Annotated in this window: 44 protein-coding genes and 2 tRNA genes (1 of these 46 running past the window's edge); 21 read left to right on the forward strand and 25 right to left on the reverse strand. The window is 36.1% G+C overall.

Going from position 1 to position 57,671, the window contains the following annotated elements; all coding sequences use genetic code 11:
- The 11 genes from B4Z90_RS07795 to B4Z90_RS07845 all read left to right on the forward strand — a co-directional run.
- Positions 1 to 614, forward strand: a 614-nt coding sequence (locus B4Z90_RS07795; protein WP_286801794.1) for a TraG family conjugative transposon ATPase, incomplete at its 5' end; no start/stop codon positions are given.
- 11 nt (positions 615 to 625) lie between these two features.
- Positions 626 to 1,258: a DUF4141 domain-containing protein gene (locus tag B4Z90_RS07800; RefSeq protein WP_286801795.1), complete on the forward strand. Its 633-nt coding sequence runs from the start codon at positions 626 to 628 to the stop codon at positions 1,256 to 1,258.
- Between the two features lie 3 nt (positions 1,259 to 1,261).
- Positions 1,262 to 2,254 (forward strand): conjugative transposon protein TraJ, encoded by a 993-nt coding sequence (gene traJ, locus B4Z90_RS07805; RefSeq protein WP_286801797.1) that lies wholly within the window; start codon positions 1,262 to 1,264, stop codon positions 2,252 to 2,254.
- Between the two features lie 12 nt (positions 2,255 to 2,266).
- A complete protein-coding gene (gene traK, locus B4Z90_RS07810; RefSeq protein WP_286801798.1) occupies positions 2,267 to 2,890 on the forward strand; it encodes a conjugative transposon protein TraK in 624 nt (207 codons plus the stop codon).
- Positions 2,891 to 2,941: 51 nt separating this feature from the next.
- Positions 2,942 to 3,217 (forward strand): hypothetical protein, encoded by a 276-nt coding sequence (locus B4Z90_RS07815; RefSeq protein ID WP_286801799.1) that lies wholly within the window; start codon positions 2,942 to 2,944, stop codon positions 3,215 to 3,217.
- Position 3,218: 1 nt separating this feature from the next.
- Positions 3,219 to 4,532, forward strand: coding sequence for a conjugative transposon protein TraM (gene traM / locus B4Z90_RS07820; protein WP_286801802.1), 1,314 nt, complete (start codon positions 3,219 to 3,221; stop codon positions 4,530 to 4,532).
- Positions 4,533 to 4,549: 17 nt separating this feature from the next.
- Positions 4,550 to 5,446 (forward strand): conjugative transposon protein TraN, encoded by an 897-nt coding sequence (traN, locus tag B4Z90_RS07825; protein WP_286801803.1) that lies wholly within the window; start codon positions 4,550 to 4,552, stop codon positions 5,444 to 5,446.
- 19 nt (positions 5,447 to 5,465) lie between these two features.
- Positions 5,466 to 6,026 (forward strand): conjugal transfer protein TraO, encoded by a 561-nt coding sequence (locus tag B4Z90_RS07830; RefSeq protein ID WP_286801804.1) that lies wholly within the window; start codon positions 5,466 to 5,468, stop codon positions 6,024 to 6,026.
- A gap of 12 nt (positions 6,027 to 6,038) precedes the next feature.
- Entirely contained in the window at positions 6,039 to 6,488 is a 450-nt protein-coding gene (locus B4Z90_RS07835; RefSeq protein WP_286801806.1) for a TraQ conjugal transfer family protein, read from the forward strand.
- 256 nt (positions 6,489 to 6,744) lie between these two features.
- A complete protein-coding gene (locus B4Z90_RS07840; RefSeq protein WP_286801807.1) occupies positions 6,745 to 7,824 on the forward strand; it encodes a DUF559 domain-containing protein in 1,080 nt (359 codons plus the stop codon).
- A gap of 80 nt (positions 7,825 to 7,904) precedes the next feature.
- Complete coding sequence (locus tag B4Z90_RS07845) at positions 7,905 to 8,888, forward strand: DUF6602 domain-containing protein (protein ID WP_286801808.1); 984 nt, start codon at positions 7,905 to 7,907, stop codon at positions 8,886 to 8,888.
- A 44-nt stretch (positions 8,889 to 8,932) separates the two neighbouring features.
- On the opposite strand, the gene B4Z90_RS07850 is transcribed toward B4Z90_RS07845, so the two are convergent.
- Positions 8,933 to 9,178 carry a hypothetical protein gene (locus B4Z90_RS07850; RefSeq protein WP_286801809.1) on the reverse strand — a complete coding sequence of 82 codons (246 nt, stop codon included), beginning with the start codon at positions 9,176 to 9,178 and terminating at the stop codon, positions 8,933 to 8,935.
- Positions 9,179 to 9,985, reverse strand: coding sequence for an SOS response-associated peptidase (locus tag B4Z90_RS07855; RefSeq protein ID WP_286801810.1), 807 nt, complete (start codon positions 9,983 to 9,985; stop codon positions 9,179 to 9,181).
- 136 nt (positions 9,986 to 10,121) lie between these two features.
- Here B4Z90_RS07855 and B4Z90_RS07860 point away from each other — a divergent pair, with 136 nt between their 5' ends.
- Positions 10,122 to 11,150, forward strand: coding sequence for a helix-turn-helix domain-containing protein (locus tag B4Z90_RS07860; RefSeq protein ID WP_286801811.1), 1,029 nt, complete (start codon positions 10,122 to 10,124; stop codon positions 11,148 to 11,150).
- Between the two features lie 13 nt (positions 11,151 to 11,163).
- On the opposite strand, the gene B4Z90_RS07865 is transcribed toward B4Z90_RS07860, so the two are convergent.
- The 4 genes from B4Z90_RS07865 to dinB form a co-directional block, all read right to left on the reverse strand.
- On the reverse strand, positions 11,164 to 11,637 hold the full coding sequence (locus tag B4Z90_RS07865) for a hypothetical protein (protein WP_286801812.1): 474 nt from the start codon (positions 11,635 to 11,637) through the stop codon (positions 11,164 to 11,166).
- Between the two features lie 17 nt (positions 11,638 to 11,654).
- On the reverse strand, positions 11,655 to 12,953 hold the full coding sequence (locus tag B4Z90_RS07870; protein WP_286801814.1) for a PIN domain-containing protein: 1,299 nt from the start codon (positions 12,951 to 12,953) through the stop codon (positions 11,655 to 11,657).
- Positions 12,954 to 13,016: 63 nt separating this feature from the next.
- Positions 13,017 to 15,953 carry a DNA polymerase III subunit alpha gene (locus tag B4Z90_RS07875; protein WP_286801815.1) on the reverse strand — a complete coding sequence of 979 codons (2,937 nt, stop codon included), beginning with the start codon at positions 15,951 to 15,953 and terminating at the stop codon, positions 13,017 to 13,019.
- The gene (gene dinB / locus B4Z90_RS07880; protein WP_286801817.1) at positions 15,934 to 17,118 is read right to left on the reverse strand and encodes a DNA polymerase IV; all 1,185 of its coding nucleotides are present in this window, start codon (positions 17,116 to 17,118) and stop codon (positions 15,934 to 15,936) included. The genes B4Z90_RS07875 and dinB overlap by 20 nt, the downstream gene beginning before the upstream one ends.
- 78 nt (positions 17,119 to 17,196) lie before the next feature.
- On the opposite strand from dinB, the gene B4Z90_RS07885 reads away from it, so the two are divergent.
- Positions 17,197 to 17,970, forward strand: a complete 774-nt coding sequence (locus B4Z90_RS07885; protein WP_286801818.1) for an XRE family transcriptional regulator — start codon at positions 17,197 to 17,199, stop codon at positions 17,968 to 17,970.
- 145 nt (positions 17,971 to 18,115) lie between these two features.
- On the opposite strand, the gene B4Z90_RS07890 is transcribed toward B4Z90_RS07885, so the two are convergent.
- From B4Z90_RS07890 to B4Z90_RS07915, 6 genes are all read right to left on the reverse strand, one after another.
- Positions 18,116 to 18,499: a DUF2750 domain-containing protein gene (locus tag B4Z90_RS07890; protein WP_286801820.1), complete on the reverse strand. Its 384-nt coding sequence runs from the start codon at positions 18,497 to 18,499 to the stop codon at positions 18,116 to 18,118.
- A 59-nt stretch (positions 18,500 to 18,558) separates the two neighbouring features.
- The gene (locus B4Z90_RS07895; protein ID WP_286801821.1) at positions 18,559 to 19,023 is read right to left on the reverse strand and encodes a DMP19 family protein; all 465 of its coding nucleotides are present in this window, start codon (positions 19,021 to 19,023) and stop codon (positions 18,559 to 18,561) included.
- Positions 19,024 to 19,130: 107 nt separating this feature from the next.
- Positions 19,131 to 19,547 carry a hypothetical protein gene (locus B4Z90_RS07900; RefSeq protein WP_286801824.1) on the reverse strand — a complete coding sequence of 139 codons (417 nt, stop codon included), beginning with the start codon at positions 19,545 to 19,547 and terminating at the stop codon, positions 19,131 to 19,133.
- 4 nt (positions 19,548 to 19,551) lie between these two features.
- Positions 19,552 to 23,238 (reverse strand): DUF6443 domain-containing protein, encoded by a 3,687-nt coding sequence (locus tag B4Z90_RS07905; RefSeq protein WP_286801825.1) that lies wholly within the window; start codon positions 23,236 to 23,238, stop codon positions 19,552 to 19,554.
- An 8-nt stretch (positions 23,239 to 23,246) separates the two neighbouring features.
- Positions 23,247 to 26,180, reverse strand: a complete 2,934-nt coding sequence (locus tag B4Z90_RS07910; protein WP_286801826.1) for a hypothetical protein — start codon at positions 26,178 to 26,180, stop codon at positions 23,247 to 23,249.
- An 8-nt stretch (positions 26,181 to 26,188) separates the two neighbouring features.
- Positions 26,189 to 27,778, reverse strand: coding sequence for a T9SS type A sorting domain-containing protein (locus B4Z90_RS07915; RefSeq protein ID WP_286801827.1), 1,590 nt, complete (start codon positions 27,776 to 27,778; stop codon positions 26,189 to 26,191).
- Between the two features lie 392 nt (positions 27,779 to 28,170).
- Here B4Z90_RS07915 and B4Z90_RS07920 point away from each other — a divergent pair, with 392 nt between their 5' ends.
- Entirely contained in the window at positions 28,171 to 28,557 is a 387-nt protein-coding gene (locus B4Z90_RS07920) for a helix-turn-helix domain-containing protein (RefSeq protein WP_286801829.1), read from the forward strand.
- A gap of 310 nt (positions 28,558 to 28,867) precedes the next feature.
- Here the strand turns inward: B4Z90_RS07920 and B4Z90_RS07925 are convergent, their stop codons facing one another.
- A complete protein-coding gene (locus tag B4Z90_RS07925; RefSeq protein ID WP_286801831.1) occupies positions 28,868 to 29,941 on the reverse strand; it encodes a DUF932 domain-containing protein in 1,074 nt (357 codons plus the stop codon).
- A gap of 842 nt (positions 29,942 to 30,783) precedes the next feature.
- On the opposite strand from B4Z90_RS07925, the gene B4Z90_RS07930 reads away from it, so the two are divergent.
- Positions 30,784 to 31,086 (forward strand): hypothetical protein, encoded by a 303-nt coding sequence (locus tag B4Z90_RS07930; RefSeq protein ID WP_286801832.1) that lies wholly within the window; start codon positions 30,784 to 30,786, stop codon positions 31,084 to 31,086.
- Between the two features lie 31 nt (positions 31,087 to 31,117).
- On the opposite strand, the gene B4Z90_RS07935 is transcribed toward B4Z90_RS07930, so the two are convergent.
- The 6 genes from B4Z90_RS07935 to B4Z90_RS07960 all read right to left on the reverse strand — a co-directional run bounded on the left by B4Z90_RS07935 (position 31,118) and on the right by B4Z90_RS07960 (position 40,981).
- A complete protein-coding gene (locus B4Z90_RS07935; RefSeq protein WP_286801834.1) occupies positions 31,118 to 32,419 on the reverse strand; it encodes a TlpA family protein disulfide reductase in 1,302 nt (433 codons plus the stop codon).
- Between the two features lie 10 nt (positions 32,420 to 32,429).
- Positions 32,430 to 33,815 carry a RagB/SusD family nutrient uptake outer membrane protein gene (locus B4Z90_RS07940; protein WP_286801835.1) on the reverse strand — a complete coding sequence of 462 codons (1,386 nt, stop codon included), beginning with the start codon at positions 33,813 to 33,815 and terminating at the stop codon, positions 32,430 to 32,432.
- 9 nt (positions 33,816 to 33,824) lie between these two features.
- Positions 33,825 to 37,100 (reverse strand): SusC/RagA family TonB-linked outer membrane protein, encoded by a 3,276-nt coding sequence (locus tag B4Z90_RS07945; protein WP_286801837.1) that lies wholly within the window; start codon positions 37,098 to 37,100, stop codon positions 33,825 to 33,827.
- 222 nt (positions 37,101 to 37,322) lie between these two features.
- Complete coding sequence (locus tag B4Z90_RS07950) at positions 37,323 to 38,468, reverse strand: FecR family protein (protein ID WP_286801838.1); 1,146 nt, start codon at positions 38,466 to 38,468, stop codon at positions 37,323 to 37,325.
- A 71-nt stretch (positions 38,469 to 38,539) separates the two neighbouring features.
- On the reverse strand, positions 38,540 to 39,127 hold the full coding sequence (locus B4Z90_RS07955) for an RNA polymerase sigma factor (RefSeq protein WP_286801840.1): 588 nt from the start codon (positions 39,125 to 39,127) through the stop codon (positions 38,540 to 38,542).
- A 114-nt stretch (positions 39,128 to 39,241) separates the two neighbouring features.
- On the reverse strand, positions 39,242 to 40,981 hold the full coding sequence (locus B4Z90_RS07960; protein ID WP_286801841.1) for a helix-turn-helix domain-containing protein: 1,740 nt from the start codon (positions 40,979 to 40,981) through the stop codon (positions 39,242 to 39,244).
- A gap of 256 nt (positions 40,982 to 41,237) precedes the next feature.
- On the opposite strand from B4Z90_RS07960, the gene B4Z90_RS07965 reads away from it, so the two are divergent.
- The 4 genes from B4Z90_RS07965 to B4Z90_RS07980 all read left to right on the forward strand — a co-directional run bounded on the left by B4Z90_RS07965 (position 41,238) and on the right by B4Z90_RS07980 (position 48,838).
- Positions 41,238 to 41,489 carry a hypothetical protein gene (locus B4Z90_RS07965; protein ID WP_286801843.1) on the forward strand — a complete coding sequence of 84 codons (252 nt, stop codon included), beginning with the start codon at positions 41,238 to 41,240 and terminating at the stop codon, positions 41,487 to 41,489.
- A gap of 377 nt (positions 41,490 to 41,866) precedes the next feature.
- Positions 41,867 to 43,879, forward strand: coding sequence for a hypothetical protein (locus B4Z90_RS07970; protein WP_286801845.1), 2,013 nt, complete (start codon positions 41,867 to 41,869; stop codon positions 43,877 to 43,879).
- Positions 43,876 to 46,494, forward strand: a complete 2,619-nt coding sequence (locus tag B4Z90_RS07975) for a hypothetical protein (protein ID WP_286801846.1) — start codon at positions 43,876 to 43,878, stop codon at positions 46,492 to 46,494. The genes B4Z90_RS07970 and B4Z90_RS07975 overlap by 4 nt, the downstream gene beginning before the upstream one ends.
- A 712-nt stretch (positions 46,495 to 47,206) precedes the next feature.
- Complete coding sequence (locus tag B4Z90_RS07980; protein ID WP_286801848.1) at positions 47,207 to 48,838, forward strand: RNA-directed DNA polymerase; 1,632 nt, start codon at positions 47,207 to 47,209, stop codon at positions 48,836 to 48,838.
- Positions 48,839 to 48,917: 79 nt separating this feature from the next.
- Here the strand turns inward: B4Z90_RS07980 and B4Z90_RS07985 are convergent, their stop codons facing one another.
- The 4 genes from B4Z90_RS07985 to B4Z90_RS08000 all read right to left on the reverse strand — a co-directional run bounded on the left by B4Z90_RS07985 (position 48,918) and on the right by B4Z90_RS08000 (position 52,617).
- Complete coding sequence (locus B4Z90_RS07985) at positions 48,918 to 50,210, reverse strand: GTP pyrophosphokinase (protein ID WP_286801849.1); 1,293 nt, start codon at positions 50,208 to 50,210, stop codon at positions 48,918 to 48,920.
- 202 nt (positions 50,211 to 50,412) lie between these two features.
- The gene (locus B4Z90_RS07990) at positions 50,413 to 51,723 is read right to left on the reverse strand and encodes a site-specific integrase (RefSeq protein WP_286801850.1); all 1,311 of its coding nucleotides are present in this window, start codon (positions 51,721 to 51,723) and stop codon (positions 50,413 to 50,415) included.
- Positions 51,724 to 51,955: 232 nt separating this feature from the next.
- A tRNA-Ser gene (locus tag B4Z90_RS07995) sits at positions 51,956 to 52,043 on the reverse strand.
- Positions 52,044 to 52,098: 55 nt separating this feature from the next.
- A complete protein-coding gene (locus tag B4Z90_RS08000) occupies positions 52,099 to 52,617 on the reverse strand; it encodes a YceI family protein (protein WP_115048496.1) in 519 nt (172 codons plus the stop codon).
- Positions 52,618 to 52,802: 185 nt separating this feature from the next.
- Between B4Z90_RS08000 and B4Z90_RS08005 the strand changes: the two genes are divergently transcribed.
- Both B4Z90_RS08005 and B4Z90_RS08010 read left to right on the forward strand, forming a co-directional pair.
- Positions 52,803 to 52,879: transfer RNA gene (locus B4Z90_RS08005), tRNA-Arg, on the forward strand.
- 144 nt (positions 52,880 to 53,023) lie between these two features.
- Entirely contained in the window at positions 53,024 to 54,223 is a 1,200-nt protein-coding gene (locus tag B4Z90_RS08010; protein ID WP_286801851.1) for a tyrosine-type recombinase/integrase, read from the forward strand.
- A 98-nt stretch (positions 54,224 to 54,321) separates the two neighbouring features.
- On the opposite strand, the gene B4Z90_RS08015 is transcribed toward B4Z90_RS08010, so the two are convergent.
- Positions 54,322 to 54,738, reverse strand: coding sequence for a hypothetical protein (locus tag B4Z90_RS08015; RefSeq protein WP_153848582.1), 417 nt, complete (start codon positions 54,736 to 54,738; stop codon positions 54,322 to 54,324).
- A 2-nt stretch (positions 54,739 to 54,740) separates the two neighbouring features.
- Positions 54,741 to 57,671 carry the 3' portion of a phage tail tape measure protein gene (locus tag B4Z90_RS08020; protein ID WP_286801853.1) on the reverse strand. The gene runs 501 nt beyond the window's last position, so the window shows 2,931 of its 3,432 coding nt (coding positions 502-3,432); its start codon lies off the right edge, out of view; the stop codon is at positions 54,741 to 54,743.

Consider the following 57,671-nt stretch of genomic DNA (forward strand, 5'->3'; position numbering starts at 1 on the left):
GCTGGGTGCTTAGCCTACATCATAAGATTCTTTTTCCCGTTGTCACCATCATTATCATGGAGGTCTTTATCAACAAAATGCGGCGGCTAAAAGGCATCCGCAAATTGATCTTGATTGAAGAAGCCTGGAAAGCAATTGCCAAGGAAGGCATGGCTGAGTATATCAAATATCTTTTTAAGACAGTCAGAAAATTCTTTGGTGAAGCCATTGTCGTAACACAAGAAGTAGATGATATCATTCAGTCGCCTATTGTCAAGGAAAGTATCATCAATAATTCAGACTGCAAAATCCTACTTGACCAACGAAAGTACATGAATAAGTTTGATGATATACAGGCTATGCTCGGACTGACGGACAAGGAGCGGGCGCAGATTCTCTCCATTAACATGAACAACGATCCTAAAAGGTTCTATAAGGAAGTTTGGATCGGTCTCGGCGGTACCCATTCCGCAGTATACGCCACAGAAGTTTCTACTGAGGAATACCTTGCCTATACCACTGAGGAATCTGAAAAGCTTGAGGTGATGCGCCTTTCCGAAGAGCTCGGCGGCGATATGGAGCTTGCCATCAAGCGCACCGCTGAAAAAAGAAAAGAATCCAATAATCAAAATTAAAATCAAATCCAATGAAAAAACTACTATTTATCGTGTGTTCAGTCCTAATTATGGCTGGCACGGGCCAGGTTAAAGCACAATTTGTGGTAACCGATCCGGCAAACCTTGCTTCAGGAATCCTTAATTCTGCCAATGAGATCGTCCAAACCTCATCGACGGTGAGCAATGTCGTGAAGAATTTCAATGAAGTCAAAAAAGTCTATGATCAGGGCAAGGAATATTACGATAAGCTCAAAGCAATAAACAACCTGGTCAAAAATGCCCGAAAAGTACAGCAGACCGTCCTTTTGGTCGGCGATGTGTCGGAAATGTACGTCAACAATTTCGGGAGAATGATGAACGATCCCAACTTTTCACCTAAGGAACTGGCTGCTATTGCCAATGGTTATTCTACCCTGCTCAACGAATCGGTGGAGCTTTTAAAAGAGCTTAAGCAGATTGTTTCAGCCAACGGACTTTCCCTGAATGACAAGGAACGGATGGATGTAATTGACCGCGTGTACAAGGAAGTAAAAGACTATCATAACCTTGTTCGTTATTACACCAATAAAAACATTTCCATCAGCTACCTCCGTGGGAAAAAGAAAAACAATACCCAACGTGTCCTCGACCTTTACGGAACTTCCACTCAAAAATATTGGTAAGTCATGCAGTACGATAATCTACACGAAGTATTGCGGGGGCTCTATGATGAGATGCTCCCTCTATCTGCCGATATGGCTGCGGTTGCCAAAGGAGTTGCAGGTCTGGGTGCACTGTTCTATGTGTCCCTAAAAGTTTGGCAGGCACTCAGCCGAGCCGAACCCATTGATGTGTTTCCTCTTTTAAGGCCATTTGCCCTTGGAATTTGCATTATGTTTTTCCCAACAATTGTTCTCGGCAGCATCAATACGGTTCTGAGCCCGATTGTAAAAGGAACCCATGGGATGCTCGAAGATCAGGTACTTGATCTGAATAAATTACAGGAAAAGAAAGATTTACTCGAGCGGGAAGCCATGCTCCGGAATCCGGAAACTGCCTATCTGGTTTCCAATGAGGAATTCGATAAGAAACTTGAAGATTTAGGCTGGTCACCATCAGACCTTGTCACTATGTCCGGAATGTACATTGAGCGGGAAATGTTTGAGATCAAAAAGCAGATACGCGATGGCTTCCGGGAGTTTCTTGAAATCCTGTTTCAGGCTGCGGCACTGGTCATTGATACGATACGGACTTTCTTTCTCATCGTACTTTCAATCCTTGGCCCTATTGCTTTTGCGATTTCCGTATGGGATGGTTTCCAGAGCACATTGACCCAGTGGCTGACGAGGTACATCTCAGTTTACCTCTGGCTTCCAGTTGCTGATCTGTTCAGTTCCATGCTTTCCAAAATCCAGTCATTGATTCTGGAAAGGGATATCGAAAAACTGTCCGATCCCAATTTCATTCCCGATTCCTCGGATACCGTTTACATCATCTACATGATTATTGGCATCATCGGATATTTTACAGTTCCAACCGTTACGGGATGGATTATTCAGGCCGGTGGCGCTGGAAACTTTACCCGAAACATTACCGGGATGGCGACAAAGACTGGAAACATTGCTGGCGCTGGTGCAGGTGCAGTTGGAGGAAACATTGCAGGTCAATTACTCAAATAAACCAAGCAGAATATGGAATTTAAAACCTTAAGGAACATCGAAAACAGTTTTAGACAGATCCGTCTTTATGCCATCATCTTTGCGACAGTTTGCGGTGCACTTGTACTTTTTAGCATTTGGCAATCCTACAGATTTGCAGAGCAGCAAAGACAAAAGATCTATGTGTTGGATAACGGAAAATCCCTCATGCTTGCGCTATCCCAAGATGCAAGTATCAACCGTCCTGTTGAAGCCAGAGAGCATATCAGACGGTTTCATGAACTGTTTTTTACGCTGGCACCTGATAAAAATGCCATTGAAAATAATATGAAGAGAGCTTTCAATATGGCAGATGAAACGGCATTTACCTATTACAAAGACCTTTCTGAAAAAGGCTATTTCAACCGGATCATTTCAGGAAATGTACAGCAGCGCATTCAGATAGATAGCATCGTATGTGATTTCAATACCTATCCCTACGATACCAAAACCTACGCTACACAATTTATCACCCGATCAAGCAATGTCACCAAGCGGACGATGGTGACCTCCTGTTCACTGATCAATTCGGTGCGCTCGGATACCAATCCCCAGGGCTTTACCATTGAAAAGTTCAGGGTGCTTGAAAACCGTGATGTAGAAGTCGTAGAACGTTAAACCCGGAGCATGGGTTCTTGCCGCCCATGCTCTTTTTAAAACTTAAATATCATGTTAAAAAAGATATATCAACTTCGAAACAATCTGGACGTATGGACAAATACACTGGATAAAAGGTGGCGAAGGCTTCCTTTAAAAAAGCAGCGAGCGTATACCATTTACATGTTCCTGGGCTATCTGATCATTACAGTTCTGATTGTACTACAGATCTGCATAGGGTATCCGCTTCCAAAACATGATTTCCGCATTGATCATATAGATAATTCGGATATCCAGACCCAGAGAGCAAAATCAATTCATATTCCCCAAAACAAACTACAAGACTAACATGAAAGAGACAGAAAATAAACGAATAAGTCTTCTTATAGACCAATCGGAAGACAAAATTCAAGATTCTGCTACAACAGAATCACTATCGCTTTTACAGCGTTATAAAAAACCATTGATTATGGTGCTTTTTGGAATTGTTTTCTTAGGCTGTATGTACCTCATTTTTGGTCCCTCCAAAAATGAAAACCTGAAGGACCAAGATGGATTGAATGGTGCAGTTCCGCAAGCTACGGATGCAGCTTTACAGGCTGACAAGCAAAAAGCTTATGAACAGCAACTCCTTGAAGAAAAAACGGCAGCTCAAAACAGCGCGCTCACTACCCTTTCGGATTACTGGAATGGTGATAGTTCTGTAACCATATCGCCCGAAAACCAAACGGAAAACGGATTACTAAATACACCTAATCCAAACTCTGCCGCGATAAACAGCTACCGGAACGCGCAGCAAACGCTGGGATCCTTTTATAGCAGTGATAATAACTATGAATCCCAGCAGCTAAAAAAAGAAGTTCAGGATCTTAAGGATGAGCTTAAAAGAAAGGACGAAGTTCCAGTATCTGCAAGCATTGATAATCAGCTTGCACTGATGGAAAAGTCTTATCAAATGGCAGCAAAATACCTACCAACGCCAATTCCAAATTCCCCAGTACCCGCTAATGTAGCTGAAGACCAAAAAAAGTCAAACCAAAAAGAATCGCTAGTCGCTGTGCTGCCAGCATCTGGTCGCATTATTTCAAGTTTGTACAGGGAGCAGTCCGATAGCCTATTTCTAAACCAATGGAGCAAAGCTAGAAATACACGCTTTTTTGGACCAGCAAGTTCCATCAAGCAATGCGCTCTGAAAAACAGTATCCGGGCAATTGTTCATGGAACCCAAACCATTACCGAAGAAAGCAGTGTCAAGCTAAGGTTACTCGAAGATGTGAAAACTTCAAAACATACTATTCCCAAGGGATCAATTTTATCGGCAATAGCAAAAATCCAAGGTGGAAGAATACAGCTTAAAATTTCCTCACTGGAGACAAACGGTAACATTCTTCCTGTTGATATTTTGGTGTATGATCTTGATGGTCAATTGGGACTTAATCTTCCTTACACGCCTGAGTTAAATGCACTTTCGGAAGTGACCGCCAATATGAGCCAGTCCGCCGGAACCAATATCATGATGAGCCGGTCCGCCGGACAGCAGATCACAGGCGAACTTGGAAAAGGATTGATCCAGGGTGTTTCAGGATTTCTGTCAAAAAAAATCAGGACACCCAAAGTGACTTTGAAAGACGGTTATCATGTCTTTCTGATTTCTAAAAATTAACCTAAAAATTTACGATTATGACACAGTTTATTAAGCAGATACTTTTCATCATTTCCTTTACAGCTACCTGTAATTTTGTTTATTCACAACAGGATTCCATTATAACTGCACCCTTAAAAAAAGGTTCCTTAGCGCCCTATCAGATGGAGGTGACTTACAACAAGACAAGTCATCTTATCTTCCCTTCGGCCATTAAATACGTTGATCTGGGAAGTGATTTCCTTACCGCGGAGAAAGCTGATAACGCAAGCAATGTCCTTCGAATAAAGTCAGCGGTTGAAGGCTTTGAGGGTGAGTCCAATTTTTCAGTCATAACCGATGATGGAAGGTTTTACAGCTTTAATGTGTATTACAGCGCCTATCCTACTGTGCTCAGCTATGATCTGGAGCAAATGAAAAGACAAGTCCGAGAATCTGAAAAAATAGTTCAGCTGGAAGAGCTGGGATTTGCCCCTTCGATGAGTGATCAACTGATGGAAGCAATCTACGTAAGGAATAAAAATGATCTCAGGCATATTGCCAGCAAAAGTTTTGGGATCCAGTTTGCATTAAAAGGCATCTACATCCACAAGGGAAAATACTATTTCCATACCGATCTGCAAAACAGGACCAATGTCTCCTTTCCCATTGACTTTGTCAGTTTGAAGGTAGTTGATCAAAGGATTGCCAAACGAACTGTTTCTCAGGAAAAACCACTCACCATTCTTCGGACCTACAGTGGCATTGAGGAAATCATGGAAAACGATAATGGACGTGAAGTATACCTCCTAGATCAGTTTACTCTTGACCATGATAAGCAACTTATCATTGAGATCTGTGAAAAGAACGGCGGAAGACACCAGAAGCTTGAGATCAATAATGAAGATCTTATCCGAGCAATTCCTTTAAAAGACCTCCCCTTAAGACTCAAATAACCATCTCATTTTAAACAACATGAAAGCATTTATCTATAGCTGCTTATTAGCAGTATTTCTCTATCAACCAACTTTTGCCCAGCGATTATTGCCGAGGCAAAAAGCGATTGCAATAAATATGGGAACGTTCTCCGATCATCAGGTAAGCAAGAATTATTCGATTGCACTGGAATTCAGCACCAATCACAAAAGAGGCAATTACCACTTTTGGAGAGCAGAATATCAAAGGCGCACAAGCATTTACCAAGAAATTAACCTACCTGTAGAATCATTTCTAGCAGCTGGTGGATACAGTTTCTATGTACTGGGATTGCCTAGTAAAAGGGTCAATTTGAATACCGCTATTGAAGCCACAGGAGGTTATCAGCTTATCAATAAAAATGACAGGATTCTTGCTGACGGTGCAGAAATCAAAAACGATAGTGGCTTTGTCTATGGCACTGGTGGAAGGCTCTCTATAGAAACCTACCTCACCAACACCATTATTATTTCTCTGCAAGGCAAAGCTCAGTATTTATGGGGAACGAAATACAATCAGTTTCGCCCTTCAGCAGGAATCGGATTACGTTTTAACCTTTAAAATATAAATCAAATGAAAACTTTATTTAAAACATTCAACTCAAGCTGGATCATAATATTATTATGCATGACAATCCTATCATCATGCGAAAGCGACGAATTGGATATTCAGCAGAACTTTCCTTTTGAAGTCAAGGTGCTTCCAGTAAATAAAGCGATTGCTATTGGACAAACAGAAGCTATTTCCATGAAAATCCAAAACACCGGGAAATATTCCGGAGTCCAATATTTCTTTCGGTACTTCCAGTATGATGGTAGCGGCAACCTGAACTATCAGATTGGCACAAATGAAAAAAAGCCTTTTATGCCCAATAAAGTCTACTTCCTTTCAGATGCAAAAAGTTCGGAGATCACCTTTTATTATACCTCACAATCTACCGTTGCTCAATCTTTTGATATTTGGATATTGGATAATTTTGGAAATGAAAGGCAATTAAGTTTTCAATTCAACAATATTGATTAATTCTCTTAAAAAAGATGAAGCCATCACTAAATGTTAAAAATGATGGTTTCATCTTTTCATAAAGATCCAAAGCTAAGATATTCCACATAGCTACAACAATATCCAATATTAACTCAACTTATAGCCATAATTCAAAATCTGCATCAAAGAACAAATTTATTAGGTATTTTGTATATTAGTTTCATGAAAAATTGCTGGATTCGGCAAATTTACTTAACCTACTAATAACAATACTATTTCCTGAAGCTATTGATCCATGATTACAAATAGACCAAAATTTTTAGAAGAAAATTTAAAATATTACAAAGAATTTCCAGCAGGCAGAGATTTTGATTTTGACTATAAAAAACTACCTCCACTTTTAAATTTTGATTTTCATACACTAAATGGTCTACTCCCCCTGACAAAATCAAGATTCGCATATCTTGGAAAGAATGGTACATTTAATGGAGAAAGTTCATCTGTAGTATTTGTCAATCCTTTTGAAGAAGAATATGATTATTATCAAAGTATAGGTGTAACAGAATTTCAAGCAATTCAACTTGTTCTGAATTGTTACGCCTTCGAAGAAAGTCCTGACGGGGCGATCATTGGCCTTCCATATAGCGTTTCACTTTTACCAATGACAAAAAACAATAAAATTGATCCCTGGCATAGTGATTTATTAAAACAGTTTGATTTGGAAGAGCTATGTCAAGAGGGCGGTTCAGTTTTTACAGAATTTAATCCGTTTAGGAGTTGGACAAATGGAATTGGAATGGATTACGGAATTTTTTCAAACATAGGATATTCAGATTATACAGATACAGTTGGCTTTACATGGGGAATGTATTTTTTATCACCTATTTTTGATAAAAAAGAAGTAATAATCCCTGAAAATCAATTTTATAGTAAACAGATTAACGCCAAATTCAGGAAGCATAAGAGTAATTTATACTTTAGAAAATTTGATAATACCAATTCCCGAAGACTTTACGGCTGTGACTCTCCGATTGAACTGTTCCTACTTCAGGGTCTATACATCAAAAATTTAGATCCAATAATTCAGACGAGCATATTTAAATCCGGGGAAATTGTTTCTAATTATTATGAAATGCAAAAAGATGAAGTTTGGATTGGTCAGGAAAACTTAATTACAGAAGTCGATTTCTATTTTGCTAACAAAAAATTGGCTGTCTTTTGTGATGGGAAAGAGTTTCATGATGAAGAAAAAGACAAGAGAATAAATCTTGCATTAGAAAAAATTGGAGTTCGTTCATTACGATATTCGGGAAAGCAAATAACTGAAAATTTAGAAGAAGTACTGGATGACATTCAAAATCATTATGAGAATTAATTTTTTTAAATAAACAAAGTCCACTTTTAACATTATCATAAATCACTTTTCAATTAATAACCTAATTCTCATTTTATAGCATGGAAAAAAAGGCTCCACCATTGAAAGTCCAAATTCCAAACCAAGGATGGAAACAGTTCCTTGTTGCAAGAGATGAAATGCTCTCTGCCTACGATAGAGCCCGGGAACTTAGCAAAAAAAGGGCTGTTCAAACAAAACACGGCGTTGTAGCTGAAGCTGAATTCAGAAAATGGCTTTCGAATTTTTTGCCAAAACGTTATGGCGTTACCTCAGGCTATATTATTTCTCCTGGAATACCGAATTCGGAAAATACTGTTCATTATGATGTAATCATCTATGACCAACTTGAATCACCCATCCTTTGGATTGATGATAGTGCAGATTCATCAGCCCAGGGAAGGTCACTTGCAATTCCTGTAGAATATGTTCGCGGTGTTATCGAGGTAAAATCTACCTTTAATAAAAAGTCTGCGAAAAAAGCTGTTGAACAACTGGCTAAACTTAATCCACTTTTAGCTAAAATAGATCCGAATAATCAACCGTTAAAGTTATACCTCCCTTCGAATTTCTTTTGTGCTACCGTATTTTTTGAACTCCTAGAAAAAAATGACAGCGATTTTGCAGCTCTTGATGAATTATTAGAAGCGGCATCTTTAAGAGGTTTTTATGGAGGTTTCATCCTCCGAAGTGAAAAACTTGATAAATATTACAGTGGAAAGCTATTTCTTCAGAATGAAAGTTTTAATAGTGTTCCTAGGAATCAATCCTTATCTTTTTCCGGTGAATCGAAATGTATAGAATTAGCAGACGGTACCTATTACAGAATTAAATTGGACCATTTCGAATCTTATTTTGCGGAATTTGCTTTTGACATTATAGCTCTACTTAAGGGAACTTATAATCCCAATATGGTATCAAGCATGTATGGTATGGGATCAACCCAGTGGGAAACGAGTGCCGTAGACATCAGATATGCAAGCCCTGGTGATGTCAAAAAATTCAACGAGATAACCGATAGTTATTTAAAGAATCTTAGTATATAGTGTTATATAAACAAAAAGGGATCAAAATTTTGATCCTTTTTTGTTTATAAAATTGAATCGAGTAATACTTCCCCCTTCAAATCTTTAGGATCGATATTATTTATTGCATCACTAATCACAAGAAGTGCATTCTCGCAATCCATTTTTAAAATATACTGGAAAACATCCTTAACTTTTTCGGGAATCCATGTTGGGTTTTCATCATCAACTGAATTAACGCTACGTAAAACGGTATATCCCATCTTATCCAGTGCATACAACACTTTTATGTTCAGTTTAGCAAAGCGCATTTAAAATAAAGATTGTTGTGCATCATCATGACCCAATGGCGGAAGATCCTTCCATTCAAATGGCTCAAACCGATGTTTTCCATCGGGTCTATCAGGATATCCCCGCAAGGTATAAACCGGATAGAAATTAAGTTCCAAACTTGGTATATCGAAATTAAAAATTGGCAGCATTTCCTCTTCACTGATGTTTTCAAGCCAAGACTTTTCCAAATCTTCAGGCAAGAACAAAGGCATACGATGCTTGTTAGGGCCATCATTATGGATATTTGCCATAACTTCATTTGCACTTCTGGTAAGCATGCCAAAAGATCCGACCTTCTCAACGACACCATCACGATCAACTGTTTCATGCCACTGGTATAATCCAGGGATATAAAACAAATCTCTCCCCTGTTGACCAATATAATATGGAACTTTCTTTTTCCAACCTTTGACCGCTCGATGTTCGAATGTTCCGCTCACTGGAATTAAACAGCGTTGATTCCGTAAACGGTACCAATAGGATTTCTTATCTTCCAAAATTCTTTCACTACGCACATTTACCATATTTCGTCTTCGGTCAACCTGAAGTTTAGGATCAGTAATGAAAGTTGGCAATACTCCCCACTCCATCTCCTTGAGGGCAATTCCAGTCCCTTCTTTGTCTTTATATAATATTGGGTATTTAGGAAATGTTATTGCCTGAACGTTTTCCATATAATTGTAATCATACTCCATTTGCTGGCGCTCATCTCTTAACTGAGGATATGCCGCCTTAACAATTTCAATATCGGTGTGTAATGAAATATCCCAACACATACTTATCATATTAAATAGCAGTTACCAATTAACAGCTATTTGAAGATAAGAACTCGCCTCCACTTTTTCAAATAATAAAAAATTTGCCATTTATTTTAATCGCCTTTAAAGCTATCGAATGAATAAGAGTTACTATTTTTATAGAATGAATGCAGACATTAAAGAAATCGTTGCTAACAAGATTGAAAACGAAAGTGAGTACTCTCATTTAGACTTTAAAAAGGAACAATATCCTTTAGAAAAAAACGCCCCTAAAAAGCCAGAGTTTTTAAAAGATATAATGGCCTTTGCAAATTTCATTTCCAAAGAAGATAAATACATCATTATTGGGGTTGAAGAAGTTGGCGGTGTGGCCGATAGCTTTTCACCAATTGAAAATCTAAATGATCAGGCTTCATATCAACAATATGTCAATGAATATATTGAGCCTGAAATCAACTTTGAATACGCCGAAATCATTCATAATGGCCATAAGTTGGCCTATTTTAGATTGTTTGACAATGATAAATTCCCGTATCTATTTAAGAAAGACCTAAATCAGAATGGTTTTCGCTTTGACATCGGAAGCGGGTTTGTTAGAGTAGGAACATCTACAAGAAAATTAAAACGTGATGATTTTGAGAAAATGTACGCTTTACGTCATATATCTGTAAAAGACAGAAAAAACGATATAGCCTTTCGAGTAGCTAATTCATATTTTACCGAGCCTGATTTACGAAGAACTAAACATCGACAAATCAGAATTGATGCAATTAATAACTCCAATAAATCAATTGAATTTGATGTAGAAGTAAGAATTTTTAAGTCTCCTGATTACCAAGTATTACTAACCCAAGAACTTGAAAAAAGAGTTCAACAAGAAAAGCAGGATGCGGCCACAAATATTTTTATGCATTCGATGAATTACACAGCTTATTTTCCCGTTAACAACCATGTCGAACATAGTTACCATATTGACTATGATATTTTTGAACGTACACCAGAGCGTTTCAAGAATATCGCGGTATCAGTAAAACAGAATTCGGAAACAAAAGATATCTTTAATAGTCAAATTGCCATTTTTTTCAAAACTCCAGTTGAAGTTCACCTGGAAATTATTGCAAGAAGTGATGAGTTTTTAGATGGACCTATAATCTTCAAATATACTGTTCCAAAGGTTGACATGTTTATTTAAAAATATATCTAACTTACTCTAATAATTCAATGGCAAATACTTTCTTTTTTGTTTCGCCATCGGTTATTTCCGCAATAACTCTCGCATGGTCCAAAATAAAATACACGTCTAGGTGGTTTGTTCTCTTGAACCGTGTTTTTGTTCGTAGATAATTAATAATATTCTTTTCGTAAATTTTTTTCATCCATGACTCCCAACTTTCATCTTTAATTCTATTCAAAAATATGCGAAAAGCCGAATCAAAAACTAAAAGAGAGTCGAGCTTTTCGATATCATCAGGCATTTGTATTGATTTGCCTTCTTTAGGATCTAGATGCAAAGCATGTTCTATAGCATCTTTCTTTTCATCATATGGAGTCAATAGAAATCCAGTTTTTTCCTTTACTCCTGGCCAACTGAGCCGCTGAAGCACAAAATTTTCATATCCTGATTCGACCAGTTCATTAAGAACGTATTTTGTGACAGGTTCAAATGGACTATAATACATGATTTTCTTCTCATTGTTTAGGTAGAATAATATTCTACCGCCTTCCAAGTTTCAAATCTCAATGAGTCGGTAATTTTATTTCCCTGTGCAGCCGTAAAATTTTTTGAATGCGAATAGATATTTAATTCTGGAAATGTTTCTTTAGCTTTACTAATATTTTGGAACTCCATATACCCCAAACCAGTTGTCGTAAATTCTCCGTTATGTACCCCACAAACAATGACCATTAAACTCTCTCTCCATTCTTCTATGTCTATAAAATCATCGAAATCAACATGAAAATTTTCTTGGTCAAATTCTAAACTTAATATTTTAAAACTTTCTTTAGGTTTATCATTAAAGGTGAAGTCAATTACGCAATCTTTTAGCATCCATTGTTTAGAAAATATGTCAACATTTTTTAGATTAAGATACTCTTGATTTTCCTTATCATAATATGCACTTTCATAATCAGGAGCTGAGAACTTAACAATTAAATCAATATCTAACTCTAATTCGTATGATGCTTTCGAATCTTTTACCTCAAGAATATCGCTTTGCAATAAACGGCAATCTAGTATATACACATCAACAATTTCCTCATCTTCCAAACCATAAGACTCAAATCCATGCATTTTCAATTTTTTCAGGATGTTTTCTTTGATTGTATTCCAGTGCGTCTTTAATGCATTATCAGCTAACTTTACACGATCTTTGAATTCATCTTCTTTTCTTATAACATCGTCAATAAAAGTAGAAATGTCTTCTAAATATAAAAGAGAAGCCGTTTCTTCATTAACAGTAGTTTTATGTATTTTAATATACCTCTGCCAATCATCATCCTTAGAAATTAAATACGCGCTTTCTTTGTTGTTATCTCTCCACATTCGTATTGCTTCAAGGGCAAAAGCGTCAGGAAACTCTTTCTTTTTTGCTACACTAAATGGAGGTTTCATGTTAGAATATAGTTCATGTACATGTAAAAAGTTCACCTCATTACTTTCTATTATTTTTACCTGCCATTTTTCTAAGAACTCGTCGAAGCGTGTTAAAACTTCCTCTACAAAAGTCTCTCTAGTCGATTGTAATATCTTTTTAAATTCTGGTAATGGTTTCAGGTACCTAGTATCCCCTGTATCAAACTTATCATAGGCCAATGATAATTTTTCCCTTATCTGTTTTCGAACTTCTGCAATAGTAATATCAGTAAGATATAAATTTGCTGAACCACTTTCAATTAAATTGCGTAGTGTAACCAATTCTTTTCTATTAAAATCAAATACATTCTGAACAAAATACTGAGTATCTATGATTAAATTTCTTGTCTGAAGTTCCATTATCCTAAGATATAAAAAATCAATGCACAAAATTTATCTGGACAAGGAAAACATCAATAATTTTTACTCACTCCTTGGATCTGCTTTTAATGGCATTTTACCGCACTTGATAACTTCAATACTTGGGCAGCCAAATTCAAGTACTACCTTCCCTTCTACAAGATACAACCCTGCTCCCCGCAATGGAAATTTCGCCAAAGACTGGGGAAAATGTACCGTATCAAAAAATCTTCCTTCTGAATCCAAAAATGTCCCGAACTTCATGAGATCACCACGTTTGGTTTTTACAAATTTCTCACAGACAAAATCTCCAACAATTCTTATGATCTGTCCTTCATTCTCCATTAGTTTTACAGCATTTACATTTCCTAGATAATCACTTTTGGCTAGATCAAACAAAGTCCCCGAAACACAAAAACCGATAAGTTCCATTTCATCGTAATAGTCTTCCAAAACATTCTCATCCAGTTTGGGTAAAACCGGCTTTTTTGAAGATATTTCAAAAAGAGATCCCACAACTTTTTGGGTTTTCTGATTATTCAACATCAAATGCGCCTCCCACAAAAGTTCTTTCTTGCTAGAACTTAAAAAACGAAATGCTCCAGTCCTGATCAGAATAACAATCTGTTCAAGACCTGCACCGGTTCTTCTTGAAAAATCTTCTAAGCTTTTATATTCTCCACCAGCAAGGCGCTCGCTAACAATAAGATTGGCCAGTTTGCCTTCCAAATTCAATAGCACATCAAAACCCAGATAGATATCCTTTCCATAGATAGCAGTATTGAATTTTGATCTGTTGACGCAGGGCAAACAGATATTAGCTCCTGCCCTCCTGGCCTCATTTACATAAACTTTCCGGTTATAAAATCCACCATAATTATTAAGAACAGCCACCATAAACTCTAATGGATAATAGGTTTTCAGGAATAGACTTTGATAGCTTTCCACTGCAAATGACGCTGAATGGGCCTTATTAAAAGAATAACCTGCAAAACTTTCCATCTGTCTCCAAATTTCCCGACTTACCTTTTCATCATAACCTTTAGCTTTACAATTTGAAAAATACTTATCTTCTATCTCAATAAGGTGATCCTTGCTTCTATACTTTCCTGACATCATTCTTCGCAGTACGTCAGCATCCGCCATGTCCAGCCCGCCATAAGCGTTGGCAATCTTCATTACGTCTTCTTGATAGACCATTACACCGTAAGTTTCCTCCAGCTGTTCTTTAAATACCGGATGCGGATAGATTACCATAGAAGGATCATGATGGCGTTTGATATACTCACCCATCATACCGGAAGATGCAACTCCAGGACGGATGATAGATGAAGCAGCAACCAGCGTTAAATAGTCATCACATTTAAGCTTTGTGATGAGCTGCCTCATGGCAGGACTCTCAATGTAAAAACAACCGATGGTATCTCCTGATCTCAATTGGTCTGCGATTTTTTCGTCTTTAAAAAAACGCTTTGGATTCCCAGTATCGATTATTTCTCCAAGGTTTTCCCTAACGATCTCCCTACAATCCTTGATATGGCCAATTCCTCGCTGGGAAAGAATATCAAACTTTTCAAATCCTATATCCTCAGCAACATACATATCAAACTGCATGGTCGGTAGCCCTTTAGGAGGATTGTCCATTGCTGAATAACAGGTCAATGGTTGCTCTGAGATAAGGACTCCACTTGCATGGATCGTACGCTGATTCGGAAAATCAGCCATCTTATTATAAACACTCAATATGGTATTAGTCACTTCATTCTTATTGAGCATATGATCAGGTTCATGAACCAACCGATCAATATCAGCTTTGGGAAGTCCATATACTTTTCCGAGCTCCCGAAGAATACTTCTAGACCTGAAAGTACTCATTGCGCCCATTAAAGCAGTATGTCCACTCTGATATCGATTGAAAATATAATCGTACATCTCGTCCCGCTCATTCCAGCTAAAATCAACGTCAAAATCCGGAGGGCTTTTTCTTTTGGGATTCAGAAACCGCTCGAAGGGTAGATTCAAAGCAATAGGATCAACATCGGTGATCCCAAGGCAATAAGCTACAGCTGAATTTGCCCCCGATCCCCTCCCCACATAATGAAAATCCCTGCTACGCGCATATCTGCAAATATCATCGGTTATCAAAAAGTAACTGGAAAATCGTAAGTTTTCAATAATCTCAAGCTCCCGCTGAATACGTTCAGTAGCAATTCTATCATTTTTTGCATATCGACGCCCAAAGCCATCCATTGTATATTTATAAAGCAGTTGTTTATCATTAAAACGGTTTCCAGTAAAGGTGGCTTTATTTTTTACAGATGAAAAATCAAAATTAAAGGAACACTGGCTTATTAGTTTATTGGTATTAATAAGCAGCTGTGGCATATCCGAAAATAACCGCATCAATTTCGCCTTTGAGACAAAAAAATCATTTTCATCGGCGATCATATCAGGCTCCAATTGAGAAAACAATAAATTATTATCGATGGCACGGAGCTGCTTATGAAGAATGTAATCCGATTTTCGAAAGCTCACCGGAGCCAGAATCACACATCGTTCCAAGGATTTTCTATCTAATAGCATCAGACGGTTTCTTTCTGCTGGCTTAATTCCGATAAATTCGTACTCATGTAATGGAAACTCGTCCATTCTTGAAAATGGATAGATAACAAAAACTTCTTTAAACTCCGGTGCACGCTCAGGTACTGAACGGTTTTCAAAATTCAGCTTAGTTCGAAAATCATTGATTTCCTTGAAACCACGTTCGTTTTTGGCAATGGTAATAAACCGCAGCATAGATCCCTCCCGGAATTCCATTCCAGCAAGAAGATTTAATCCTGCTGTCATTCCTTTCTTTATAAAATCAATGGAACCTGAACTATTATTGATATCGGTTAGCACAGCGGTATCATATCCGCCAGCAGTCATTCCAGCGATCAGGTCTTCTAAACTTAAAGTTCCATAACGAAGACTATAATAACTATGCAGATTTAGTAACATTTCGCTCTCCTTTTCCCACCACATCAGGTGCACACAATCCCTTCATAACATATTCCGACCCAAAACGCAGACGGATCTTGTCCATTGCCTGCATTAGGTTTATTTCTTCAACACTATCGTTAAAAAGATCCGTTTGATATTCCCCATAAACCAATGATGAAAACTTGATCCCGATCAGCCGGATCAACATTCTTCGGCTATATAGCTTTTTAAATAACATCCACATGGTTTCCAGTAACTTTCTATCCGAGTTTGTATAGCCCACTTTAAGCTGCTGTGTATGCGTATCAAAATTGGAATAGCGAATTTTCACGGTTACACAGCCTGTCAATTTCTTTTCTTTTCGAAGGTCAAAGGCAAGCGTATCCGTCATTTCTGTCAAAACTCTTTTCAGCATTTCCATATCAATGGTATCCTGTTGAAAGGTAGTTTCCTTGCTCATAGATTTTTTTTCACGGTATGGGAGCACCAAACTATCATCCAGCCCATTGGCTTTCTTCCAGATCACGACACCATTTTCTCCAAGAACCTTCTGCATCGTAAAAACCTCCATTTCCTGAAGTGTTGCAATCCTAGAGATACCCATATTTCGGAGCAGTGTATAGGATTTCTCTCCTACCATCGGAATTTTGCGAATAGAAAGCGGTGCAAGAAAAGGTTTTTCTGTTCCGGAGTTCACTTGAAGTTCACCGCAAGGTTTAGCTTGACCTGTCGCAATTTTCGATACAGTCTTATTGACCGAAAGCCCAAAGCTTATTGGCAGTCCTGTTTCATGAATAATCCGCTGACGCAATTCCTGCGTCCATTTCCAGCACCCAAAGAATTTATCCATACCCGTGATATCCAGATAATGTTCATCGATGCTCGCTTTCTCAACGACAGGTGTGCATTCTTCTATAATTTGCGTAACCATGTTTGAATAATGACTATAGAGATCGTGATCACCGCGAACAATGACTGCTTCAGGACACATCCGAAGTGCCAGCTTCATAGGCATTGCACTATGTACTCCATACTTTCTTGCCTCATAAGAACATGATGCTACTACCCCCCTGTCAGAACCACCTCCAATAAGCACAGGCTTCCCCTCCAAACTGGTATTGAGAAGCCGTTCAACCGAAACAAAAAATGTATCGAGATCACAATGTACAATCGCCCTATTCATTTTACTAAAATATTTAGTACAAATTTGGTAACATATATCACAATTTATACTATTTTTATTGGTAGTAATTTTACCAAAATGTCAATACTCTCTGATAACATACGTTTTTTAAGGACTCAGAAAAAGAATCTTTCCCAGCGGGAAGTGGCTGAAATTCTCATTATTACACGTGAAAGATATGCGAAATATGAGGACGGATCTACCGAACCTCCGATAGAAATTCTGATCCGTTTATCACGTTATCATGGAATCAGTATTGACCTGCTTCTCACTGTTGATCTCAGAAAATACAATCTTGAGGAGATTTTACAGCTTCCAGATAATAGAATTCTGCTACCTATTAAAGTTGATATGACAGGTAGTAATGTTATTGAAATTGTTCCGGCAAAAGCCTCGATGGGTTACCTCAATGGATATAGTGATCCTGAATATATCGAAAGCTTGCAGCAACTTGTATTCCCTTTCCTAACCAACGGAAAGTATCGTGCATTTCCTGCCGAAGGAGACAGTATGCCACCGCATCAGGACGGAGCTTATGTGATCGGAAAATACACTGAAAGCTTGACTGATCTCAAGATCGGAAAGAGCTATATTTTTGTCACGCGAAATGAAGGGATCACCTATAAACGCCTGACAGAAATTGGTAAAGAAGAAATCACAGTCAAAGCAGATAATGCTTTTTACCAACCTTACAATATTCCCCTAGAAAATATTGTAGAAATCTGGGAATATGCCATGAGTATTGCTACTAAAGAATTTGATTTAAAATCTAATAACCTTGATAATCAACAACTCATCAAGATGTTCCAGGAAATTCAGGGTGATTTGAAAATTTTAAAGGACTCCCAATAACACCATACGAGAATCTCACATTCTTATAAAAACAAATACCGTCTCACCTAGATGAGACGGTATTAAAAAATATTGAAGGTAAAAATTTCCTTTTCTTGAATCTTATATAATGACTCTTCAATCAGAACAATATCAGATCATCCTTCTATTGTAGTTTATCTAATTCTTCATCTAAATCTCTCTTAAACTCGTTAATGTTTACAACGAAACCAGTCTTTCCGTTAATAGGAAACACGTTGATTAAGTAGTTTTCTGTAGCAATGATTTCATATAATTCATTTTGCAAATCTTCTAGAATTAATTTAAATGGTTTACAATCTTCCCACCCATCACTCAAATTTGAAAATATAAACTCTTCCACAGTCCAAAAAGAAATGAGTTTGTAGCCATCTATTTCAGAAATAGCATAATTTCCATCTTCATCAACAATTGTCCAGAGCTCTTCAAAATCTGCTATTTTTTTTAGAAAATGCTGATATCTTTTAAACGGATCTAATTTTAAAATGTTCTCTTTTTCTTTTGGATGCATAGGCTTGTTTATTTAGATAGTCTTGGTATTTTTCCATTCTAAAAGCTTCATATTAATTTTTATGATTGTACATTAAGATAACCTTCTAGGAGATCATAAACATTTTCTTCTTCCATATCATAGTACTTATCATCCAATTCATTTAATCTATTGAATAGAATTTCATCGAAGTCTACAATTTTCTGTAGCTCTCTATTAAAAATTAGATGTCTGAAATTATCTTCAATGAAATATTCTTCGTTAACAAGATGAGTTGCAGTATCTAGCAACTGTGCTCTTTCATTGGCTCCTATTAGTTTTAAATTTTTGATGGTCAAATAAGCAAATTGCCCATAAGAATTGAAAAAATACTGGTGAAAGCCACCATTCTCCACTTGCCCATTGACTAAAACAACAGTATAAACAACTTGTTGATCTTTTGGTAAATTTAAAACGTAATTATACCAATTATCACAATTCTTTAATAATTCCTCATTTAGTCCACTGACTGCTTTTTCATAATTATTTGCAATGGTATCTTCCATTTACAATTGATTTAAATGACATTAGACATAGTTTTTCACTTAAAGAATGTTTCATAAACAAAGCCACTTTGTGGCTTTGTTTTCACCTATATTATAGAAAGGACTTATTATAATTCTTCAAAATCAGCTTGGTCTATATTGAATTTTTGAAACAAGGAATATGCTTTTTCAGAAATTGCCAAACCATTTTGTTCAGTGATAAAAAAATCATCCTGATAATCTTCCCCATTAATTTTTGCCCAAAAAAAAGTAGGTAATTCTTTATCTGGGTATAAATCTAAAAAAGTTTCAGATTTCGATATAAGAACATCATCAAACGTTATTCCTGATAGATTTTCACTTTCTATAGTTCTTTTTAAACGTTCTGTCATTATATAACAAGGAAAAGATTCTAGAATGTCATCTCCGAGCCATCCATCAAATTCATAATTTAATTTTTTTACAAGAGGAGGAAATACAGAATTATCTAGCTCGGTCTTCTCTCCTAATCCTCCAGCCACCTCTGGTTCAATTAATTTATACATATATTTATTTTAATTTTGGATTAAACTGATGTCCAAATTGTTGATCAACTAATGTTGCTTGATCTAAAAGTTGTTGCTTCGTTGGATTGGGATTTTGTTTATAAAATCTATTCCAAATTTTTCTAATTTGACTCAAATGTACATCGCTATTTATTTCTTTTGGAATTCCACGAAGATTTTCCAAACTATGCATCTCACTTTCAGTTACAAGACCTGGATATCTTTTTAAAACTTGTTGTTCAACAGCATGATGCACAACTACTGTTCCTTCTAATCCTGGATTAGCCTTAAAAAAATTGGCTTTATAGTTATTTGATAAAGCTTCTCCAAAGATAGCACCCTTTTCGGCATTTGCAAGCTTTAAAAGGCTATTTGGATTACCACTTTTAGTAAACATTAAAGCGGCCAAAATGTAATTTCCTTTCCCTCCATTAGTTTGTGAAAGTATCATCCCCCCAACTTCAAGGATTCCAAACGCATCACCAGCACCTCCAACATAGCGAATTGGCCCATCATTCAGCCTTCCGGCATTCATCAAATAGTAATGTCGTTGTTCAGCTAAGAAATCCTGATGAGCATTAAATTTTTCGGCAAAATCTTGTTGATAAGCAAGTGCCTGCCAAGCCCAAGATATACTACTAGGATTACCTACCCAAACAAGTGGTAATATATGTTCTCCTGCAACATCACTGCTACCACCACCGCCACCGCCGCTGTAACTTACTCCAACTCTTGATAGTAGACTTCGTGTATAATCTTGTCCCCAGCTGATAGTATTTCCATCATAATCCATCGATTTTCCACCACTACTAGTGAATCCTATCCCTGTATTATACCATGTGGTTTCATTTGCTGACCCCATAATATTATCTATGAATGATTGAGAGAGCATTCCATTGGGATCAAAGAACATCATAGGGTTATTCATAACGTAGGCATAAGGAGTATGTGATGTATATGATTCCGCTAGTGGATCTACTACACCCCATCTTCCGATATCAGACATGTACATTCTTGCCCCGTAATCGTTCCATCCGGTTTCCAGCTGTAATTCTTTGCCGTTGTACTGGTATTTATATGCAGGATTTCCCACACCTATTGAAGGTGTTTGTTGTTTTAACCCAAAAGGATAATAGTTATTTTCATCAAGAGCTTCTGCACTGCCATTGGTACCTTTAGTGTAGCTGAGACGCACATTTCCCAAATGGTCGGTATAGGTGTAGATATATTTATTGTTTTCAAAGTTGTAATATCCTTGTGAAGTGGGAACAAACTTCAATAGGGAACCGAACAAAGCTGTCCCTTCAACTTCGTATTGAAAACCGTCAAGATATTCAGTAAGCTTATATGCCTCTGTGGCACTTTTAGCGATCCCATAAGTATAAAGCTTTTTCAGCTTTACTCCATCCGCTCGGTAGGAATTTTGGGTGGTAATATTCCGGGTTTCCTCCAGTCCGAAAAATCCGTCTCTTACCAGATAGCTTTCATTAAAAATGATTTTTTTCGGAAGGTCCAGTACGTTATAATCAATCTGCAATATCCCTTTATCTACCTGATTCTTCATGTTTCCGTTGTCATCATACCCGATGGTGTTTCCTGAGACATCGGGATAACCGGCATAGTTCTGGGAGCTATCGGTTACGCTCTGAAGTCTATTGCCTGCGTAGGCATAGGTAAGGTTATCAATCTGCGTTGCAAAACCACTAGTGTTTTTCTGGTTCCTCTGAAGACTGGTAATGTTCCCGTTGGCATCATAATTCATGGTTTCATTGTAGAAGCCATTCTGGGGAATGGTGGTTTCCGGCTCCTGGTATACTCCCGCCAACAGCCTGTTGTACTGGTCGTAGCGGTAGCTGTATTTTTTCAGGATGTTGTCGCTGGTACTTTTCCAGGTCATTTCGGTGATATTCCCGTTGTAATTGGCGGGTGCTACTGAAGCATCGGAAGTAGAGGTAAATTTCAGCTCATATCCGAAAAGCTTCCCGTTGAGGTTGGAAGGGTCATTAACTTTCGTAACTATTCCTTTGATATTGTAGGTATAGTCGATATCCTGAATCCCGTTTCCTACTGTTTTTTTGGAGACCTGTCCCAGCTCATTGTATGCATATTGTGCCAGGAGCTCTTCGGTATTTCCGTTCACCTGGTGATAGTGCTGCTTCACCCTGTACTGGTCGTCATAGATAAATCTTTCTCTGATCACTGTTTCAGTATCGGAACTTGTTTTTTTATGAAAAGTATTGACTCTTACTACCGCGCCTGAAAAATCTAGTTCTTCTTCGGTATTCGTATAACCTCCTAAATGATTGAGATTTTTGCTTCCTACAGGTCGTAGCAAGGCATCATACCAGATATGGGAAACCGACCAACTGTCATCATCCAGGTTTTTGACATAGGATGAGGTCGGCATAGATTTGAGGCTTCTCATACTGTTGATCCCATTGCTGGAGAATGGCTGTGTGGTATTGGTCATATAGAAAGTAAGCACATCAGTAGTAAGAGGAAAAAACTCTAAACTCTTACCTTTGTAGGGATAAGTATCATAGTAATTAACCGTATATGGAACAAACGTAGCAGAAGGATACGCAGTGTTGGTATAAAAGATCTCCTGCCCGTTCAGGGTAAAGGTAGCGGTGCTTCTGCTCTCATTATTCAGCCCTTTGGCATTGGCGTTATTCTGCTCCTGCAATCTGGTTCCTCCGGTAAACTCGCCTGTATAGATCACTCTTCCCAACCTGTCGTAACGGGTAAACATCCACCTGTTAGGATTTTCAGGGTTGTTTCTCATATTGGCATCCTGGGAGGCTACCAAACGGTTCTGAAGGTCATAGACCATATATTCCCAGCCTTTACCCGGCAGTTTTTTCTCTACCAGCCTGAATTTATTGTCATAAACGTATTGGTAGCAGAGATCATCCAGGATCTGTGTGGTTACGGTATTGTTGCCGGACGTAATCTGCTGGTCTGCTTTGGGAGAGATCACAAAGGCCAGCTGCCCGTAATTGTTGTAGAGGTAATAGGTGTCCAGCTTATCGGCACCTTCTCCTTTTCTCAGCAATACGGTTTTGCCTTCGGAATTTTTGAAGTCTATGGTTACATATCCGTTTTCATCGGTTAATACGTTTTTTGAAAGCTGGTTGACATCATAGAACGACACACTGCTAATGCTGGTGGTAAGGGTAGCATTGTTCCAGGAAACTGAAGTATTGTATTTTTTTACCTGATCGGCATCAGTATTGATAAGATACAGCATTTTAGCGGTATGACCGGTGGCCATCGACCATTCTGTTCCAGGACTGGATACTTCGAGAGCTCTAGCTAAGGGAGAGTTTTCGAGCCTTTGTTCCGAAAATGCATTGGCCACTCCGTAATAGCTGTTTACGGTGTTTTCATCGATACCATGGATGCCGGAATTGGCAGTAGCCACGGGAACGGGCAGCAAGGTTTTGGTCTGTCTCCCAAGCTGGTCATAAGTTACGGGTAACACCAAATCTTTTCTTAAAGGGGTTGCTTTTACCTGAACAATTTCTTTAGCTCTTCCCAATCCGTCAAAATATTGTACAGTTTCTGTTTTTTTACTTCCGTCTGCAGAAAGGTATGTTTTTGTATAAATAAAATTTTCACTGGTTGTTGGTGTCTGTGCCCAAATGATTTGTGCTACAAACAACAAAATAAATAGAATTGATTTTTTCATGATGATGGTTATTGTTTGTAGTTATACTGGTATTCTTTTATGGTGTTTCCGTTCGCGTCTACTGTTTTAAGCAGCCTGTTGTAGGAGTCGTATTTGTAAAGCTCCATAATACCGTTAGGAGGTATGGTAGTGGTAAGACCTATTAATGGATTGTAGGTATAGCAGGTCACCATAAAGTTCTGAAGTGAAGTATCGTTTTTAAAGGTATTCAATGCATCGATCAACGCCAGTTCCTTGGCTTCTTCCTGCGCAGCAGTGGCATTGGCATCTTCGTTGGAAGCATTGACAATTGCCGTAATGAGAGAGCTCGGAATATCCGAAAGTTTGGCACCTTCTATTTTAGCAATAGGCAACGTCTTATTGTATCCGTAAATAATGGTTGTCGGTACTCCAATACCTGTTGTTTCGTCTATAACTTTTGTAAATTGTACTAGATTGCCCCTCTCATCATAATTATCATACCGAATACTAGACATGACACTGTTGTCATAGGAGTTGGTAGAGATTACCGAAGTAGGATAAAAACTATTATTAGCAAATTTTATATCTCCTGTTGAAATAACCTCTCCATTCCTTTTCGTAGTAGTCTTTACAATAATTCCTTTCATATTGGCATTCCACAGATGCTGATATTCATTAATCTGCCCATCTAAAACCAAACCTACCGGATATGAATATGAGACTTCATTGACCTGCCCATCCGCAGAAGTTGTGGTGGTTTTTGCCAATTTAAATCCTCCTTTTAAACCATTAAATTCTTGTTGTGTTATATTGGTCAATGTTTGAGAACCATTATGCATCCTTTCAAAAACAGTCATATTTTTAATAATCCCAGGCCGTACATACCCTATGCTAGATTTTATGGGAACTGTTCCCTGCTGATCCTGCAACTCATATTCATATTCTGTACTATGGACCTTTAGATTATTGGAATTGTATATTTCCTTTTTACTTATTAATCCCCCTTTAGTAAGGTTGTAATAATGTTTTAAATCAAAGTTTTCCCCGGCAACTGTAATTTGTGTTTCCAGGTAGTCGGTAGGAGTTTTTAGATAATTACGAACGTATCCTTCGGTACTTGTATCGGTAACTTCTACATTTTTATATACTATATATTCGGAAGTTCCAAAATCATTAGTATAACTTTCATTTTGTACTTTATACCCACTTGAATCTCCTGTTCCATCGAAATTCAGATACGAATAACTTACCGTCTTTTCAGAAGTAGTATCTGAAAGTGATTTATAATTTTTAATGTTTTTAATTCTTAACCCCGACCAATATCCAATATTTTTATATGGAGTAGGAGCAATAAAAAGCTCTGATGTTGAAAAATTACCTTTAATACTTCCCTGACTGATTATTTGTATTGTATGAGTTCCGGGGTAAATCTCAAAATAACCATGAGAAACATAGGACGTTGAGGTAGCTTCAACACTACAATTAACAGAAGTTACAGCCCCATTATCTATACTAAAACTTGCTTGTAAGTTAGGTGATCCTGGAGTTGATCCATCTCCAGGATCAATTACCGGACCGCCATCACCTCCGCCAGGAGGAGTTATAATACGAGGTGGTTCTGCTGAAAAAGCAAAATAGATTTTCTTCTTTTTGGTAGGATCACCTGGAACAACCAAGGATATTGTATTAGCCTGGCTTGTATTATAATCAGAAGAACTTAGAGATTGAACCTGTTGGGTATTGGGATCTACATAATCTTTCAATGAATTAATATAGGTTTGATCACTTTTGTCATAAAAAAATTCATTGGGTTCAAAATTGTATTCTGTAACACCTCCGGTCGGTAAAATTATTTTTTGAAGAACTCCAATCACCCGTTCTTTAGGATAAATGGTATTATAATCCTGAGTCGCTCCACACGCTAAAAGGTTAGAAAAAACAGGTGTATTATCAGGAAGAGCATTATTATAATATAATAAACCAGTTACTTCAGCGGGAGTTCCATTAAGATTATCTACGTTTAATTTCTTTATATTAACAAGTGTTCTTTTACCTGAAAAAAAATTAAATGTATATTCAAAACTGAACTTACTCAATATTTTTCCACTGTTATTTTCTAATGTGATATTAGTTACCGAATAGGGATCATTCATTGTTTCTTCTAACGAAGAATCTAAATTGTATTCGATCTTAATGTTTCCTGATCCTGGACTATTTATTTTTTTAAGTTTACAACTTTGGTATAATATTGTACTGGTACCGTTAAAATACCTGTTGTCCTTTTGATATTCATACTTTAATAACTCAACACCACTGGCATTTTTAATGCTACTTAAGAAAAATGCTGATTTGTAGAGTTTACCATTCTCAGAATATAAATTTTGACTGTAATCATTAAAGATATATTTGTATCCTTTATCGTCTGTAATAGTAAAGGAGTCTATAATTAATGTGGCGTTGTTAGATGTTCGTGTATAGTCTATGTTAACATTATTTGTTCCTTCATCATAAATGGTAAAAGTGTTGCCGTCCCTGTTAATTTTAAATTTACCATTAAGTCCATTTGGTAAATTATAATAATAAATGTCATCAAATTTATTTTGATTATAATTTCCGGTTCCTGTATTATCAAATCTTTCGTCAAGCCCAGCTACAATTGTCCTTGAAATAACTCCTCCTGAAAATTTTGTCCATCCGAGTCCTACTTCACTAATGTATTCACCGTCTATAACAGTATTAGGATTATAAGATAAGCCTATACTTTCTGAAATATTTTTATCTAAACTTGAAATACTTACAATTGGTATATTTATAGAAGGAAGTCCCGTTGCAATTGATATAGGAGCTTCCTGATATTTTGCCATTGCGGAGACAGACGGTACTGGATTTGGTAAGTCTCCATAACTTATTTGTTGTGCATATAATTTAGGAAAGATCCCTAAAAAGAATATTGCACTTAAAAAAAATGTATTTTTTCTCATTATTGCATTTATTTCTTAATCAATTTAGCATTCGCGGTTTTATTGGTATCCGTTTTTATGGTAATCAGGTACCCTCCCTGAATCAAAGGCTGAGTATTAATCTTGGTGACCTTATTCTTGGTTTTCAAACTCTGCAACTGTCTTCCCGCCATATCATACATTGTAATATCCGCTTCCTTGAAATCAAAGCCAATCTCCACATACGCATAATCGGATACAGGATTCGGATAGATCTTAATATCCTGCTTCTCGATCAATTGGTCTACCTGCTGATCACCCAGCTTTACGATTTTCCAGTTCTCCTTTCCCAGTTCTTCTGCACTGGTTCCTGCCAGAATAATGGATCCGTCCCTGCTTAATTTAATATCTGCTAATCTTTCTTCTCTTCTTCTGGATTCTCCTTTGACGTGTTTTCGCCATTGTTCGTTTCCGTTTTCATCTACATATAGCATCCAGAAGGTTTCATCATCGGTTTCTATCCTGCCTTCTGCCTGGGTGTAACCTCCAAGTAATATTCCTTTGGTTAGGTCTTTATTTTTTTCTCTTTCATTGTGGCTTAAGATGACATGCATTCCCATTAAAACATCTCTGTTTTTAAAGTTGTAGGATTTCTGCCAGATTTCTTCGCCTCTTTCATTTAAGGAAATAAGCCAAAGATCGGTACCTTCTTCTACGCCCACGGTTTTATTGCCCGATCTTTCTGAACGGCTTTCTCCACCGATGATAAATCCTGAGGTAGTCATTGCCAAAGTTCTTAAGTGATCGTCTCCTGTACCTCCATAGTTCTTTTCCCATTCTACTTTACCGTCTTTGTTCAGCTTGATGATCCAGTAGTCACCTTCACCATAGTTTTCAGTTTGTTTTGGGGTTGCAGATGACAGGTTGTTGGTTGCAGTTTTTCCACTTCGTGAATAAACTCCTAATAAAACACCTCCGTCTCTGGTGGGAATCATTTTTTCTACTTCGTCTAAGCCTTTTCCGCCTAAAATGAGTTGGGAAAGCTCTTTGCCGTTCTTGTCTAATTTGGTAACAAGAACATCTTTGGAACCATAGCCATTTGCAGAGTTTTGAATATTTCCTGCCACAACGAATCCTAAGTCAGTGTTTTGAATGACTGCTCTGGCTTCTTCATCGGAAGTGCTTCCTATGGTTTTCTGCCATACTTCATCTCCGAATTCATTGATTCTGATGAGCCAAATATCGGAACCTCCTTTGGAGTCGTCTTTTTTATCAAGTCCTTTTCCTGAATACGAGGTTCCTGCGAGAACAAAGCCTCCGTCCTGAGTGGAAAGGGATGCGGAAAGGTAATCATGGTTCTTGCCTGCAAAGTATTTTTCCCAGACTTCTTCGCCTTGTTGGTTGAGTTTTACTAAATGGAAATCGTAGCCGTTGTTCTGCTGTTGGCTGTTGACTTCTTGCGACAGGCTGTTAGACTGAATGGAACTTCCGGTAATTAAGTACTGAAGGTCTACGGTCGGAGTCACCTGGCTTAGAAAATCCTGAGTGGTGGATTTGATGTCTTTCTGCCATAGGAATTCCTGAGCAAAGCAAGCCCCCGTAGTGCACAAGAACAGTGCACCGATGTAAAGTTTACGCATAGTTATTATTTTTTATTTAGGTTGTTTTTTCATCTTCTGCTTTTAGCAGTTTTTTAGTGCTTCATAATAGATTGTGGGATATCTAAATTTCTTAGTCGCAAAATTATCTGATAGGTACGACAGATCGTGACGCATTATATTTAGCCAGTAAATTTCGGACGCTCGAAATTAAAAATTATCAAATCACAAACTTTTAGGGAATCCCCCAAATCTACCTCCGTATTTTTACGGTAAAGTTTCATAATCAGTTCCTCAGACGTTACTAACTGAGGCGAAGGTAGAAAGAATTAAATACGTGGACGATAACTACAATTATAAAATCAATAACTCAGGTTATAAAATGAAAACTTTTACAATATTTTATTAATTTAGCAGTATTGAAAAACTGTGAAATGACTACATTAGGTACAAAACTGACGAGATTAAGAAAGAATAAAGGCTATTCCCAACAGGAACTTGCTGATAAATTGGGCGTTTCACAACCCGCTTACCATAAATGGGAAACCGATGATGTAAAACCAGATCTTGAAACACTATTAAAAGTTAGCCAGGTTCTTGAGGTTGACCTGAATGATCTAACTGAAGACTACAATAGTCTTATTCAAAATAGTCAATTCAAAGGTTCAAATATTGTAGGCAATCATCAACCAGTAATCAATATGAATTCACCTGAGCTGATGAATCAACTATTAAAAAACCAAGAGCAAATCACACAAATTCTTATGACTCAAAATAAATTAATTGAAACATTTGTAGAAAAGATCAATAATTCAAAATAAAATAGGGATTATATTCCTGATATAATTTTTTTTTCATCCTAGATAGCCTTTACAAACAAACTGTAAGGGCTATTTTTTAACAACAATCCTAGATTCGCAATACAATCACAAATATGGGCTATATGTAATAGCCCCCGAAAATCTCGCAACCTGTTTGGTGCAAAGACCGATGTAATGGACGCAGCTTGTACCAATCTGGTTGCTCCGCTTCCACCGCGAAAAGACGTTCTCGACCAAAGCGAGAGGTCGTCTTTTCGCCGCACAAAAAATAAGATGGGAACTACTTTTTAAGCAGATCCCATCATCTAACTTAATTCATCTGAAATATTTCCGATCCTATTTTTTCAAAAGAACTACATAACTCAAATGCTTTCTGTGATTTAATCTGTGCCGTTCCACCCAGCACAATGCTCTGTAATTTGGCTTCTTTGTCTTTATAGTTTTTGACATTCTGATAGTATCCAGTAACAGCATTATATGCTCCGAACAAAGTTCCTTTGGTGGTTTCCATTAGCTGCGTATCATTGACCATAGCATATGCAAAGGCGTCATCAACGGAATTTTTGAACATCGTCGATAATTCATCCTCCGCTCCTTTCTTAATAAGGTCAAATGTTTCCTTATTGGGACAAAGTGCAAGCTGAATGATTTTTCTAACTTCACTATCTTTGATCTTGATCTGAGACCAATTATTAAAAGTGCTTTCCAATTTCATGGACATTACATTTGCAAGCCCCATAACTTTGTGTGCATCATGTAACCTTTCTTTTGCTCCGGAGGTATGTTTTATTCTTACAACGTTACTCATATTTTTAAGCGACGCGTTAAGTGTATTTTGGCAAACAATACGGATCGGGGTAAATGCTGCAGTTATACTGCCACTTCCATCATGTGAGGTTGTGAGAAAAATATATTTTTCTATCACATCATCAGAATTACCAATTCTAATATAGTTTGGAAGCTTTGCCGTTATAAATATACGTTCCCCATCTCCCAATGCTCCTGCAGTCTCGTATAAAATCCCGCTTCCGTTACCTACTATAGAATCAAAAAAACTAAAGGCATCTTTATTCTGTACAATATGGTAATCCTTACCGACTACGCCCAATACAATATTGTTGTCTGTCCTGATATTTGCAAAATAATTAGGAACTTCAATTTCATTATCCTGGATTACTATACCCTCTGCGATTTCAACGATTCCCGATCCTTTTGTGAATAAAGGACTTTTTTCAACCTCATAATCTAAACCTGCATGTTTGATTGCTTCTGCGCTTGTTGGATAATCTTCAACGATCTGACCCAGACCGTGCCATGCTTTCTCTTTAACACTAAAAAATGAATAGCGTCCTGTTCTGTTGTTGTAATTAAGCTTGTGTGCCATAACTTTTGATTTTGAATGTTTTACATTTTGTTATTACTCCGATTTTCTTAGTTATCGCATTAGCCTTTTACTCCCTCTGCCCTTCCCTCGTCATTGTTTTTTAAAAGAAAAAACGATAAAAAAAGAAAGCCATCTCATGGTCATGGGCAATGGTCATTGCCAAAAGGAAACGGAATAAAGGATGGGTTGAGCTGATGGAGTGTGTTTATGCCGTAGTCTTTTGGCATTGACAATGAGATTAAGCGTAGGATGCACATGACCACCTTAGCTTCCTTTTTATGTCGTTTTCGCTAAGAAACAATTAGAAAATCCAAACACAATGAAGCAAGGTGGTAAGATGCGGGATTAGCATGGACTATGGAGCAGATTACCTCCTTGGAAAGACAAATAACAGCTTATTTTAGGGTTGGGAATTCGAAGGGGCGAAAATGTGCTGTTTGTCCAAAGAAAATATTTAAAAGAATGGGTAGCAACAAAAATTGAAGTTTAATACCAAATAAGAAGTGGCTTTTTTGGGTATCAATTCTTAAAGAAACCATTAAAAAGAAATCTCTCAACTCAAAAATCAAAATTTTTCTAACCCCCGAAAACAGAAGAAAAACCGCTTTCGATTCTGTGCTTATTTATGAATTAGCACACACTACACTTGTTTAAAACACTGATTTGATGATACATTTGAATAAGGCTCATTTCAGCAGGCAAATATTTCTTTCTTAGAAAATTAAGGTCTCAACAATCAAATTAGCAGGACAGTGAAATCAATAATAAAGGGGTAGCCGAAAACCTAACAGAGTAGGCAAAAAACTAAAGTTTAGCTTTTTGATTTAAAAAGCATACCTATCATGAAAAATTTGAAACTAATCTTCGGAGTTGCAGCAATTGCAATCGGATCAATGGCTGCATTTTCATTTGGTCCATCAAAAGAAAAAGAAGTAATGAAAAATGAAAGCAAAGCAGTGTATTACTGGTTTGACGCAACAACAAATGCCTATTTAGGTCATTCAGAACAATCTGATTGTAATTTGATAAATACAAATCCTTGTGAGGTGGGCTATTTATCCGTTTCCAATCCTAGTAATCCACAAAGACCAAATAGTTCACCAGATAAATTAGATACTGGCGAAAAAATTTCTCAGTTTCATTAAAAATAATCAAAGGAGGTTTTCCTCCTTTGATTTAAATAGCAACTTGATCACTATCCCTAAGTATTATACAATCAAAAACTTTTGTTTGTTCTTCAATGAATAGGCCATACTTTTCAAGTGACGAATTAATTTCCTTAATATTGCTCCAATGGGTACTAATTTTTAAACTGACTAATTTCTCGGTCGGAATTCCCGTTTCATCAACTAATTCAAAATCTAAAGTGCTCATATTCTTCTGAGCTTGAACAAAATATCCCCAATTAAAATTTTCCACCTTTAAAAATCCTTTTCCTTCATCATACTTAAACTGTCCTCCTGAAGAAAACATTAAATTATTTTTATTTTTATACTTAAGAACATAACATTTTAATTCACGTTTCTCCCAACTACTTTTAAGATTGAACATTAAATCAAGCTCCTTCTGCATATATTTATACAATCGATCATTACTAATTTTTATGCCATTAATCACTTCATAAAAATAATACCCATTTTGGTCTTTGAAACCTTTTTTAGGGTCAACACTGTATTTATTAGCATTTTTAGATTCGTTAATAATTCTGCTTGAAGGAAATATTTGAGCATATTGACCGAATGCTAGTTTATATAAGCCAATTAAAGATGCAGCATGACTGTATATTCTAAAAATAGTTCCATCGGGATATTTTCTTTGTCCCTCACCTCCACCAGTAGAATAATCTTTATTGTTAGGAGCCAAATATGTATAAAAGGAAATGTCTTTATGGTACGGATACCAATTCACCAACATTGGATTTTCATTATCCAGTATTAAATCCTTTTTTTCTCTTACTTTTAACTTTTCTCCATTAAGATGCTTATTGATATTTTCATCATTCGCATTTCCACCATTAGTAATGTACTTAACAATACCATTCTCATCAATCCATACATGAGTCGGCAGAAAAGTATAATTAAAAAGTCCTGCCAAAACCTTTGCATCGGTAACTGAAGGAAGTTTATTATTTTTTACATTATCAGAATGTAATGCCTGTTTAGTTACTTTTTCATCCGAATCTTTAGTAACCATAATAACCTGAATTTTGCCTTCAAATTTCTTTTGTAATTCTGCCATGTGGGGCATTGCCGCAATACAAGAACTACAGTTTACTCCCCACAAATCCAAAATCACCAGTTTTCCTTTGAAATCAGATATTCTTGCTGTAGGCTTGGAGTAATTTTTTATTTTAAATTCTATATCAGGAACCTTATCCCCGATTTTAAGAAATGAAGCAGAGTCGGCAGTTGAAGCCATAGAGATGCGGCTTAATAACACAAGGGTTATCAAGCTGATAATTGCTAAATATTTTTTCATTATTTTTTAATTAATTGTAACCTTCGTTTTGAGTTAAATTGGGATTTTGTTTAATATCAGATAAAGGAATTGGATAAACAGCGGCCGTTTTTTGCCATTTATCTCCTTTTAAATTTTGCAGGACAAGATCAACCTGACCTGTTCTTTTCAGATCAAGCCAACGATGCCCCCATTCTGCAAAAAATTCAATTCGGTTTTCATGATTTATGATTATTAAAAGATCTTCTTTTGAAATGGATTGATTCTTATCCAGTTCAGAAAGCAAGGCTCTTTTTCGAATCACATTTAAATCAGCTATAGCATCGAAATTATTACCTAAAATAGCATTAGCTTCAGACCTGATTAGGTACATTTCCCCTAGTCTAAAGACAATATTGAATTCAGGTTTAGCAGCTCCAACAACAACCGACCGTGTCTTATACTTATAGGGATAAGCATATACCTTACCTGCTACCGTATTTTGATTCAGCCATTTGCTTTTACGACCGTCTCCTGATTCAAAAGAATTTATTAAGGATTCAGTTAACGCAAAAGTCGGTCTTGCTGTTGCCGAAGAAGGAATAAAACGATAAGCTTCGGCTACACCAAAGATTTGCGTAATAGGTGGAACAAATTGAAGAATTGCTTCAGTGCTTGAAGAAAGAAATGTATTAGAAAGATCTGGCAAAATATACTTCCCTCTTGCAATTACCTTTGTTGCTTCGGCCTTAGCTAGGTCATATTGATTTGTAAACAGATAGATCCTAGCGAGCAATGCCGAAATAGCCCATTGGTTTACTCTTAATGTTGTACTCTCATTTGCAGAACCTATGTCATTTTGAGCAGCTTTAAGATCAGCGATTAACTGATTATACACTCTATCCTCACTGCTACGGGGTAGCGTACTCGTTATCCGATAATCGGATGTCAATGCCATTGGCACCGCTCCATAGAGATTTACCAAATAAAAGTAATTAAGAGCACGGATAAAGATTACTTCCGCCTTAGCACTTTGCTTATAAGAAGATGATAAAGAAGACCTTTCCAATTTTTCTAAAATAATATTAGACGAATAGATAATGTTATAAGGATTCGTCCAAGACAATGTTGTTGTCGAGGATAGCTCATTATTTAAGAAAGGATCGAAGCTTGCCGAAGCACTAGTATTATAAATTTCGTCACTGCTCAAGCCTGGATAAACAGTAACATTCCCATTTAAAAATCCCGAGGTGCCACTTGTTATTTGTTGTACATATAATCCTAAAATAGCCGACTCAACTGTACTTGAATCAGAAAACACCTCATCAGTGGTTAACTGATCAATTGGATTATCGATTTCAATAAATTTATCACAAGAAACAAGGGCTATGAAGAATATTACCGAAGCATACTTAAAAAAATGTAATTTATTTTTCATGACTGTAGATTAAAATGTCAGATTCATTCCTAATGTAAACGTCCTTAAAGGTGGAGTTCTCAACCAATTCTGCGTCTCAGGATCACCCAATTCGTAACCAGTAAAAGTCAATAGGTTTTCCCCTTGAATGTAAATTCTGGCCTTCGAAATCCCAATTCTTTCCAAAGAGCTTGAAGACATATCATAGTTGAGCACGACATTTTTCAGCCGTATATATGATGCATCTGAATAGGCTCCTGACGAGTTCAAAAACAAATTCGAGTAGGCTGTCTGAATAGATCCAAAAGTAGTTTGGGAAGGTCGTTGAAGTTCTGCAATATCACCTTCTTTCTCCCAATATCTTCCAAGGATAATAGAGGGAACATTATTAAGTGTTCCTATGTTACTATAGAGATAACTCTTATAGTTTTTAGCGGTCTGCTTCCTGAAAGAAAATAGCACGTTGAGTGAAATCCTTTTAAAGGACAAAGTATTTGAGAACCCTCCATATAATTTAGGATCCAAACTACCAAAAACCTCGTAATCATTAATATCATATACCTTATCCCCATTTTTATCCTCAACATCATAAAATCCAGTTGTAGGATTTACGCCAAGGTATTTATATCCATAACCTACATTCAAGGGCTGCCCTTCAACAAAAGTATAGTTATAAGAAGAGTTCGCCAGATTCGGAAAGGACAGCAATTTATTTTTAGGAATAGTAAGATTCAACGCACTCTCCCACTTCCATTTATCATTTCGGACATTTATGGTGTTAAGGGAAAATTCCCAGCCCTGATTTTCAATCAGCGCATCTAAATTCCTGATAATTGTACTGAACCCACTGATAGAAGGTAACTTGTAAGATATAAGTTGATTACTGCTCCTGTTATTATAATAATTGGTTGTCAGCATAATCCGTTCTTTCAAAAAGGAAAGATCTAGACCAATCTCCCGCTTTATGGTTTTCTCCCATTTATAATCAGGATTATAGAGCTTATTGGGATATAAAACACTATTTCCAATATACGTAACGGAACTTGTAGTCCAAGTATCCAAAAATTGATAATTACTTATTTTATCATTTCCCGTGGTACCTATACTTGTCCTTAGCTTACCAAAATCTAAAAATCCAAGATTGTTCTTTATAAACTTCTCTTCTGAAAATATCCATGTTAACCCTAATGCTCCAAAATTCGAAAATCTGTTCTCTGAAGCAAAAATGCTACTACCATCCCTCCTTGCGGATATTGTGGCAAGATATTTACCAAACATATTATATTGAGCTCTACCAAAAAAAGCATTATAACGATATGGTGAGGCCGATTTTTTTCCTGTGATACTTGAAGCTCCCTGTAAAGATTCCATCAAATTATCACTGGAATAACCAGTAGCATTAATGGTTCCAAAATTTTGATCTTTAGCTTGGAAAGTTGCTCCAACAAGGACATTGAGTTTACTAGGACCAATAGTTTTTGTAAATTCAGCCTGAGGCTCAATGATCCATCCCGATAACTTGTTTGTAGCGAAATCCGAATAGCGATAAGGAGTATAGTTTGGATTTTGCGCGGACAAAGGATAAAGGGATGATTCATCAAATAAAACAGAATTATAGCCCATATTACTTCGCAAAGTCAGGTCATTTGTCACCTTATAGCTAATCTGACCACTAGTATTAAGCGATTTTGTTTTAGAAGTATATCTTCGATTCAAATAAGAAAGAGGATTCCAAAAACCTGAGGAAATTCCACCTTCATCCCAAGCCAAAGATCCATCATTATTATATAATTGAATGTTGGGCGGTAAAGATAAATTAGATGCCTGATCAACACTAAGAATATTATTACGGTCAGCACTATAATTTACGGAAACCAAAAGATTAAATTTCCGATCCTTGGAGCTATGATTTACGTTCAGCATGGAAGCCCCTCTCAGATACGAAAGATTTTTTGAAAAAACACTTTTCTCTTTTGAATAATTACCAGAAAGCAAAAATTGCGTGTTTTCATTTCCTCCATTAATACTGAGCTGAATGTTATTTCTTGAAGCATTATTAGATAGAAAGAGCTTAGAAAAATCAGTATAGCGTGTGGTGTCCCAGACCATTAGATCAAAAGCATTGTTTTCATCAGGTGACATATTATCCAGCTGAAAAGCCTTTTTCCTTAATGCCAAATACTGCTGTGTATTCAGCATTTCTATTGGGTTGGGGACTTTACTAATACCCGAGTACGCATTTAAATTAATGGTAGTTTTTCCTTGTTTTCCCCTTTTGGTTGTTATCAAAATTACTCCATTAGCACCTCTGCTCCCATAAATACTGGTGGCGTCTGCATCTTTTAAAATTTCAATACTTTCTATATCCTGCGGATTTAGTGTATTTAAAGGACTTACTCCTCCAGGTTGGGTTGCCGTTAAACTTGGATTACCAATTGCAGAAGGTATTGAACTTAGACTTGTGTTGTTCGCGGTTTGAGGGATACCATCAATAATAAATAAAGGCTGGTCATCTGAAATAGACCGATCCAATGCCGTTCTACCCCTCAATTCAACCTTGAATGCTCCACCAGCTACGCCTGTGCTTTGGGTAACTGTTAGACCAGGGGCTAAACCGTCCAAAGTCGATAAGACATTATTTACCGGTCGGTTTTCGATTTGGTTTGCTGAAATTTTACTGATTGAACCAGTTGCATATCTTTTCGTTGTTGTTCCATAAGCAATTACAACTGCTTCATCAAGTGATGACAAAGACTTATCAAGGTGAATACTTAGATTATCATAGGCTAAGATCTGAATTGGACAATACCCAATAAATGATACCGTTATCTCCTCCCCTTTAAAATTCATAGGTAATTCAAATCGTCCATTCTGATCAGTTATAAACTGCTGAGAACCCCCATTAACTTTAATGGTCGCACCCATAAGCGGTTCATTTTTATCATTTAGTACAAGTCCATATAAAGTCTGCTGAACTTCCTTTAAAGTAGGTCGAACAGCAGACACAGATTGTTTTTCATCCTTATCGACGGATACAACAATTTTGCCATCGATGAGGTAGTTGAAGGGTTGGTTTTTAAATAATGCAGAAACAACTTCTGATAAATCTGCTTCTTTAATATTTAAGCTAACAGCCTTAGCCACTTTCAAATGTCTTTCATTTATTGAAAATGAATATCCCGAAAGCTTTTGAACCTGCTGAATGGCAGATTTAAAAGGTGTATTATTTAGTTTGAGCGTAATTTTTTGTGCATTCGCTCCATAATTGAAGATAAATACGGCCGTAAAAATGAGAATCAGTCTCATTAACAGTCTATTTACCTCAACCGATGTTATTCGATTCCTTTCTAATAAAGGAAAAGATAAAATAACATCATTGCTGAGAATAATATTATTCATTACTTTTGCCGTGATGGGTTCTTATTTAGTTTGTCAAAAATTTTTTTTTAACCCTTCGCCGCAGTCCCAAGTACCAATTGGGACTGCATCTTTAAACGAGGGCCATAAACAAAATGAAACTTAGTCTTATTATTTGATCAGCACCTCCTTTCCATATATTTGGAAATGTAGACCATAGGTTCTTTCCAATGCTTTTAATACTGATGATAATTTTACCGTTCGGTTGACACTAAAAAATGCCTTTTCGTTATTTTTAAATCCTGAAGGATATATAAATTTCACATTATACCATCTCTCCACTTCTGGAGCAATATCTACAAACCTAACAGAGGTCCCAGCTAGCATTCCATCCTTCCATGTCGTAAAATCAGAAACGTCGACCTTTGATACTTCAACTTTTCCATTGCCTACTAATGCCTGCTCACCGGGAACTATTTTTGTTTCACTGTTGTTTCCAATCGTATTAACAGAAACTTTACCCGTTACCAAAGTAGTTGCCTGCTTGTCGGTATAAGCCCTCACATTAAAGGAAGTGCCGAGTACTTTAATCCTTTGAATATCCGTGTTAACAATAAATGGATGTGCCTTGTCATGTGCGACATCAAAATAACCCTCGCCTTTCAATTTTACCTCTCGTGTATTTTCAGTAAAATGTAACGGATATTCAAGTTCTGATCCAGCGTTTAACCATACTTTAGTACCATCAGGAAGATTAATGGCATATGTTCCACCATTTGGGGTTTGTAATTTGGCGTATTGGATGTTCTCAGAACCAGCAATCACTTTACCGTCCTTATAAGAAATTCCGTCGGAAGTAATAGCAATCTGATCATGAATTTCATCAAGATTAATTGACTGACCTGATGACAAAGTTAAAACGGCTCTGTTCTTCCCAGGCATTACATCCTCAAATGCAAAATCCTTCTGACGGTCAAGTTTGGAATTTTTGAAATAAAACCAGCTACTAATTGATAAAGCCAGTATGATAGAAGCAGCTACAGCAAACCATTTTCTTATTGGAGAAATTGAAGCATTGTTAGTTCTTATTCGATCATTTACAATTTTAAGCTGCTCTTGGGTATCTGTAGAATGAAACACTTGCAGAGAATCAGTTAACTCTCCTTCATTAGTAAGCTTATTAAACAGTTCTCTATTACCATTCTCCCGCAGCCAAAGGTTTAAGAACTGCATTTCATTATCATCCAAAGAAGTTCCTTTGATATGCTTATGAATAATACCGGTAATTTTATCTATATGTTCGAAGTTACCTTCCATGTACCTATTTTTCTATAGAAACGGAAAATGGTATTGGCTTCTCTAAAGATTTTAATAAAAAAATAAAATTATTATAAAGTGGCTAATAAAAGCGTGATTCCGGCCCCACTAAGCCCTTTTTGAAGAATAGAAATTGCTCTTGCCTTTTGATTGTTTACTGTACTTACGGTAATACCGAGCTCTTCCGCAATCTCTTTTGCATCCATACCATACACGAAGAAACGCTGCATAACCTCCCTGCATTTTGTTGGCAGAGTTTCAATAGCCTGGCTAACCTCACGAAGTACTTCAGCATAGATTATTTCGCGGACAATGGATGATTCGTCTTCCTCATTAAAATTCTGCACGAATTTATTGTAGCGGCGAATCCTAACCTGCTCTTTGGCTATATAGTCAAAACAAGCATTTTTTGTGGTTATATATAGAAAAGCCCGAATTTTTTCAATGGAGGAAAAAGATTCCTTGCGATCATAAAACTTGATAAAAACATCCTGAACAATTTCCTCAGATTCATCCAGTCCAGTATTGTACAAAAGTCTCTTGGAAAAGAAAATAAGCGCCGGATGGAACATCCTAAATAGTTCATTAAAGGCCGTTTGGTTCCCATTGTGCAATCTCTGCAGCAACAGCTCTTCGTATGGCTTTTCAACGGGCTTCATAATTTATTTACTGGTAAGAGCAGGTAAATCTACTAATTAGCTTTAAAAAAATGAAAAATATTTAAAACGCTATAAAAAACAGACCGAAAATTTAATTGAAGTAATTATCTAAGATTATTCTATTTCATGACTTAACTGTTTCTTCTCCGATTCCAACTCTTTTTGTCTTTCTTTTATGAAATCTGTTGGTCTTATTCCGTTAATTTCCTGAAATAAATTGGAAAAATTTGATCTTGATGCAATCCCACATTCATCAGCAAGGGTTTCGATTTTATAGTTCAGGTATTTTCGATCATTATATAATTTACCAGTTATATAGCGAATCCTTAGTTCACCAAGATATTTGTTAAAATTCATCCCCTTAAGATCATTAATAACCTGAGAAAGATAAAAAGTATTGGTGTCAAACTTTTTAGCTAATTTATTTAAAGTCAGACCGTGTTCAATATATCCTATTTTCTTTTCAAAATTATCCAGCTTTGAAGCTAAACTCTCAACAATTTTAGGGTCAATACCAACACTTTGAATGTCTTTAACTTTTGTAATATCTGAAATACTATTTTTAGATTCTTCTCTTATGATTTTCTGAGTAAGAAGGTCATAACTTTTCTTTATCTTTTTATTTTCAATATACCATATCATTGCGATAATAACACCAGTGATCGCAATCAGCCCAAAAGAAATGTTTATCCATTTACTTATTACTGAATTCCGATCAAGCCGCTGCTTCTCTTCATTCAGCCTTTTCGTATCAAACTCACGATGAATCTTTGAAGATAGATAGGTAAAATCTTGGGAAATAAAATTATCCGCTTTAAGCAGTTCGGTTGTATAATAAAGTTCTTTTTTTGAATTATTTTCCTTTTTATAATACTTTATCAAAAGTTCATAACTACTTCTAACTTCAGGAAGTATAAATCCCCTAGCCTGAAATACGGAATCGACTTTTTCAAAGTAATTTTTTGCTTGATTCTTTTGATCTAAATCTAAAAATGATTTTCCAATATAAGAATAACAAACTGTCGCCCATGCAAAATCATTAACAGATGAAATCGATTGCAAAGAGGATTTTAAAGCTATGATTGCTTCTTTAAACTGTTTTTTACGAAAGAGCTCTATTCCCCTTTCTTTAAGAAAATATCCGTATTCCTGATTATATTCATTATTGTTAAAAGTTGATTGTAGCCCAATATTAATAAGTGAATCAGCCTTTTTGAAATTACCTAAGTTCCTATAACAAACGATCATCTGATGCATACTATTGAAATAGCCCCGTTTATATCCATAGATGATATTGGGATGCATGACTTTTTTAGACTCATTTTCAAAAAATGCACTGGTCTGTTTAAAATTTACCAGAGATTCGTTGTAAAAGCCTATATAACTTTTCACTACCCCTATAAGATATACGAGCCTATTTCTGTGATATGGATCGGATCCCTCTCTTAAGTATTTGCAGGCTTTAAGATATTCATCCAATGCAAGCTTATATTTTTTGAATTGAAAATAGTAAACAACTCCCTTTTCCAGATAAGCCTCGCTGATAAGCTGATCGTCATGACTTAATTTTGCAACAATAATAGTGCTGTCTGCATATTTTAGCTTATCTGAGGGCAGCGGTGAATAACGCACTGCATCACTATACCCCTGGAATAACTTAGAATATTCCTTTTCATTTTTAGATCTGTTAATATACTGCTTTATAAATGGCAAAGCCTTAGGATCATTCTCAGCGAAGTTTTCATAATTTCTTCTTATTAGATAGTACTCACTGTAGTTTTTATTTTCGGCAAGAAGGCATACGCTATAAAAATTCAACAGAATGAAAACAAACCAAGCAAATTTGATTTTCATGGATTCGAAATTTTCTACCTTAAATTTAGAAAAATTACGATTGTATACCTTGCAAATTCCCGTAATAATGAATAATCATCATATACCTCTACAAGAAACTAATTACCAAATATTTAAATAGGTGCCAATTTATAAATTAGCACGTACTAATTTTTAAATGAGCCCATCATAGGGTTTCAGAACCGACAAAACACGTCTACTTTCGAGTTCAGAATTCTAAAAATACCTGGCCGGGATAATCTTAAACAATATTAAAATGAAAAAGACTATCTCAATAATTTTAAACTTAATCGGAATACTATCAGTAACCTCTTGTAGACAAGATGATGCTACCCTAAATGAACCATTAAAAGATACAATACAATCAAATAGACCCGAAAATTTAAAAACATCAGACAGTACCTCCATTTCAAATTTTTCCGAATTGGATGAAGACATCACCTTAGGTGAAACAGGTGATGGTGATCCACCTCCAAAGAAAGGCGGACAATGGAGAAATGCCGATTAAAAATTGATTAAAATAGCTTTTACTAAATTATCTTTTTACTGCGCCACAATTATAAATGGAAGTTCTTAAAACGAAAGAATAAAAGACTTTAATTTAATTTCATACCCATTTGTACAATTTGAAAATATAAATTTAGTACAGATGGGTTATCTATAAACAAATTTTATAGTAGGCGGTTTTATTTAAAATTTTATAAAAAATCAAATTATAATCGCTTATATCCCTTAATTACAGAATCCTTACCTATTTTGGAAAATCAGAAGGTTAGCAAAACGAAAATACTTTTTTCATTTTTGAATTGGAAAAAAGTGTTAAATTTAAGTACATGATTTCAGTCAAGTGAATCATAAAAAGCTATTAACCTAAAATCTTAAATTATGAGTTCTTTTAAAATTCTATCAAGAACCTTAATAATCTATTGCATTACTTTCCTATGCGGAATATTTATGGCTTATGGTCAAAACTTATCCATTCAAGACAAGATTATAAACTTTGCTATAAAAAAAGAAAATAGTAAAGTAATCCAATTGGTAGATTCTGCTAAAATTGATGTTCAAAAACCTATTTATCAAAATTTTAGTTTGCTTGATATTTCTTTATTCTGCAATAATGAAAGCTTGGTCCAGGAATTATTAAACCGAACTAAAGAACTGGATCAAAATATTTATCATACTTCTGTTATGGTAGGAAATCCAAACAATATTAAAGCGATATTAAATAAAATGATATCGACAGAAATTTATGATTATCTAGAATATGATCTGTTAAGTCCTATATCAGAAAACACAAGATTATCCATTGTTGATGTGATAGCACATAGGATTCCTGAAGATTCTATTGATTTTGATATGGAATATAGAGATCCTGACCAAAAAAGTATCGATTACCTTATTGAAAAATTCAATATTACATTTTCAAATGATCAAATCAACAAATCTCTTGCAGAGTTCACGCTAGAATCTATATTAAAACTGGATATAAAGAATCCCTCTACCGATGAATTGTATAAAAAGTACTTAGTAAACGGTGACCTTAAAGGTAAACTTGAGGATGGTAATACATTTACGACATTAGCCTTAGAAAAAAACAATAGGGCTATTTTCGAGATCTTATCACGAAATGGATATTCTCCAAAACTAGATCTAATCAAAATCAATAAGGTTGAAGACAAAGACTTTCTTTTAGGACTCATGGTAAAGAAACAATTGATTGATCTTGATCCCCAAGGAAAAGCTTTAAGCATAAATAGATCCTGGAAATTACCGGACACTAGAATAACAATTCCAGGACCCAATGAAAATGACAAGAAATTTGATCAGATTGTAAAGAGTAACGCAACAAACGACGCAGTTTTTGGAAATAGCTCGATCTTAATGCAGGGCACAATAGTACCTTTCACACTTCAGATATTTAATTCAAGACCTGCAAAAATGACTAGAGTGCTATTTGACCTAAACTTTAAACGGATTGAACATTTTAGCGGTTGGGACAAACAGTTCAAAATATCCATACCCAAATCAGATACTTTGAGCTGGGGTTCTTACCATACGGTTAGAATAAAAAACCTAGGTACCAGTTCTGAAGGAAATAACCTGGGATCTAATAAATTATATATTTACAGAGAAGGAGTGGTAATTGATACGATCTACGAAGGAGACCAGAGGGATTTTAGTAGAGCTTTAGGTGGCTTGGAAGTTTACAGCACGATGGATTTGAACAGTGCGTTTGGAAACCAAATTATCTATGCGCACCAGGAGCACAAGAAATTACCCTCCTGTAATATAGAAACAAGACTTAATCTTTACCAAAAAATCTTGGGAGCGATGATAGCACAAAGAGATATTTCGAGAGGACAAGGTATATTGCATGATGCTACAACTGCAAGAAGATTATATTCAGAACAGCTCCTTGAAGCCAGAGCCCCGGATATTGTAAACGGAGAACTTCGACTAGCCATGAAAAACCTTGCAGAGCAGTCGTATTTTAATAGCAGTTTTACTAACTATGTTTATCAACTTATTTTAGATTCGGAGGTTCCTGATGCGCTTAATCCGTTTTTATCCAGTTCAGATCTACAAGTGCGCCAACAGGCCGAAAAATTAGCAAATGCTATTGATAAAAAAGACGAAGCATTGAAGATTCTAGAAGCTGAAAACATCAATAATTACCTTTCAAAAATTAGCCAAGTAAAAGGACTTATTTATGAACTGGCTCAATATTGTTCCAAAGAAAAGCTCAGCAAGTACTTAAATGATAATATTATGAGTTTAAGCTCCGGGTTAAGAAAGTCCTTTCAAGAAAATTCCAAAAATAGTCTGACCTTACTTTCTGTCAATAGGGACGATCTAGATGGAAAAGGAGAAATGATTTTAAAATTTTTTAGCTTATGAAATCCTTAATATCATTTTTATTCATATTAATTTCAGTCCAAGCTTATTCCCAAACTGAATATACATTTGGGGATGACATGATGGATTTTGTAAAAAAAGATGCCTATAAACTTTCATACGATCAGCTTACTCCTGATTTTACTGGTAGATCGTTGAACGGTTTTCAAATTACTTTGGACAAAGCCAGAGACAATGCCAATAAAACCTATGTAGTCCTGTCCGATGCAAGTAATCAACTGAATAAGAATATTACGCTGATTAACGTTTTAAAAAACTCACTTTCCAACCCAAATAGTACTTTATCAGTGTCCCAAATAGCTGAATTGGCTTCGGCAGTCAGTTTTACAAAAGAGCTATGTTTTAAGCTCATCCAGCAACAGGAAATGACCAAAGTATCCATACAAAATCTAAAAAGCTTAGATAAAACATTAGATTGGGTTTCTTTCAAAAATTTACAACTTGATAAGGTTCCTTATTTTTTTATTATGAATTCCATTGGTGGAACAAAACCTGATTTTCAAATGTCAATCAGCTTATCAGTTTCACAAACAGAAGGAGGACAGGAAAATGAAAATTCAGCTAATATGGGCTTTTTCCTTTTTGATCTCTATAGATCTTATGTAGATGATAAAAATTACAAAAAACAGGCAAAGAAGTACCAAGAAGCGCTCAATTTGTTACCCTCAAAACTTCCAGCAGACACAACCTGTTTTAGAATTTACAAAACAACCTTTGAAAGTGTCAAAAAACTATATCAAGAAGAACATAATAATTTGAAATCACATGTAGATTCCTTAGACCAAAACATTAATTCGGCTTACATAGCACTTCAAAACTATAAGGAGTTTTTTGAAACCAGCTTGCTTGATGATAGAGTGAAGTCGGGGTTTAAATCTTTAAACCTAAACTCTTTTTCGCCGGAGTCTTCATACTATATCAGTAAAAGAGCAAGGGAAATTATGCAATCTCGAACGTATGTAACTAATCTAAAAAATCAAGTCTTATATACAGGAAAAAGTCTAGGAACTTCCATTACATTAGACAACATGATGGAGATCTGTAAAAATATGACAGAAGTCATCAATAACACTAAAACTGAACCATTATATCTCGCCCTGACTAACTATTTGGACAATCATTTAAAGTTTTTCAAAGACAATCAAACCTTTGCTGAAAATCTACTAAAAAATAACTCGGAAACTGAAAATAAGGCTCAAAATAAAATGTCTATTAGTGATAATCTACTTTTTAGCCTAGAAAATGAACAAATATTATTGGAAGAGATATCTTACACTCAAATTAATAATTTAAAATTAATGTCTTATTATGATGACGGGTTAAGTTTAGCGCTCAAATGGCCATATTCTAGTGGCTCAATGCCAGTACAGGAAAACTATGCAACTTCTGGTTCAGGTGTATGGGAAAGAGGTACTGATGGTGCATTTATTAGGGACAGTAGAAATCCTGGTCAAGGCCAGATTGGAAAAACAAGAACTAACCTTATGGAAAGGACAAAAGAAGTTGAAAAAAATTCTGCTGAGGCCAGACAGATTGCCTTTTCAAATCAAGCCGTAAGAAATACGGAAATTATAAAACAAAACTTAAAAGTTGCTGAGGTAAATAAAAATATAAAGATTTCTAAAACTGCTTTGCCTAAGGTTAAACTAGAATTTGATTTACCAACCCATAGATGGGATGTACTTTCTTCGGTAGAAGATAGGTTAATCAGTCCCGGCTCCATCAATAAGCAAATAGATTGGGAAGAAAACCAAACCAAAGAATTTCTAAAATCAGAAACTGTGCTTTGGAAACCCGGTGAAAAAGACCAATATCAAAAGAAATCTGAAGAATACTTAAAATATGCCAAGGCATTGGAATTGGCAACATTTGAAGGATTATCCAAAGCAATGTTAACTGCAGCCACAACAATGAGGTTAGATAAAGGTGGATACTTAAAGGAAACTCCAAATTTACCTGCTTTTGATATTCCCTTTATTCCTTATTTACCTTATGTCCCTCTAGACGTTAAAAGAATTTCCGAAAGAAGTCTCAACTATTCTATTATTGACGAAAAACTTGGAGATAAATGTTTATGGTTTAAAGCAGCCACATTAGTTACAAGTGCAGGTGAATTGGGATTAATTGAAACTGTTGAAGACATTAACAATAATTTAGGGAATATATTTTCATTTCATCCGGCCTTACATTTTCTAAAAGGAGGAAATGAGTTTCTTTATGCCGGAAACATTCAAAATGGTACAGCCATTATTAATGGAGAGTTAACAGGTAGCTTCACCACTCCTAATGGCAAAACTATTATGCTCGATGGATTAACGGGTAAGCAACTTGACTACGCGCTTATTGAATTTGAACAGTCAAAGGTTCAAGAATATATCGGAGTTTTTAGAGATAAAAATCCTAATATCAATATGATTTCAATATTTGCCGTTATTAACAGCTCAATGCAACATACATTACGTAAAGAAGTAATTAAAAAAGCAATGTTTGTGGGGTTCAACTTTGCTGATTATAATGATAGGGTAAAACTTGGCCAAAGAATCATTGATATCCTTTATGAAAATAAACAAAAAGAGTTAATTCATCAAAATAATTAATACTTACAAATAGGTTTTGTCAAATCAATTTCGCATAAGGGATAGCAGCGGAAATCCTTTTAAGGATGAAAGCACAAAAAGATTCAAGCGAATAGCCCAGCCCATTTACATGAAATTTTATGAAATACATTTTTATAAAGGATAAAATGTAAAATGGGTACGCTAAAATTACATTTTAATAAAATTCAATCGTGCTTAGGATAATGGAATTATTTTTAATAACCTTTCTTAAAAAGTTATTAATATCAATTCTCCATTTTTAGATTACAACTTATTAATGTAAATAGTCTATAAAAAACCAGTCTGTCGTTGAAATGATTTATCTTTATTTATTACCTGAATTTTATATCGATGAACCTGCGTACCTGCACGATTTAAAGTTACGGCTTTGGCTTTGGTTTTACCACTTATATACGGATAGAAATATCTTCTCCTTAAAATATTGGATTTCGTAATTCTCTGATACGCTCACTTTATTTCTGTCGGATTTTCCTTTTTTAGATTTGTTGTCTGCTATGATTTGATGTTTTAAGAATATATTTTGGTAAATAAAAAAATGCAAATATTACGCCGCTGGTAAATTGATTTTTCCTTTAGCATTAAAGTCATAAAGAAATAGTTTTCCAGTGAGAAAAAAACAATTCCTTAGATACTCGCAAACTTTAATATTCGAAGTTTTAAATATTTAATATATTTGATTAACCAAGAAGCCATGATGACGAAAAGTAAACTAATTAGAAACTCTCTATTAAATAAAGGATTTTTTCCAGAAGTCCTTCCTCCTTGTTTTGTAAGCAACAATTTAGCCCGAAGCTTTAATGGATTAATTAAAGATGTTATAAATAAAAAGCATAACAAAAGGAGTTCTTCGTATATTAGATATAGTGGTACCAAACATGACGGTAACAGACGTTATTATGGAGCAGTTAATCCAATTCCATATTTCTGTTTATGTGATTTTATTGACAAACATTGGCAAGAGATAGAGTTAAAATTACAGCAATCTAAATTTAGTATTAGCAATATAAAATTAGGAGGAGAAGAGGATGACAGAGCGATCTTGGTTCCACCTTTAAGTGAAGTAGTTTCTAAATTGTCGTCACAGATAAAACATTCACCTTATCTTTTAAAAACAGATATCGCACAATTTTTCCCGAGCATTTATACACATTCTATAGTATGGGCTGCACATGGTAGAGAAATAGCTAAAGTTGAAACTTCTAGAAATTCCCAATCTGTATATTTTAACAGTCTTGATTGGTTTATACAACAATGTCAAAATGGGCAAACTCGTGGCGTCATTGTTGGACCAGACGCTTTTCGAATAATAGCAGAATACTTGGTTTGCGATATTGATAATCTCCTTCAACAAAAAGTTGATAATTTAATAATTGGAGGAGTAAGGCATGTTGACGACTACTATTTGGGTATAAAATCAGAATTTGATAGCTCCGTTGTATTGTCAGAATTACGAGATATACTACAGAATTATGAACTTCAAATAAACGACTCTAAAACAAAAGTTTTACCCGGACTATTCCCTGTAGATGATGTTTGGGCACAAGAATTAAGATCAGAAAAGGTTTACAATTCTTTAGTTGAAGAAATTAATTATTTGTTGGACAAGGCTTTTGATATCTCCAATACTACTGGATCTCAAAGTCCCATGAAATTAGCACTTAGAAGATTAGACAAATTTGAGTTATATTATAAACATTATTGGACTGAATTTGAACCTAAACTTCAAAGGATATTGTTCCATTTTCCACACTGTTTAGACTATTTGTGTCTACTTTTGGCAAAGAGAGTAGCAATCGGAAAGTCTATTGATAAAGTTGGTTGGAAAAACATCATAGGTATTATTCTAGATAAATCTATTGGAGCAGCACATCATCATGAAATTGTTTGGCTTCTATGGGTAAGTTTTGTATGTAAAATTGAAGTGTCACAAGATCTTATAATTAGATTATCAAAAATCAATAATTCTTTTGTAAAAAGCATTCTGATAGCTGCGTATAAAGACGGATTATGTGATAATATTAGTTTGATTAAACTAGGAAATAATCTTTCAACTGAAGATGAAACATGGCTACAAAATATTGTTGCCCGTTCTACTGGTTATTCTGGAGCAAAATTTTCAGGTTTATATGCAACTGAATTTGAGCAATTAGTAACTAAAGGAGTAAAATTTATCGACTTTAAAAAACATATGCGCTTAATGGCTGATAGGCACAATGAAGCTATAAGTAAATCAAAATATGGATATGATGCTGACAAAGAGGATGAAGAAGATGATGAAGACTTTTATAATATATTCGATGATGAAGACAGCTGGCCCTTTTAGAAAATTAACGCGATCTCACTCAAATCCCTGGTTAAAAAAAGCCTAAAAACGAAAACTTCGAATTTAGGCTTCCATATACCTATAGAGATTTCAATTCTCTTTCAAGCTTTTCCCTCAGTTCATTATCTTCTACTTTTTCTATTAAATAAGAAGTTATATTTTTTATATTTTCATAATCTCTATGCGTCAAGTTAGAGGCATTAAAATTATGAACAATATCATTTCTTAAATTCCTTAAATAAATAATTTGCTCAAGTTGCTTCGGAGATATTATTTTTCGATCTAAAAGAATCTCAAATTTTTTTCCTAAATACTTAAATTTTCGATTACTTAAGGTTGATATAGTTTCCTTAGTCGGATCGCTTTCTTTATTTAGAACATCTGTTGTTAAGTACGAAGCACTTTCATCAAGCAAAGTCCAATATTTTATAAATTTTTCAAAATTATTTGAAGAAGTCTTAGACAAATTTAAATTAGAAATAAAATTTTTCCATATGTTATTTTCTTTAAAGCTCTGATCATTTATAACAATATCCAACAATTGATTAGAGATAGTTTCTTTATCATCAAGATTTACTAGATTTAAATATTCGTCTAAAATTTTCTTGTCAAAATTCACATCATTTTTTAAGAAATTATTGATTAAATATGTGTTCCCATATTTTACATTTTCATTATTTTTAAACTTATTAAAAATATAATTTGTTAATTCATATTTATCCTCGATTATTGAAGCTTTTTCAGTTCTTGCAGCCATTGCAGATTGTAATCTTTCTAATGCAATTTCACCTGATAACACCAATCCATTAATTTCATCAAGTATTGCTAATTCTTCTCTTGAAAGTTCCCCGGAATATGGTTTATATACTAGATCATGTTCAACTTCAGACCAAGCATGCATTAATACCGATGCTACTTGAATTTCTGCTAATGTATTCTGATATCTATTGATCAAAGCCTCTTCTTTTAATTGAACCCTGTAATGTGTGGCCCAATAGCCTGAAAATCTCTTTGTATATTTAGGAGTATATGTATTATTCGGAAAAACTTTTGTTATTTTAACCTCGAAAATTTCGTTAATTATTTCATCTAAAAGATCTCTTTCAGAAGGAAAATACAATGAAACTCTGATACCTGCTAAATCAACAATATCCTCATAAATTTCAGAAATATTTTCATAATTCTTTTCTTCATTTCTTTTAATAAGTTTGTCTTGGAGCCGTTCCGGTTTTTTAGCCCTAAAAGAAACAATAGCTTTGATACCTCTTTTGAATAGTTGATCTTCTATTTTATTACAAATGATTTGTGCTAACTTTTGATAATAGTCGTATTCTTTATTGTATTGTCTTATAAATTCGGTTATTAATTCCATAAATTTCAGAAAATTACACAGTTAAAGCCGGAGATAATAAATATATTTAATTTATTACTATTAGCTAAACACTTTTTCATAAAATGCTAATCTATAAAAATCTTTCTAATTCTTGCTAAATTTTAAATATTAACATGATAAATCCAAATTATCAAAACTAAATTTGATAAAGATGCCAAAATCTAAAAGTCACCCTTCTGATTTACTTAATTAACTGCTCTATATTTTTCAAATGATTTATTTCTTTTTCAAGTGCCAAAAGAAGTGTTCTTAAATTCGCAGAGCCATCACTCCTGTTCTGAAGTGTTGATTCTAGCTTTTTCATTTCCCGTGAAATAGCTTCGTGTTCAGTTATTGCATATTCTTCAGTTTGCTTTACTGAATAATGACCAAGCATTTCCTTTACTACATGAATAGACACCCCATTATTTAAAGTGATTGTACTGGCAAAAGTACGGCGAGCTTTATGAGTATTGAGAGTTTCGAAAATTCCACATAATTCTGCAATCTCCTTTAAATATTCATTCATTTTTTGATTTGAACGACCTGGAAGAACCGCTCCTCTTTTAATGCATTCAGGATCATTACTGTATTTAGCAATTATCTCAAGAGCTTTGGGTAGTAAAGGAATATCAGTTCCAGATTTTGATTTTTGTCTACTAGACATGATCCACATACTTCCATCATCAGCCTCTTTTATATCGTTCCATTTTAATTGAAAAGCATCAATATAGGATAATCCTGTATAACACTGAAAAACAAATACATCCCTAACTACTGCTAACCTTTTAGATGAAAATACCTTTTCTTCAATCCGCTGTAATTCAGCCTTTGTCAAAGGTTTTTTTATTAACTTTGTTTTCTTACTGGTAAAAAGTTTAAATGGATCTTTAGGAATAATTTCTTTAGCTACTGCGCGAAGTACTATCTTCTTAAAATTACTAATATATTTCAATGAGGTATTGTTCGAACAATTTCTGATAGTTTTTAGGTATAATTCATAATTTTTTACGAATTCATAGTTTAGTACAGAAAACGGAAGATCTTCCCGTCCGTATTTATATTTAATAAACTCTGCTACATGAGAACGCGCCGTGACATATCTTTCGCGAGTTCCATCTGAATACTCGCCAGTCTTAACTAAAGAAGCTATTTCTTCATTATGTTCTTGAAATTCTTCTAATACGGAGTTGTGACGTTTGTACTTACCATTCACAAAATCGATAAGATCAACAGCCGTAATCAACTTATCATTATTTAGCAGTTCTGTCCTATGGCTATTAATCTTTGTCTTAAAAGAATCTAAAAAGAAATTTAGTTCCTTGGCGTCTTCTTTAGTACCAATAGCTTTTTCTTCCTTTTGGTTCCATCTTGTAACATCCCACTGTCTTTTAGTGGAACATTCTTTTGAAATTCCATCTACCGTAATTCGAACATAAACTACGCGGATAGTTCGGCTTTTTTCTCTTGGGCTCTTCAGAAAGAAGCTTAGCCCATAACTTTGTTCTAACATAATCAAACTTTTTAAGGGTTATAAATGTCGAACCAAAGATTCTTTCAGTTGTCTACATGGCATTTTGTGGCACATTTTTGCAAAAACTAAATGTGCCACGAATGTGCCACAAATATTATGAGTGTTTTTGAAAATTTTAGCGATCCCCATAAACAAAAAAATCCTGCAAATCATTGATTTTGCAGGATTTATCTATTTTTTAGTGCTTTTTAAAAACTTTAAAAGTTGCACCTGGCGGAGAGTGAGGGATTCGAACCCCCGAACCTGTGACAGTTAACGGTTTTCAAGACCGCCGCATTCGACCACTCTGCCAACTCTCCGCGACAAAAGTACGAATTTTCACTATCCTACCAAATTTTATTTTATATATTATGCTTATTGAGCTTTTATAAACTGAATATCAGCACTAAATTTTACATCGTCGCTCACCATTACCCCTCCTGTTTCCAATGCAGCATTCCAATTAAGGCCAAATTCTGAACGTTTGATTTTGCCCTCTACAATAAAACCAGCTTTGGTATTTCCCCAAGGGTCTTTTTGGATACCTGCAAATTCTAAATCAAAAACGACCGGTCTAGTGACATCACGAATAGTCAAATTTCCCTTAATTTGTTCATTTTCTAAACTCGTTGCCTCAAAAGTAATGGTGGGATATTTTTCCACATCAAAAAAGTCTGGACTTTTTAGATGTCCATCCCGTTGTTCATTACGCGTATTGATGGACGCAGTGTCAATAACAACTTTCGCTAGGGCATTTTTAAAATCTTCGCCTTCGGCATCAACATCTATTTTAAAACCGTCAAAGTTTCCTTTAACGTTCGTAATCATCATGTGTTTTACTTTGAATTCTATCTCGCTATGTGCAGCGTCTAGTTCCCATTTTCCTTGTGCCATAATTTTATGTTTTTTCTATTTGTTTAACAACACAAAGGTAACAGCAGTTTTATTCATTTTGTTTGACCTAGATCAATAAAATAATCTTGTTGAAAAGCAATCAGTTATTGAAAAACCACAAAAAAAAGTTGGCGATATTTTGGAAATATAACACAAATGTCTACTTTTGCATTACCGAAAGCGACGCGCCAATAGCTCAGCTGGATAGAGCATCGGTTTTCTAAACCGACGGTCTCAGGTTCGAATCCTGATTGGCGTACCAAAAGTGTTAAAAATCGGCCTTAATGATACCATTAAGGCCGATTTTTCATTTTACTAGTTTTGTAACTAGTCAGATCGGGGCCCGTGTTAACGATTTAAAGGCATTTTCTGCCACACCCAAAAACAAATTTAAAACGCGTTTAACATGAGAACCACCAACCAAAAAGTAAAAGTTTCAATAAGACAGCGGACACAAGGAAAAAATCCTGCAAGAGGTTCTGTCCACATACACGTATCTATCGACGGCGTTGCCGACATGATCCCACTCAAGATTTCATGGCCAGTTGACAAGTTCGACAATGGAGTACTCCTCCCACGTGACGGATTTGATGATGACACCCTTTGCACCCAAAATAATTTCCGGATACAAAATGAGCGATCGCGCGTCGATGCACTTGTCTTTAGATATTATGCCCTTGATCGAGCCATTACCCATGAGCTGATCAGGCGCGAGGTATCGCTTAAAATATCAAAAGATGATATCGTCGCATTTATAAAAGGCGAAGGCAGGCAATTGCTCCGCGAGCATCTGATCGAGCACGGAACCTATAAACATTACGTGACCGTGATCGCCCGGATAGAAAAATACTTTAAAGACACCGGATCTTACTGGAAATTTAATACGATCGATGATCACGAACTCCGGATTCACCAGCGCTGGCTTCTGGACAATTTCACACACAATACAACAGCCGGCCATATGCGCGTGATCAAGAAGTTTCTGACTATGGCCGTATCAAAAGGACTCATCCCGGAAAGTCCTGCAGATAAATTGAAAACTTTAAAATATCAGGATGGGATCCGGGAAGTTCTGACAAAAGATGAAATCAACAAATTGTATAATTTTTATATCGAAGATGGCACCGAACTTCTAACTGAATTGGAGCATACCGCACTTCGTCGATATCTTGTGGCCTGCTTTACCGGACTTAGAAAATCAGATATCGAGCAGCTTGATCCACGGCTCCATATCCGAAACAACAATATTCTTCGGTTAAGTATGTTCAAAACTCGTAAATACGGTAAAGTCATTGAATTCACCCTGCCAAAAATTGCTGTGGAACTGATCGGTAAAAAGAGAGGAATTATATTTCCAACGATTGAATCCTATTCGCTGGGTAAAGCATTACGTAGAGCACTGACTAAAGCTGGTATAGACAAATACATGAAATTTCACTCCAGTAGGGATACATTTGCGACCACGTTCATTTTATTAGGTGGTAATCCTGTCGATCTCATGGAAATTTTAGGACACTCCGATCTAAAAACAACCATGATTTACGTTAAGATGGCCAGCGACTCAAAAAGTAAAACAATGCAGTTCTTCGACGACCTCGTAAAATAACAGCAAAAATGTTCCAATTGTTCCAATCGCCCTTTTCGATAATGAAAAGGGCTTTTTTATGGCAATTGCCCTTTTGGAACACTTGGAACGGTCATAGATTATTGAAGCTGCAGCGCTTTCATTGCCCCATCCCATTTCTCCTCGAGCAGTTGATCGGCTAGTTTGGGAACCGCGCGATCCAGTTGAGGATTTAACCACTCTTTGGCTTTTCGTTTCCCAGTCCCCAGCTTGCCCAATGATTTTGGATTGGTACTTTTCTTTTGCCCGGACTTTGTTGTCCAGGTCGAACCTTTTGAACCGGCCACACCTTTTCCTGCCCCTTTATGCAAAAAAGCTAGATAGCGGTGAAATTTAAATGTTATCGTTTCAATCTGACCATAATCCTGCTTATATCTAATTTTGATCGAGTTCTCACCCTCTCCTGTTTGCTGAGTACTGGTGACCATAGCTGCATAGCTGCCTTTAATGGAGGTGATAGTTTCTCCTCCCCAGGCTTTTATTCGATTATTCCACATTTTTAAGAATTTACAGTGTTTTCAATTTTAACTTTCGTATTCTGCGCATTTTCAAATTCAGAAAACAACATGATGACCTTTTTATCACCCATGGCGATCATAGCCTGATAAAGTAGATCCATCTTACTCTCCAGGACTGATGTATCAGAATTGTTCTGAACAATCACTGGAGACTGAGCTGTCAGACTCCCAATTTGATTAATTCTCCCGGCCTCCATCATATCGACGAAATTTGCAATTCGAGGATCACGCAATTGTTCTGAAGAAATCACATATTCCGGCATATGGTTTTCACCTGCAGTAAATTGATTTCCCAATGAGTTAGTAAACAAAGTCGGTTCGTTAACCTTACCCTGAGCTTTCTTTCCTGGAGTAAAACCACCGTGGAAAAATTGTGGTGGTTTTGTAGCTGCAATTACCGCGATCTGTGCAGCTCCTGCAGCAGCTGCAGCTGCTGCCAGGAATACATTTGGCAATGCCTTCGTCACTGCCAAAGCTGTGTTGATCCCGGCCTGAAGTAATGATGCATTTTTATCAGCCTTCCAGGCTTTCAGTTTTTCAGCACGGGCCTGCTTGTCATACTTATCATTGATTGCCTTTTTTTGAGCTTCCGAGAGATTTTTATTAGACAATTCCTTTTCACGCTGCTTCTCGATATTGGATAGGGCTGCATCGAGTTCAGCCTGCCGATTGTTGGCTCCAATTTGAAACAAAGCTCCGGACAAATCCTCTGCAGCTTGGATGGCAGCGTCCTTTATTTTCTTTGCGCGATCCTTATCGGCCTTACCATTCTCCTCATCCTTTTTCTGCTGATATTTAGCGTCGAGAGCGGCCATTGCCTGCTTGAAAAGTTCAGTCTCCTGAATCTCCAGCGAGTACTTTTCTTTAAGCTTTTCTAGCTCGAGATCGTGTTGTGCTTCAATCTCAGCTATTCTCCGTTTATGCTCGTCTTTAACAAATCCGGTGGTACCTGTTTCTAAGACTTTAATTTCCTTCTCGACCCGTTCTCGCTCGCGGATTTTCGATTGAGCAATTTCCCTTTCCCATGCTTCCTGAATTTGTGCCTTTTGAGATTCGTTGGTACCTGCATCTTTCAGCAGCTTCTGATAATGCTCATTAATCCGAATCTGTTCCCGATCCAGCTCAGTGAGCATCTTTTGGCCCATGTCGGAGCGGATTTTGGTTATAGCTTCAGAGATTTCCTTCTCTTGCTTTTCACGCAACTGAGCAATTGCTGATTCCTTATCAGCCTGAAGGAAAAGAACGCGCCCCTCAGCTTCCAATCTCTCCTGCTCACTCGCCCCTTTCTTGTCACGGAAACCTTCCCAGGCTTCGATGAGTTTATCATACTTTGCCTGCTCAAGAGCTATTTCCTTATCATTTTCAGCAAGCTGATCCTGGTAGCGTTGTGCGTTAAACAGTTTTTCCTCGTCGACTAGTTTTTCATAGAGCTTTTGCGCAGCTTCTCGATCTTTTTCTTCCTGGCTTTTCTTGGGCTTTTTATCTGGAGAAACAATTAGTGCATTCCCTTTATTTATTTCCGGTTTTTTATCAACGTTATCATTAGCTTTTTTTGCGGCGTCACTTATACCATCAAAATATTCTATAACACTTTTCATTTGAGGAGTAAGTTCTTGGTGATATACATCCCGGAGAGAAACAGCGGCTTTATATGCCTGCCCCATCATCCTAAGATTTTCATCATTCCCAGTCTTGATCGCTCCTTTTGCCATCCGATTATCAAACCAGGTATTATTGGGATTATTTGCGTCTTTTAATCCTTGATTAGCTTTTTCTTGAGCTTGTTTCGCTAGTTTGATATATGTATCAAATTGAGTTTTCTGATCACTTATATTATCTCTATTCTGTAACTCGAACAGCTCTCTTTGAGCTTTTGTAAATGCACGAACCTTCCCTGTATTGATATCCATGGCGCGACCGTATTCGCCCCATTCGGTCACGGCTGTAGGAATGAGCACTGCCAATTGGTCAATAACTTTGCGAAGTTCTTCCTGTTCAGTCTTCGTTAAGGTGGTCTTTCCTTTTAGCTCCTCATAACGTGTTACTAGCGGAGATGTTGATTTTTCGAGACTTATAACGCCTTCCTCTTGCTTATGGAGCGCATTATTCATATCCTCTATTCCGTCACGGGAAACCAATAACCAATCGGTAAGAATGATCAATCCTTCGGTGGCAGCGGTCAACCATTCTCTCATTTTGGAATTTTCCCAAATGGTAGCCCAGCGGTTTGAAAGCTTATCAATAGTCCCTGCAAGGTTGTTATTAACGGTATCAAATTCGGCTGTAATTGAAGTTCCGTCCTGGAAGCTTTGGTTAGCTTCATCTTGACGCTGTCTCAACAAGTCAATATTATTAGCTAAAGATCCAATAGCTGCACGTCCTTCAGCTCCGGTAATATCCAAAGCTTTCATATTTTTGGCAAGTTCCGCAATACCTCCACCGGTATTTTTTGATGCATCTAACACGCGCATCATAGCTTCATTTGCATCATCTCTCAGAAGATTAGCGAACGCCTGGACCTCCATTCCAGCAATCTTTGCATATCGAGGAACATCACTACCAAGGCCCGTAATGAATTGGCCAATGGCTGTGGAGGAAACTTGAACCTTTTGACCCAATTCATCCATCACAGAAGCCATTCCAAGTACATTAGGCAGCGATATTTTAGCGGCAGGTGCTATACCAGCCAACTTCGCAGAAAATTCAATAAGATTTTTCTCATTAGCAGTCCCGCTTGCTCCAAGGTCGTTGATTGCTGAACCTACTTTTAATAGTCCTGATTCGATACCGAATTCGTCCTTTACCTTGAAAATATCAAGTAGTTTACCGAGTTCATTTACGGCTTCCTCGGTCCCTCCGAGATCCTCTCCCAGCGCAACACCAATTTTATCTGCAGCACGAACAAAACCCTC

Source organism: Sphingobacterium sp. UBA5639 (genome assembly GCF_002421245.1).
Taxonomy (GTDB): Bacteria; Bacteroidota; Bacteroidia; order Sphingobacteriales; family Sphingobacteriaceae; genus Sphingobacterium; species Sphingobacterium multivorum.

Excerpts from the sequence above, each read along its gene's own strand:
- B4Z90_RS07945 (WP_286801837.1), bottom strand. The coding sequence starts at position 37,100 with ATGAGACTGATTCTCATTTTTACGGCCGTATTTATCTTCAATTATGGA.
- B4Z90_RS07835 (WP_286801806.1), top strand. The coding sequence starts at position 6,039 with ATGAAAACTTTATTTAAAACATTCAACTCAAGCTGGATCATAATATTA.
- B4Z90_RS07800 (WP_286801795.1), top strand. The coding sequence starts at position 626 with ATGAAAAAACTACTATTTATCGTGTGTTCAGTCCTAATTATGGCTGGC.
- B4Z90_RS07980 (WP_286801848.1), top strand. The coding sequence starts at position 47,207 with ATGATGACGAAAAGTAAACTAATTAGAAACTCTCTATTAAATAAAGGA.
- traJ (WP_286801797.1), top strand. The coding sequence starts at position 1,262 with ATGCAGTACGATAATCTACACGAAGTATTGCGGGGGCTCTATGATGAG.
- B4Z90_RS07870 (WP_286801814.1), bottom strand. The coding sequence starts at position 12,953 with ATGGAACTTCAGACAAGAAATTTAATCATAGATACTCAGTATTTTGTT.
- B4Z90_RS07950 (WP_286801838.1), bottom strand. The coding sequence starts at position 38,468 with ATGGAAGGTAACTTCGAACATATAGATAAAATTACCGGTATTATTCAT.
- B4Z90_RS07975 (WP_286801846.1), top strand. The coding sequence starts at position 43,876 with ATGAAATCCTTAATATCATTTTTATTCATATTAATTTCAGTCCAAGCT.
- traM (WP_286801802.1), top strand. The coding sequence starts at position 3,219 with ATGAAAGAGACAGAAAATAAACGAATAAGTCTTCTTATAGACCAATCG.
- B4Z90_RS07990 (WP_286801850.1), bottom strand. The coding sequence starts at position 51,723 with ATGTTAGAACAAAGTTATGGGCTAAGCTTCTTTCTGAAGAGCCCAAGA.
- B4Z90_RS07925 (WP_286801831.1), bottom strand. The coding sequence starts at position 29,941 with ATGGCACACAAGCTTAATTACAACAACAGAACAGGACGCTATTCATTT.
- B4Z90_RS07915 (WP_286801827.1), bottom strand. The coding sequence starts at position 27,778 with ATGCGTAAACTTTACATCGGTGCACTGTTCTTGTGCACTACGGGGGCT.
- B4Z90_RS07920 (WP_286801829.1), top strand. The coding sequence starts at position 28,171 with ATGACTACATTAGGTACAAAACTGACGAGATTAAGAAAGAATAAAGGC.
- B4Z90_RS07830 (WP_286801804.1), top strand. The coding sequence starts at position 5,466 with ATGAAAGCATTTATCTATAGCTGCTTATTAGCAGTATTTCTCTATCAA.
- B4Z90_RS07865 (WP_286801812.1), bottom strand. The coding sequence starts at position 11,637 with ATGTATTATAGTCCATTTGAACCTGTCACAAAATACGTTCTTAATGAA.
- B4Z90_RS07970 (WP_286801845.1), top strand. The coding sequence starts at position 41,867 with ATGAGTTCTTTTAAAATTCTATCAAGAACCTTAATAATCTATTGCATT.
- B4Z90_RS07935 (WP_286801834.1), bottom strand. The coding sequence starts at position 32,419 with ATGAAAAAATATTTAGCAATTATCAGCTTGATAACCCTTGTGTTATTA.
- B4Z90_RS08015 (WP_153848582.1), bottom strand. The coding sequence starts at position 54,738 with ATGTGGAATAATCGAATAAAAGCCTGGGGAGGAGAAACTATCACCTCC.
- B4Z90_RS07855 (WP_286801810.1), bottom strand. The coding sequence starts at position 9,985 with ATGATAAGTATGTGTTGGGATATTTCATTACACACCGATATTGAAATT.
- B4Z90_RS07940 (WP_286801835.1), bottom strand. The coding sequence starts at position 33,815 with ATGAAAAATAAATTACATTTTTTTAAGTATGCTTCGGTAATATTCTTC.
- B4Z90_RS07930 (WP_286801832.1), top strand. The coding sequence starts at position 30,784 with ATGAAAAATTTGAAACTAATCTTCGGAGTTGCAGCAATTGCAATCGGA.
- dinB (WP_286801817.1), bottom strand. The coding sequence starts at position 17,118 with ATGAATAGGGCGATTGTACATTGTGATCTCGATACATTTTTTGTTTCG.
- B4Z90_RS07860 (WP_286801811.1), top strand. The coding sequence starts at position 10,122 with ATGAATGCAGACATTAAAGAAATCGTTGCTAACAAGATTGAAAACGAA.
- traK (WP_286801798.1), top strand. The coding sequence starts at position 2,267 with ATGGAATTTAAAACCTTAAGGAACATCGAAAACAGTTTTAGACAGATC.
- B4Z90_RS08010 (WP_286801851.1), top strand. The coding sequence starts at position 53,024 with ATGAGAACCACCAACCAAAAAGTAAAAGTTTCAATAAGACAGCGGACA.
- traN (WP_286801803.1), top strand. The coding sequence starts at position 4,550 with ATGACACAGTTTATTAAGCAGATACTTTTCATCATTTCCTTTACAGCT.
- B4Z90_RS07840 (WP_286801807.1), top strand. The coding sequence starts at position 6,745 with ATGATTACAAATAGACCAAAATTTTTAGAAGAAAATTTAAAATATTAC.
- B4Z90_RS07895 (WP_286801821.1), bottom strand. The coding sequence starts at position 19,023 with ATGGAAGATACCATTGCAAATAATTATGAAAAAGCAGTCAGTGGACTA.
- B4Z90_RS07985 (WP_286801849.1), bottom strand. The coding sequence starts at position 50,210 with ATGGAATTAATAACCGAATTTATAAGACAATACAATAAAGAATACGAC.
- B4Z90_RS07850 (WP_286801809.1), bottom strand. The coding sequence starts at position 9,178 with ATGCGCTTTGCTAAACTGAACATAAAAGTGTTGTATGCACTGGATAAG.
- B4Z90_RS08000 (WP_115048496.1), bottom strand. The coding sequence starts at position 52,617 with ATGGCACAAGGAAAATGGGAACTAGACGCTGCACATAGCGAGATAGAA.
- B4Z90_RS07960 (WP_286801841.1), bottom strand. The coding sequence starts at position 40,981 with ATGAAAATCAAATTTGCTTGGTTTGTTTTCATTCTGTTGAATTTTTAT.
- B4Z90_RS07875 (WP_286801815.1), bottom strand. The coding sequence starts at position 15,953 with ATGTTACTAAATCTGCATAGTTATTATAGTCTTCGTTATGGAACTTTA.
- B4Z90_RS07900 (WP_286801824.1), bottom strand. The coding sequence starts at position 19,547 with ATGTATAAATTAATTGAACCAGAGGTGGCTGGAGGATTAGGAGAGAAG.
- B4Z90_RS07890 (WP_286801820.1), bottom strand. The coding sequence starts at position 18,499 with ATGCATCCAAAAGAAAAAGAGAACATTTTAAAATTAGATCCGTTTAAA.
- B4Z90_RS07910 (WP_286801826.1), bottom strand. The coding sequence starts at position 26,180 with ATGAGAAAAAATACATTTTTTTTAAGTGCAATATTCTTTTTAGGGATC.
- B4Z90_RS07965 (WP_286801843.1), top strand. The coding sequence starts at position 41,238 with ATGAAAAAGACTATCTCAATAATTTTAAACTTAATCGGAATACTATCA.
- B4Z90_RS07905 (WP_286801825.1), bottom strand. The coding sequence starts at position 23,238 with ATGAAAAAATCAATTCTATTTATTTTGTTGTTTGTAGCACAAATCATT.
- B4Z90_RS07885 (WP_286801818.1), top strand. The coding sequence starts at position 17,197 with ATGTCAATACTCTCTGATAACATACGTTTTTTAAGGACTCAGAAAAAG.
- B4Z90_RS07955 (WP_286801840.1), bottom strand. The coding sequence starts at position 39,127 with ATGAAGCCCGTTGAAAAGCCATACGAAGAGCTGTTGCTGCAGAGATTG.
- B4Z90_RS07815 (WP_286801799.1), top strand. The coding sequence starts at position 2,942 with ATGTTAAAAAAGATATATCAACTTCGAAACAATCTGGACGTATGGACA.
- B4Z90_RS07845 (WP_286801808.1), top strand. The coding sequence starts at position 7,905 with ATGGAAAAAAAGGCTCCACCATTGAAAGTCCAAATTCCAAACCAAGGA.